The organism is Aliivibrio sp. S4MY1, from assembly GCF_028765545.1.
Lineage (GTDB): Bacteria > Pseudomonadota > Gammaproteobacteria > Enterobacterales > Vibrionaceae > Aliivibrio.
On record NZ_JARACP010000012.1, the window covers coordinates 57,672 to 115,342 of the forward strand.

59 protein-coding genes, 1 pseudogene and 1 other annotated feature (2 of these 61 cut by a window edge) are annotated in these 57,671 nt (G+C 36.9%); of the genes and pseudogenes, 27 read left to right on the forward strand and 33 right to left on the reverse strand.

Translation table 11 applies throughout. The features are described 5' to 3' along the window. The 4 genes from PVK71_RS14365 to PVK71_RS14380 all read right to left on the reverse strand — a co-directional run. On the reverse strand, positions 1-1,872 hold the 5' portion of the coding sequence (locus tag PVK71_RS14365; RefSeq protein ID WP_274421841.1) for a hypothetical protein. The gene continues 579 nt to the left of window position 1, outside the view; only the first 1,872 of its 2,451 coding nucleotides appear in the window; the start codon lies at positions 1,870-1,872; the stop codon falls past the left edge of the window. A gap of 83 nt (positions 1,873-1,955) precedes the next feature. After that, positions 1,956-4,805 carry a hypothetical protein gene (locus PVK71_RS14370; protein WP_130043345.1) on the reverse strand — a complete coding sequence of 950 codons (2,850 nt, stop codon included), beginning with the start codon at positions 4,803-4,805 and terminating at the stop codon, positions 1,956-1,958. A 106-nt stretch (positions 4,806-4,911) separates the two neighbouring features. Further along, positions 4,912-5,421 (reverse strand): hypothetical protein, encoded by a 510-nt coding sequence (locus PVK71_RS14375; RefSeq protein WP_130043344.1) that lies wholly within the window; start codon positions 5,419-5,421, stop codon positions 4,912-4,914. Positions 5,422-5,570: 149 nt separating this feature from the next. Further along, positions 5,571-6,026: a hypothetical protein gene (locus PVK71_RS14380; RefSeq protein ID WP_130043343.1), complete on the reverse strand. Its 456-nt coding sequence runs from the start codon at positions 6,024-6,026 to the stop codon at positions 5,571-5,573. A 252-nt stretch (positions 6,027-6,278) separates the two neighbouring features. Between PVK71_RS14380 and PVK71_RS14385 the strand changes: the two genes are divergently transcribed. The 3 genes from PVK71_RS14385 to PVK71_RS14395 all read left to right on the forward strand — a co-directional run bounded on the left by PVK71_RS14385 (position 6,279) and on the right by PVK71_RS14395 (position 8,431). After that, positions 6,279-6,518: a hypothetical protein gene (locus tag PVK71_RS14385; protein WP_130043342.1), complete on the forward strand. Its 240-nt coding sequence runs from the start codon at positions 6,279-6,281 to the stop codon at positions 6,516-6,518. Continuing rightward, positions 6,515-6,952, forward strand: a complete 438-nt coding sequence (locus PVK71_RS14390) for a hypothetical protein (protein ID WP_130043341.1) — start codon at positions 6,515-6,517, stop codon at positions 6,950-6,952. Before PVK71_RS14385 ends, PVK71_RS14390 begins: the two co-directional genes overlap by 4 nt. 177 nt (positions 6,953-7,129) lie before the next feature. Next, the gene (locus tag PVK71_RS14395; RefSeq protein ID WP_130043340.1) at positions 7,130-8,431 is read left to right on the forward strand and encodes a zincin-like metallopeptidase domain-containing protein; all 1,302 of its coding nucleotides are present in this window, start codon (positions 7,130-7,132) and stop codon (positions 8,429-8,431) included. A 428-nt stretch (positions 8,432-8,859) separates the two neighbouring features. Here the strand turns inward: PVK71_RS14395 and PVK71_RS14400 are convergent, their stop codons facing one another. The 8 genes from PVK71_RS14400 to PVK71_RS14435 all read right to left on the reverse strand — a co-directional run bounded on the left by PVK71_RS14400 (position 8,860) and on the right by PVK71_RS14435 (position 14,509). Further along, positions 8,860-9,312, reverse strand: coding sequence for a hypothetical protein (locus PVK71_RS14400; RefSeq protein ID WP_130043339.1), 453 nt, complete (start codon positions 9,310-9,312; stop codon positions 8,860-8,862). 61 nt (positions 9,313-9,373) lie between these two features. After that, positions 9,374-9,895 (reverse strand): hypothetical protein, encoded by a 522-nt coding sequence (locus tag PVK71_RS14405; protein ID WP_130043338.1) that lies wholly within the window; start codon positions 9,893-9,895, stop codon positions 9,374-9,376. Positions 9,896-10,069: 174 nt separating this feature from the next. After that, positions 10,070-10,813: a hypothetical protein gene (locus PVK71_RS14410; protein WP_130043337.1), complete on the reverse strand. Its 744-nt coding sequence runs from the start codon at positions 10,811-10,813 to the stop codon at positions 10,070-10,072. Between the two features lie 82 nt (positions 10,814-10,895). Beyond that, a complete protein-coding gene (locus tag PVK71_RS14415) occupies positions 10,896-11,312 on the reverse strand; it encodes a hypothetical protein (RefSeq protein WP_130043336.1) in 417 nt (138 codons plus the stop codon). Between the two features lie 35 nt (positions 11,313-11,347). After that, the gene (locus PVK71_RS14420; protein ID WP_130043335.1) at positions 11,348-11,644 is read right to left on the reverse strand and encodes a hypothetical protein; all 297 of its coding nucleotides are present in this window, start codon (positions 11,642-11,644) and stop codon (positions 11,348-11,350) included. 1 nt (position 11,645) lies between these two features. Beyond that, positions 11,646-12,041 carry a hypothetical protein gene (locus PVK71_RS14425; RefSeq protein ID WP_130043334.1) on the reverse strand — a complete coding sequence of 132 codons (396 nt, stop codon included), beginning with the start codon at positions 12,039-12,041 and terminating at the stop codon, positions 11,646-11,648. An 89-nt stretch (positions 12,042-12,130) separates the two neighbouring features. Then, positions 12,131-12,658 (reverse strand): hypothetical protein, encoded by a 528-nt coding sequence (locus PVK71_RS14430; protein WP_130043333.1) that lies wholly within the window; start codon positions 12,656-12,658, stop codon positions 12,131-12,133. Between the two features lie 453 nt (positions 12,659-13,111). Beyond that, on the reverse strand, positions 13,112-14,509 hold the full coding sequence (locus PVK71_RS14435) for a BspA family leucine-rich repeat surface protein (protein WP_130043332.1): 1,398 nt from the start codon (positions 14,507-14,509) through the stop codon (positions 13,112-13,114). A gap of 256 nt (positions 14,510-14,765) precedes the next feature. On the opposite strand from PVK71_RS14435, the gene PVK71_RS14440 reads away from it, so the two are divergent. Continuing rightward, positions 14,766-15,533 (forward strand): hypothetical protein, encoded by a 768-nt coding sequence (locus tag PVK71_RS14440; RefSeq protein WP_130048249.1) that lies wholly within the window; start codon positions 14,766-14,768, stop codon positions 15,531-15,533. Positions 15,534-15,566: 33 nt separating this feature from the next. Here PVK71_RS14440 and PVK71_RS14445 read toward each other — a convergent pair whose 3' ends face one another. The 7 genes from PVK71_RS14445 to PVK71_RS14475 form a co-directional block, all read right to left on the reverse strand. Continuing rightward, positions 15,567-17,180, reverse strand: a complete 1,614-nt coding sequence (locus tag PVK71_RS14445) for a hypothetical protein (RefSeq protein WP_130043330.1) — start codon at positions 17,178-17,180, stop codon at positions 15,567-15,569. 55 nt (positions 17,181-17,235) lie between these two features. Continuing rightward, on the reverse strand, positions 17,236-17,604 hold the full coding sequence (locus PVK71_RS14450; protein ID WP_130043329.1) for a hypothetical protein: 369 nt from the start codon (positions 17,602-17,604) through the stop codon (positions 17,236-17,238). 141 nt (positions 17,605-17,745) lie between these two features. Then, on the reverse strand, positions 17,746-17,922 hold the full coding sequence (locus PVK71_RS14455) for a hypothetical protein (protein ID WP_165366795.1): 177 nt from the start codon (positions 17,920-17,922) through the stop codon (positions 17,746-17,748). A 373-nt stretch (positions 17,923-18,295) separates the two neighbouring features. After that, positions 18,296-18,598, reverse strand: coding sequence for a hypothetical protein (locus tag PVK71_RS14460; protein ID WP_130043328.1), 303 nt, complete (start codon positions 18,596-18,598; stop codon positions 18,296-18,298). A gap of 4 nt (positions 18,599-18,602) precedes the next feature. Then, complete coding sequence (locus PVK71_RS14465) at positions 18,603-18,977, reverse strand: hypothetical protein (protein WP_130043327.1); 375 nt, start codon at positions 18,975-18,977, stop codon at positions 18,603-18,605. 30 nt (positions 18,978-19,007) lie between these two features. After that, positions 19,008-19,565: a hypothetical protein gene (locus PVK71_RS14470; RefSeq protein ID WP_130043326.1), complete on the reverse strand. Its 558-nt coding sequence runs from the start codon at positions 19,563-19,565 to the stop codon at positions 19,008-19,010. A gap of 199 nt (positions 19,566-19,764) precedes the next feature. Continuing rightward, complete coding sequence (locus PVK71_RS14475) at positions 19,765-21,786, reverse strand: recombinase family protein (protein ID WP_130043325.1); 2,022 nt, start codon at positions 21,784-21,786, stop codon at positions 19,765-19,767. A 51-nt stretch (positions 21,787-21,837) separates the two neighbouring features. Between PVK71_RS14475 and PVK71_RS14480 the strand changes: the two are divergent. The 5 genes and pseudogenes from PVK71_RS14480 to PVK71_RS14500 all read left to right on the forward strand — a co-directional run. Further along, positions 21,838-22,533 (forward strand): annotated as a pseudogene (locus tag PVK71_RS14480) (dicarboxylate/amino acid:cation symporter); the annotation flags it as partial. Between the two features lie 171 nt (positions 22,534-22,704). After that, positions 22,705-23,250, forward strand: coding sequence for a septation protein A (locus PVK71_RS14485; RefSeq protein WP_274419588.1), 546 nt, complete (start codon positions 22,705-22,707; stop codon positions 23,248-23,250). Positions 23,251-23,405: 155 nt separating this feature from the next. Next, on the forward strand, positions 23,406-23,753 hold the full coding sequence (gene yciA, locus PVK71_RS14490) for an acyl-CoA thioester hydrolase YciA (protein WP_443111727.1): 348 nt from the start codon (positions 23,406-23,408) through the stop codon (positions 23,751-23,753). A 104-nt stretch (positions 23,754-23,857) separates the two neighbouring features. Then, the gene (locus PVK71_RS14495) at positions 23,858-24,160 is read left to right on the forward strand and encodes a YciI family protein (RefSeq protein ID WP_274419590.1); all 303 of its coding nucleotides are present in this window, start codon (positions 23,858-23,860) and stop codon (positions 24,158-24,160) included. Positions 24,161-24,234: 74 nt separating this feature from the next. Next, complete coding sequence (locus PVK71_RS14500) at positions 24,235-24,636, forward strand: GspS/AspS pilotin family protein (protein WP_274419591.1); 402 nt, start codon at positions 24,235-24,237, stop codon at positions 24,634-24,636. Positions 24,637-24,715: 79 nt separating this feature from the next. Here PVK71_RS14500 and PVK71_RS14505 read toward each other — a convergent pair whose 3' ends face one another. The 14 genes from PVK71_RS14505 to PVK71_RS14570 form a co-directional block, all read right to left on the reverse strand. Next, positions 24,716-25,651, reverse strand: coding sequence for a class I SAM-dependent methyltransferase (locus tag PVK71_RS14505; protein WP_274419592.1), 936 nt, complete (start codon positions 25,649-25,651; stop codon positions 24,716-24,718). After that, positions 25,648-26,334: a TIGR01621 family pseudouridine synthase gene (locus PVK71_RS14510; protein ID WP_274419593.1), complete on the reverse strand. Its 687-nt coding sequence runs from the start codon at positions 26,332-26,334 to the stop codon at positions 25,648-25,650. Before PVK71_RS14510 ends, PVK71_RS14505 begins: the two co-directional genes overlap by 4 nt. A 108-nt stretch (positions 26,335-26,442) precedes the next feature. Further along, the gene (gene hisIE, locus PVK71_RS14515) at positions 26,443-27,063 is read right to left on the reverse strand and encodes a bifunctional phosphoribosyl-AMP cyclohydrolase/phosphoribosyl-ATP diphosphatase HisIE (RefSeq protein WP_274419594.1); all 621 of its coding nucleotides are present in this window, start codon (positions 27,061-27,063) and stop codon (positions 26,443-26,445) included. Beyond that, positions 27,060-27,833, reverse strand: a complete 774-nt coding sequence (hisF, locus tag PVK71_RS14520; protein ID WP_274419595.1) for an imidazole glycerol phosphate synthase subunit HisF — start codon at positions 27,831-27,833, stop codon at positions 27,060-27,062. Before hisF ends, hisIE begins: the two co-directional genes overlap by 4 nt. Continuing rightward, positions 27,815-28,552 carry a 1-(5-phosphoribosyl)-5-[(5-phosphoribosylamino)methylideneamino]imidazole-4-carboxamide isomerase gene (hisA, locus tag PVK71_RS14525; RefSeq protein WP_005418747.1) on the reverse strand — a complete coding sequence of 246 codons (738 nt, stop codon included), beginning with the start codon at positions 28,550-28,552 and terminating at the stop codon, positions 27,815-27,817. The genes hisF and hisA overlap by 19 nt, the downstream gene beginning before the upstream one ends. A gap of 208 nt (positions 28,553-28,760) precedes the next feature. After that, entirely contained in the window at positions 28,761-29,375 is a 615-nt protein-coding gene (gene hisH / locus PVK71_RS14530; protein ID WP_274419596.1) for an imidazole glycerol phosphate synthase subunit HisH, read from the reverse strand. Between the two features lie 8 nt (positions 29,376-29,383). Beyond that, positions 29,384-30,457 (reverse strand): bifunctional histidinol-phosphatase/imidazoleglycerol-phosphate dehydratase HisB, encoded by a 1,074-nt coding sequence (hisB, locus tag PVK71_RS14535; RefSeq protein WP_274419597.1) that lies wholly within the window; start codon positions 30,455-30,457, stop codon positions 29,384-29,386. Positions 30,458-30,528: 71 nt separating this feature from the next. Continuing rightward, entirely contained in the window at positions 30,529-31,569 is a 1,041-nt protein-coding gene (gene hisC / locus PVK71_RS14540; RefSeq protein ID WP_274419631.1) for a histidinol-phosphate transaminase, read from the reverse strand. Between the two features lie 9 nt (positions 31,570-31,578). After that, complete coding sequence (gene hisD / locus PVK71_RS14545) at positions 31,579-32,898, reverse strand: histidinol dehydrogenase (protein WP_274419598.1); 1,320 nt, start codon at positions 32,896-32,898, stop codon at positions 31,579-31,581. A 5-nt stretch (positions 32,899-32,903) separates the two neighbouring features. Continuing rightward, entirely contained in the window at positions 32,904-33,800 is an 897-nt protein-coding gene (hisG, locus tag PVK71_RS14550; RefSeq protein ID WP_274419599.1) for an ATP phosphoribosyltransferase, read from the reverse strand. Positions 33,801-33,872: 72 nt separating this feature from the next. After that, positions 33,873-33,999, reverse strand: a sequence feature (His leader region). 178 nt (positions 34,000-34,177) lie between these two features. Continuing rightward, entirely contained in the window at positions 34,178-34,789 is a 612-nt protein-coding gene (locus tag PVK71_RS14555) for a DUF2057 family protein (RefSeq protein ID WP_274419600.1), read from the reverse strand. Between the two features lie 75 nt (positions 34,790-34,864). Next, positions 34,865-35,788 (reverse strand): porin, encoded by a 924-nt coding sequence (locus PVK71_RS14560; RefSeq protein WP_274419601.1) that lies wholly within the window; start codon positions 35,786-35,788, stop codon positions 34,865-34,867. Between the two features lie 483 nt (positions 35,789-36,271). Continuing rightward, the gene (locus PVK71_RS14565) at positions 36,272-36,916 is read right to left on the reverse strand and encodes a YccT family protein (protein ID WP_274419602.1); all 645 of its coding nucleotides are present in this window, start codon (positions 36,914-36,916) and stop codon (positions 36,272-36,274) included. 52 nt (positions 36,917-36,968) lie between these two features. Next, on the reverse strand, positions 36,969-37,904 hold the full coding sequence (locus tag PVK71_RS14570; protein WP_274419603.1) for a porin: 936 nt from the start codon (positions 37,902-37,904) through the stop codon (positions 36,969-36,971). A gap of 527 nt (positions 37,905-38,431) precedes the next feature. On the opposite strand from PVK71_RS14570, the gene dinG reads away from it, so the two are divergent. The 18 genes from dinG to tssM all read left to right on the forward strand — a co-directional run. Further along, on the forward strand, positions 38,432-40,516 hold the full coding sequence (dinG, locus tag PVK71_RS14575; RefSeq protein WP_274419604.1) for an ATP-dependent DNA helicase DinG: 2,085 nt from the start codon (positions 38,432-38,434) through the stop codon (positions 40,514-40,516). Between the two features lie 100 nt (positions 40,517-40,616). Next, a complete protein-coding gene (locus PVK71_RS14580; protein ID WP_130043308.1) occupies positions 40,617-41,387 on the forward strand; it encodes a TSUP family transporter in 771 nt (256 codons plus the stop codon). Positions 41,388-41,401: 14 nt separating this feature from the next. Further along, positions 41,402-41,953, forward strand: a complete 552-nt coding sequence (locus PVK71_RS14585) for a primosomal replication protein (protein ID WP_274419605.1) — start codon at positions 41,402-41,404, stop codon at positions 41,951-41,953. Positions 41,954-41,975: 22 nt separating this feature from the next. Beyond that, positions 41,976-42,149 carry a pleiotropic regulatory protein RsmS gene (gene rsmS, locus PVK71_RS14590; RefSeq protein WP_274419632.1) on the forward strand — a complete coding sequence of 58 codons (174 nt, stop codon included), beginning with the start codon at positions 41,976-41,978 and terminating at the stop codon, positions 42,147-42,149. Positions 42,150-42,375: 226 nt separating this feature from the next. Next, positions 42,376-43,929, forward strand: coding sequence for a type VI secretion system protein TssA (gene tssA, locus PVK71_RS14595; RefSeq protein ID WP_274419606.1), 1,554 nt, complete (start codon positions 42,376-42,378; stop codon positions 43,927-43,929). A gap of 48 nt (positions 43,930-43,977) precedes the next feature. Continuing rightward, positions 43,978-44,478: a type VI secretion system contractile sheath small subunit gene (gene tssB / locus PVK71_RS14600; protein ID WP_130043304.1), complete on the forward strand. Its 501-nt coding sequence runs from the start codon at positions 43,978-43,980 to the stop codon at positions 44,476-44,478. 3 nt (positions 44,479-44,481) lie between these two features. Next, positions 44,482-45,957, forward strand: coding sequence for a type VI secretion system contractile sheath large subunit (gene tssC, locus PVK71_RS14605; RefSeq protein ID WP_130086725.1), 1,476 nt, complete (start codon positions 44,482-44,484; stop codon positions 45,955-45,957). Positions 45,958-46,095: 138 nt separating this feature from the next. Next, positions 46,096-46,491: a type VI secretion system baseplate subunit TssE gene (gene tssE, locus PVK71_RS14610; protein ID WP_274419607.1), complete on the forward strand. Its 396-nt coding sequence runs from the start codon at positions 46,096-46,098 to the stop codon at positions 46,489-46,491. Beyond that, complete coding sequence (tssF, locus tag PVK71_RS14615; protein WP_274419608.1) at positions 46,488-48,239, forward strand: type VI secretion system baseplate subunit TssF; 1,752 nt, start codon at positions 46,488-46,490, stop codon at positions 48,237-48,239. The genes tssE and tssF overlap by 4 nt, the downstream gene beginning before the upstream one ends. Continuing rightward, entirely contained in the window at positions 48,203-49,273 is a 1,071-nt protein-coding gene (gene tssG, locus PVK71_RS14620) for a type VI secretion system baseplate subunit TssG (RefSeq protein WP_274419609.1), read from the forward strand. Before tssF ends, tssG begins: the two co-directional genes overlap by 37 nt. After that, entirely contained in the window at positions 49,270-51,852 is a 2,583-nt protein-coding gene (gene tssH / locus PVK71_RS14625; protein WP_274419610.1) for a type VI secretion system ATPase TssH, read from the forward strand. The genes tssG and tssH overlap by 4 nt, the downstream gene beginning before the upstream one ends. Positions 51,853-51,854: 2 nt before the next feature. Beyond that, entirely contained in the window at positions 51,855-53,387 is a 1,533-nt protein-coding gene (locus PVK71_RS14630) for a sigma-54 interaction domain-containing protein (protein WP_274419611.1), read from the forward strand. Positions 53,388-53,389: 2 nt separating this feature from the next. Beyond that, complete coding sequence (locus PVK71_RS14635; protein ID WP_130043297.1) at positions 53,390-53,518, forward strand: hypothetical protein; 129 nt, start codon at positions 53,390-53,392, stop codon at positions 53,516-53,518. A gap of 1 nt (position 53,519) precedes the next feature. Continuing rightward, positions 53,520-54,812 (forward strand): type VI secretion system-associated FHA domain protein TagH, encoded by a 1,293-nt coding sequence (gene tagH, locus PVK71_RS14640; protein WP_274419612.1) that lies wholly within the window; start codon positions 53,520-53,522, stop codon positions 54,810-54,812. Positions 54,813-54,847: 35 nt separating this feature from the next. Further along, on the forward strand, positions 54,848-55,336 hold the full coding sequence (gene tssJ, locus PVK71_RS14645) for a type VI secretion system lipoprotein TssJ (protein WP_274419613.1): 489 nt from the start codon (positions 54,848-54,850) through the stop codon (positions 55,334-55,336). A gap of 11 nt (positions 55,337-55,347) precedes the next feature. Further along, positions 55,348-56,670: a type VI secretion system baseplate subunit TssK gene (gene tssK, locus PVK71_RS14650; protein ID WP_274419614.1), complete on the forward strand. Its 1,323-nt coding sequence runs from the start codon at positions 55,348-55,350 to the stop codon at positions 56,668-56,670. 1 nt (position 56,671) lies between these two features. Continuing rightward, on the forward strand, positions 56,672-57,505 hold the full coding sequence (icmH, locus tag PVK71_RS14655; RefSeq protein WP_274419615.1) for a type IVB secretion system protein IcmH/DotU: 834 nt from the start codon (positions 56,672-56,674) through the stop codon (positions 57,503-57,505). An 11-nt stretch (positions 57,506-57,516) separates the two neighbouring features. Further along, positions 57,517-57,671 carry the beginning of a type VI secretion system membrane subunit TssM gene (gene tssM / locus PVK71_RS14660; RefSeq protein ID WP_274419616.1) on the forward strand. It continues 3,367 nt past the right edge of the window, so only the first 155 of its 3,522 coding nucleotides appear in the window; it begins with the start codon at positions 57,517-57,519; its stop codon lies off the right edge, out of view.

Sequence of the window (57,671 nt, forward strand, 5' to 3'; positions counted from 1 at the left end):
CATAACAGATCCAGCACTTAACACTTTTGCAGTATTCATCGACTTCGTAAATTTGCTATTTTTACCAACTTCAAGACCATCTTTTTTGCCTTTGCTATGCGATAAATTAGTCATTTCACTCAATAAGACAAGCTTTGAACCACCTTGCAAAAACCCACTTCCAGCTTTAAGCAATTCAGACGTTATTGAAGTGCAGCGAAAACCATTTTTTACTTGTGATGAGTGAAGAGCACAAGTCGCTAAACGCTTAAATGGTGTAGATATGTCGTCTGCTACATACGAGCTTACAACTTTTTCAAAATCAGTATCAATATCAACCTTGGTAAGTGAAACAAGGTTGCTTACCAGTGCATTGATATGCTCAGAGTAATTTGTTGAAGTTGTAGCAAATTCAAACTCTCCAATCGATGATTTTCCAAGATTTAGATCTTTGAAGCTTCTGGTTTTAGCAGAAGACGAATCATAGCCCCTTGTTGTGATTAGTTTGAAAGTCTTATCACTTGCGTCAAAATTATCGCCTATTGTCCTTGCAATAGGAGACACAGCACCAGCCTTTATATTCCTTACAAAGTCTTTGTGTGCAGCAAAGTTAGCAGCTTGTGCGCAAGCGTAATAACCACCTTCACAAGTTGATTTTGCTTTATCGATTATCTGATCAACACTGTAAGAGTAATTTTCAATTTCAGTCCCGAAATACAGAGCAAAACCCTTGTTTAGCTCAGTGTTTGAGAAGACTTGCGTTTCATAGTCATAGAAAGGATTCTGATAGTGCTTCGCTATGAAGTTCTTTGAGCCACACAAAGCGGCCACATCAAGAAAGTTATTGAACGTTATGGTGTCCATAGCGTCAGGTAAGTCTTTATAGATCGAACCACAGTAAGTCGTATAATCCCTACTGTAAGCAACTTCAACATCACTCAAAATCGTGTCAAAGATACTTGCTGTTGATTGTCTATGCTTACCCACATCAACACCTTCAAGAGCTTTTTTCACCTTCGCAGCGTGTTCAAATAAGTCAGTAAAATGCGCTATTGCATAAGCTTCTTCTTTGGCTTGTAAATCAATGCCAATCTCAGAAACTTGGTTGTTTAAAATCTCGTTTGATTGAAGCGACAAGCTAACAATTTCACCCCCAATCATAACGTTTGTTTTATAAAATCCTTGGTCTTTAACAACCGTTATTTTCTCTGACTCTTTATCAAAATCAGCTTGTAGCATTAGGTTTGTGATAGCGTAATAGTCATCGTAAAACGCAACTGGATCAGCTAATTTAAAGTCAGGTATATCAACGGGTTTATCAAAATCTTGTTCACCTATGGAATCTACGAAGTAGAAGAATTTTAAGGCAATTTGCTCACCTACAAACACCACGATAGGTTTTTGATAACCTGGGCTGCCATTCTTACCAGCTACATAAATCCCAAACTTAGGCGTAATCAACGCTAAAACGATAAGCAAGCTAACGAACTGAAACCCATCACCGATTCTATCTCTGTCATTAAATGCGTAGGCTAACAGCCCTTTGATTAAAAAAGTGCCTAAAAACAGAGGTATAATCGCAATTGCAATGTATTGAGCAAAAGTTATATTCATTCCATAACTGTTTTGTGCGTTTGTTGGCAAGAACGTAGTTCCAGCAGATTCACCGCCTTTTAACTCAGTAAACAAATTGAAAATGTGCTTTGTTGAATCGTCTACGAAGTTGCCATTTGCGTTAGAAAATCCAACAAACAGAATCATAACTAAGATGATTAAGTAGCTGATTTTTAACTTTAAACTCCTTTTGTTTTTTGTTTTTAATTGTTTCATGTAAAATTTCCTTTTTATCTCATAATCTGTATAACACGGATTAGAAAAAAGAAAAGTTTTCAACAAGTTATGATTTTCAAAATCACTTTAAAAAGGGCAAAAAAAAGACCTCCAAAGAGATCTTTTTAGTGAAAAATAATCAGTAGTTATTTTCTTAGTTTTTCATTCAACGATTTAGTGAATCTATTGAATTGAGCTGTTCCACCGACTATCGCTATATCAAAAGTTCTTTTGTTTTGCTCATACGCATCGTCAGCAGTTGTTTTCTTCAAAGAGACATCATCAAGCGCATCAGTCAATCTCATCATGTGAGAACCAATATTAATCAAATAATAGATAGTTCCACCAAGCAAAATCAGCCCTGTCATATTGTCTAAAAATAGTCCAATAAACTGTTCAAAAAAGCTATCGTGTCCCGATGTAGCAGTGAAATTCAACGATAAAAAGTCAAACACAACTGGTAAAAAGTTAATCACCAAATCAGTAACATACAACAGTGTTGCAAGTGCTAAAAATCCAGTCGTAGCAAGCATATACGGAGAGGCCAAAATCAATGCAATTTTACCCAACGCTTTTACGTGATGAGTAGAATCAGTGCTTAAAAAATACATTTGAGCTACTACGTAAGCGATCAAGAACGGGTATAGCTTTAACTCAAACACAATAGACAATTGAGTAATGTGATTTACGCTTTGAGCAAATAATTCTGGTAGTTGCATTAGCAAGCCAAATATGAAAAATACAAATCCAGCTTTCATCGATAAACCACCTAAGAAGTTAGCCGTTGTGCTTGTAGCGTCTAACGTTTTAGCAGTGATATTTTTAAGCACAGCAGCTTTATTTTTCTTACCCGTTTTGATTTTTTTCTTGCCAGTGTTTTGATCAAGCATCGCTTTTGCAATCGCAGACGTAATGCTTGATGAAGCTATTGTAGTTAAACCACCTACAACGGCTTTACCACCATTTATCAGAAGCGCATTTTGAACATCGTGATAAGTCTGATTCCCTTGTCCTTTGCTTGCGTTAATCTGACAATCTAAAAGCTCTTGTGAAGTGGTTGTAGAGTCTTTAACACAGTAAAGCTTCATCATTTCGTTATTCAGACCTTGAATTTCATCAAGAATGTTCGATTCAGCAGATTCTAACGCTGTTCCACTTTGCTCAACATCAACAGAATCAACCTGATACTTATCTTTTAATAAGACACTACCGAAGCTATTAGACTTAGCGACAAGCTCCACAGCTTTACTCAGATCGAATGAATACATATCAGCCATTTTATCAACAGTATAAAGATTATAGTGTGGCTCACTCTCTAAATCAGATCTTGTTTGAAAATATGGTAATGACTTTGACGTATCGAAAATATTCAAAGATGCGCTACTACTGAACAAATGTTGATATTCACCATTACCTGTTTTAAGGACTTTCCAGAACTTGTTGAAGCTCTTAAAACCTTCGTTGTATAACTCAACTAAACGCTCTTCAACATCGTAAATCTCGTGGATTTGCTCATAGAAAGCTTGGTTAACTACATCATATTGATTTGCCAGTTCATCAACAGCACTGTTAAAAATCGCTTGTGCTTGGTTTTCGTAATACTCAATATCATTTAACATCACTTCTTTATCAGAACCATCAATTTGATAGACCTTATCTGAAATTAACTGAACTGAATCGCCCTTGTTGAAAGTTAAACAGTGATAATCAAACATCACGTTAGTCTGTAAATACTCATCAAAATCATTCTTTGCTTTTTGAACGATTTGACTATTCAAAGCACACATTTTCTTGTTTGAAAATTCATAGTGTTTATCTGCAAGTGATAACCAGTGATCAAGACTACTACGCTCAAACGCTACTGGTTTACCATTATCGTTAAACTGCACATAACCCACCAACAAACCTTTTTGATACTCATTGCGATAAGCGATAAGAAGTTGTGATTTTCTGTTCTTAGTCAATTCTGATTTAGTCTTGTAGATAGAATCAAAAGCAGCATTTAGCGTATCCCAACCGCTTTTATAATCCTTTGAAGCAACAGCTTTAAACACTGTTTCACTAAACTTCACTTCACGCATTAACTCACCTAACTCGTGAGAATATTCATTTTGGCTGTAAACAAGAGAGCTACAACCATCAGCGTTAACCATACTTAAAGACGGGAATGACGCTCTATCGTGGTAATAAAGCTTGAAACCTCTATGCTTCTTGTCTTCAAGCATCGGGAAGTAAGCATCATTTTTTTTGTTGTAATACTCGATTGCTGCTTTCTGATCTTCAAATTCACGAGAAGCTAAATCTCTTGCACCGATTTCGTATTTACGGTTGTTTGATAGACAAGTGTTAGTATCAAAAAGAGCGACAAGCTCTAACTCTGCTTGTGTTCGAGAGTTCTTCACTTGGTAGTTATGATTAGATTGAGCTTCATCAATCAAGAAACTCATCAAGTTCTTAGATAGACCATTTGCATAACTCACAGCATATTGATTTTGTTTAATCTGAAATTGTGGCGAAGCATAGTGAAGTCCAGCAATCAGTGTCGCAATGGTTAAGCAAAACACAGACTTTTTAAGACTAAACTTCTGTTGATTTTCGGCATTAGCTAAACGTCTAACAACGACTGTCAGAATCGACAACACTGCAAGCGTTGAAAATACTGTCAGAAACACAGCAAAGCTCTTGTAAAGCTTATGACTGAACTTTGTAGTGTCATTTAGTTTTGATTGAAGAACATTTTTTGAAGCAGCTTGATCAGCGTCTATATGCTCATTCTCTTCAAAATATTTGTTAAGCGGATTATCGTTAGTATCGTGAAAAGTATCGATTAGACTGATTGTTTTGTCTTTTGATTTGCATATAGAAAAATGTTCTGAAAAAGACATTTTCTCAATAGTTTTCATTCCTCCGTCCAACTCAATACAAGCTTCATCGCTTGGTTCTTGACAACCAGATAGCATTATTATGCTTAAAAATATTAGTATTAATTGTTTCATTCCTTTTTTCTCCTTTGATACTTTACTAATATCATCAAAGAAAAAATAGACAATAGTTATACCATAAAAAGAATAAGCAATGTTTTACAACATTGCTTATTTTTCTTTATTTTGTGGGATAATCTTTGTGTTTAACATTCAATACAATTGCGTATTTCATCAGCATAGCAAGAGAAAAAGAATCAAAGGTTTTTGAAGTGCATAGACAACCGATTCTTGATTGTGTCGTATTAAAATGATTCGCTATGTATTGTTGAGATACATTTAAGCTTCTGATCTTTTCTACAATGCGATTACCAAGAATAATTTTATACATATCAATTGCATTTTGACTATCAGTAAGAGTCATAGTTTTGTAATGAAAAACAGAAATTTTGTATCTCAACACATTGCTGAATGAAAATTTCGATATATCATTCCTTGAATGATTTATCATTTTACTCAAATGTGGCTGTTTACCGTTGATGAAATTACATAACTGGATCTGATTAACTTTTATTTTCTTGAACTTAGATTCAATACGTTTTAGCTCTTTGATTTTATACTTTAAAACCTGCTTTTCTGCCTCTTTGATTGTTGTTGAAAACTTGTAGTAATTATTGATTTTATTTCTCATTTCTATTCTCCTTGTTATACAGACACGAATATAACAATTAAAAAATAAGTCAATTAAAAGCATAAAAAATAAAACTCACAGAATAAAAAAAGCCAGTGTCAAGCTGGCTTTTCTTATGTCATTTTATTCTGTCTATTTATCATTATTATTTACATCGTTTTGATTTTAAGAGTAGTTAACTTGATGTTGTTGATAGTAGCTAAAACCCCATCTCTTGAATGTTTATTAGCTTTGATAATCAGTTCATTATCAGCAGTAAGACCAAAATAAACAGTGTCATTGCCATTCATAGCGATTACTTTTTTAACGTGCATTTCCAGCGTTTTTACGTGCGTTTCAATTGCTTTATATGTGAACCCCTGCGCGATAAGATTAACATGTCTTTGATCTGCTTCTCTTTTCATTAACGCATATTCTTTTTGAGATAATAGAGCCGCTTTAATCTCTTCAAGCGCAAAAGCTTGTTTATCGTCAGTAATAAAAGTGATAGTTGTATTTTTAAAATCGGGTTGATTCACAATACTCGAATAGTAATACATAGTATCTCTTAAAGTTTCAGTCTTTGTTTTTCTTGCCGTGATTTTTCTATAAATTTCTTTAAACATAATTTCTATTTCCTTTTTTAATTGTTTTATTTTTTATATGACAAGTTGTTGTTTTGCCATACCTTTATTAATCCATATTTTAAAAATATGTCAAATCAAAAACAGCAAGTTTTAACCCTTCAAAGTCCAAAAAAAACCTTGTTTAATATAGCTAATGTCATTTTTCCAATTTTTGCAAAAGTGCATAATCTTACGAAAAATTGAATAAAAACTATTTTGTAGTATATCTATTAATAAATAAGGAGATTAAAAATGATTTACGAAAAAGAATACAACACAAAAACAAAAAAGCAGTTAATTGATAGATTGAAAAATAGTCGCAAAGTTGTGATTAACAGTTTGAATAACAATCCTGATTTTGACGCTTGGAGATACTTAGTAGATGTACTTGAAAGTTGCTATATGAATAACCCGAAAGTTATAACTATTGAAGAGTGCCATAAAATTATTTGGGAAATTAAAGAAGATTTAAACATAGAGGTGAAAAGATGAATAATGAATATGAGTTAAAAATTGAAAGATACAAATTCGTAGAATCGTCAGAGACATTGTTTAAAAAAGTCTATGAAGACTTCAAAGACGAATACAGCTATCAAGATTTTAGAGATAGATTCTACACCAAGTATAAAGAACACTATAAATCAGGAATCGCAATTCTACGATTTGATGAGAATGTCATAACAGACTGCACATTTACTCTTGATTGTGGCTATCACGTTTACAGATTTAATGGTGTATCAAATGGTAATACTGCTTTTGAAGGTAGTGATGAGTTTGATTTTGAGGATTTAGAAACATACACAGATAATCTTACTGATTATCTATCAAGTGGTTTTGATGTTTTTCTTAGAATTGTTGATGAAGAAAAGTATTTTGATGAGACTGAATATCTATATTTCAAACCAGAAGACTTTAAAGAGTATTAAAATACTAAGCTGACTATAATTTTTAGTCAGTTTTTTTACGTCTATTTTTCAAGATTATCAAATCATTTTTCTTTTACTTAAACAACAAAAAATCCTTACCATTTTTCATTCTATTCAATTTTTTCATTTTCATGATATGACAAAAGTATGGTCATTAAAAAATGGAGAAACAATTATATGGCAAGAAAAACATATAGAAATAAAAGTGGTAAGCGCACATATAGCAAAGAAGACGCTAAAAAGAAAAACTCAGAAGCATTAGAACTGATTGAAACTCAATTAGCTAAATTCATCGGATCAGATGCAACGGAAAAACCCGATTGGGAAAGTTATATTCATTCAACCGAGCTAAATGTGCCACCAAGAAAGCTTGTAATGGAAGCTGGCGAACATCAAGTAGAACAGTTCAATGTAATCCAGTTCGCTCAGGTTGAAGCTGATATGCACGAAGGAAAAATAGAAGTTAACGTGCCAGTATTTGCAACGTTCAAGCACTTAAACGAGCTTCTAACGAGCTGTAAAGATGAGTTTCGTTTAGACAATGCGCCACAAGGTTTTGATCCAGATAAACCGATGAAAGGCAAAATAGCCAAAGCTGCAGTTATCTCTTCTTTTGCTACTGCTTGGGACACAGAAGAGAAAAAATCACTAACTGGTAAAGATCTTTACAAGCGTATAGATGAGCTTCAAAAGCGTGGATTATCAAGAGAAGAAATGCACGAGATTCTGACTAACTTTCAGACTAAAACCCGTCAATGGCAATACTTTGCTATTGAAGATTTTAAAGACATTCTGCCAGAACGAATTATTGATTCGATTCCAGAGTTTGCAGCGTATGAAAAGTTAAAATCTAAACAAATGACACCAGAGCGTGTAAACCTTGAAGCGAGGATTGACGCTGAAATTGTTAAAATTGCTATGACTACTGAATATGAGCAAATCGACTTTGTTGAAAAAGACTTAAATACAGCACATTGCGTAACAGCCCAAGATAGAAGCCGTTCGACTGTCTTTATGGCAGAAAGAAGCAAGTATATGTCTGATATTCACTATTGCTCTACAATGCTACACGAATTTGTTCATGCAACTCAAAGTATCGATAAGCGCAAGTTAGATTCTAAACGTGTAGATGGTTTAGCTATTAAAGAAGAAATTCTAACTGAATTATCAGCGACTATGATTATGAAAAAGCTTGGTTATGACAATATCAACAAACACGCAGGACTTTTAAAATACTTATCAAATAATGATCTAACACAACTTCAAAAAATGGCTAAAAAGGCTGATACGGTTTACCCAATCGTTTTTAAAGCTTATGAGAAATACAACACACAAGAGCTTCGCAAAGAGCTACGAGAGCGTTTTGAACAAGAAGACAAGCTAAGGCTTGAAGTTGTCAAAGAAAAGCAGCCAGAAGCCGTTGAAGCCGTTGTAGAAGAGGCAGAGAAGCCAACTCGCAGAAGGAATAGAAGACCATAAATGAAAAGCACTCGTTAGAGTGTTTTTTAGTGTCAAAAAAGCCGATGCGTGATCAGCGCCTCAGCTCGTTTGTTTTAACTCTAAAAATATAGTTGTTTGTTATAGTAAGAATCGATACTTACAACTTCCATGATGAACATGGCTATTCTCTGTTGAAATACATAACTATTTTTAGAACTTCATTGCGTATAAAACAACTAAATCTATACTCTTTTAGATATAACATTTTAATAATACTTGTCAAACAAATGATTTAAATTTTGTTCGAGTTCGTAAAAAAGAAGAGTTAGAAAACCCTTCTTTTTAGTATTATTCTCTTATTGGCTCAATGATACTATTTATCAAAATTTCATAATTTTTAATTGATAAACCAGAACTAAAACAGTCTTTATAAATATGTAATTTTGCTATCGATAGTCGAAGAAGCTCTAATTTATAAACATTTGTTGCTTATCGCTTGATGAAAGCGGTGTCCAGAACATCAAAACATCATACAAAACTGCTAATTTTTGGATATTTGTCCAAGCGTCAATCACTCTCATAGCATCATCAATATCAGTAATAGTGTAGCTCGACTCATATATGAAACTTTGATAAAACTCAGAAGACATATTGTTGATTGTTTGAATCAATCCATCTTTTGCGATTTTATGATTTATGCAATAGCCGTTGTAAGCCGTGTAGAATTGATCTTTTAGCTCTTGTGTATAGTCATCTGGTAGAGCTTCACTTGCTACTAAAAGCAGAGATTGAGACATAATATCAATCGCTTGCGATAACTTCACATCATTCTGATTTTTCGCTTGAAACAGCACAGACGCATTGTTTAATAGATTTTTGTTAACGCTTACTGAATGTTTAGTTTTTACTTGTTTAGTCATTTTGAAAACTCCTCTTTGTTATAGTTTTTATGGAAAAAAAGGGAACGTATTCCCTTTTTTATTAGATATGTTTAAGTAAAGTCTTCACTGATTTGCAGTTGTAATACTGCAATACTTTTGCAACGTATTTTTTAGTTCGACAAGCATTCAATTCAGAATATGGAAAAGCTCTTGATGGTGCTCTACAACTGATTAGGTGTGAATTATCAGCATAAAATTTATTTGCTTTTGTCATACCAGAAGGGTAAACCTCACTATTTTTAAGCATTTCGTATACTTTATTGACTATGTTTTTTTGTCTCTGATTTAGCTTTAAAAATGGTAATAGAGTGTATCTTACAAGTGGTTTTCCGTGAAAATTCATCACCGCTTTTAAAATCACTTCTTTCTGTTCGTCTGAAAATATTGAATTATCATCTATATTAGAAACTAATTCATTATTCTCATTTAACTCAATAGTGATGTATTCATAACCTGAAAGTTCATCAATTGTATAGTCAACACGAAACTCAACAACCTCAAATGATGCATTTCCATTTGTATTAATTCTTTTGTTTATTTCTTTTATCTCTATAATTTTCATATTCATTACCTCTTTAAATTATTGTTTTCTTATTATTTGTTATTCCATACATTTTCACTTTGTCAATAATTTTGTAGCACTTTTTTTAATATAATTTTCAAAATCCACATTTAAAGGGATTTAATCAATCATAAAAAAGTAATACTTTTTTATTTATCTGATTTTTTAGAAGCTTTAAACTTCACCTGTCGAAAGGTAGTGATTAAATGCTCGAACGGATTGAAAAGAGTTCATAAGCAACTTTCCTTCAATGTGCTCAGGGGAAGATAATGCACGTTTTACAACATCGTTAGTGATCAAACTACGCTCAGTACAACCTATGATTTTCGTTTTATTGGTTATGCCTTGTGTCGCAAAATCATTCCATTCTTTAATCACATCGTGGTTATAATTCAGATAGAAAGTAGAGAATTTGTTGTGAAACATTTGAGTGTATTCTTGCTGTATCACTGCAACTTTACTAACGTAAGAATCTAAGTCATTCATCAAGATTTTTATGTGTTTATCATTACTCTGGTTAGATAGTTCTTTTTGCAAAGCGAGGGTTGTTGCACCAGTGCCAGAAGCTATATCACCAACATAATACTCACCTTTTTCAACACATAGCATTTGAGCGACTGAATCTGCTATTGAAGTTGGCGTTAAGTGCTGGCAATACTTAGACTTACTGCTGTTTTTAAGAGCGTAGATTTTACCCATCACTTCACCTAAAACATCACGGTAAGGGTGCTTTTTTAGCTCATTTAGATATGCAGTGGTGATCTTTGATACTGACTCTGAATACTCAGAATATTTAGACTCAACTACCCAAGCATTGACGAACACATATTGCATTTCTACGAAAATTTCAAACATTCTTTGTTGCTTGATATCGTGTTGATGTGCTTCTTCATCTATAACTTTTAATACTTTTCTCATAGAATATCCTTTTTAAGTGGTTATGTTTAAAAGCTATCATTGATAACTCTTAAACTTAACCACTGGCGGTTAAGTTGGAGCATTACAAATAAACAATATCAACACCGTTATTTTTCATTTGTTCTATCTGTTTTGAAAACCAAATCTCATCTTTTATGCATTCAGCTATATGTTGTAAATCTTTATCTTTTATCGACCTGATAATCTTGCTTGATACTTCTGAATCAGATATTGCAGACAGTTCGACAATCCCAATTAACAAAAATATGTCAGTATCAATCTGTTTAGCATTATGCTGTTTGCAAAAGCTTTTAGCTTGATTCTTTTTGACAAAATAAAACCCATTGTTAATTTCAGTATGCGTCCAGCAATACTTATCTGTTGATGCTTTTTTCAGATAGTATTTAAGCTCATCTTGATCGATTAGTAGATTCATTAGAGATTCTAATTCTCTATTTTCGTTAAAGATTGCGTTGTATTGTTCAATTTGTGTATTCATATTATATTTCTCTATTGTTTGTTGTTTGTTGTTTGTTAGATAATCTCAATATCAGAGTATTTATTGATTAAACGCTGAATGTCTTCGATGTAATTTTCATAAATTGAACTCACATACTCTTCAACTTCAAAATCTTCATCGTCATAATCATAAGCTGACATAATTTCTTCGGAATATGATTCAAATTCAAAGTCAAAATCAACATCTTGTAGTCTTACACTCGATATCGCTAACTCAACAACATAGTTATAAAAAAGTTGTTGGGACTCTTTAAACTCTTCATAATCGACAATCTCAATATTGTCATTTTTGTCTGTTAGTTTAATTTTCATATTATTTATCCTCTATTTGTTTTAATCTTTGTTTATGCTCATTTTGCATAGCTTCGAACCATTCGCTAACCTGATCTTTTTTTGACTGTTTTTTCCACCTTCTGACTGCCATTTTTGTTATTTCAATATCAAGCAATTCTTCTAAAATATTTAGAAGTTTTGACCTTATAATTACACCCATCAGCAATTGTTTTGAATCAATATCAAAAGCGTTATAAACAACGCTTACAACATTGTGCAGTTCATTTAAATCTGATTTAGATATGATTTCTTTATCATCAACTAATTTGATAAAATGATTAACAACAGCTCTTTGCTCACTTTCAAGACATTTAAGTTCTTCAAAATATTCTAATGTTTCTCGAAATCCAGATAGATCTTTTATTTTTAAATTCATTGTATTTATTCCTCTTTAAGTTTTGTTTAGATGTAGCTTGCCCCTGCCAGTTTTTCAGACATACAAAAGGGACGTTGTTTAAGTATTTTTTAGCTTGCTAACTGCAACTCAACTTTTTTCGCTCGAATAGACACAAACATCTTTGCTAAACAAACAAGCTTTGCTTCTTCTATCAGTTGCGAGTGTCTGTCTTGGAAGTAATCAGCATAATGATTCACGATTACCGCAAGGGTTGTGTATAGCAATGGATCAGGTCTGCAAGCTGGACGATTTGAGCACATTTCTACGATCATTTGAGCGTAGCAATGCTCAGTAAGCGAGTAGTCGTTTACTGTCGATTTGAAACCATTAAAGAGGATTTTTTGATAAACGTTATTCTCAGCATAAGCTTTGTTAAGCATACCAAGAACAAAATCAATTAGCTGATCTTTGCTCGATAAAGTCAAAGATTGTGAGACAGCGTTTCTAACGACTTTTGAGCCGTTGACGAAAGGATTGTAGTTCAACATTAAATCATCAGAATTCATTACATAGTAAAGATGATTCAGCTCTCTGATTTCTTCATTCAAGGAATCAGTAATGTTTTGTAGAGCTTGTTGTAGTTTTTTGTTTTGCATTTTCTTTCTCCTGTTTTATGCAGGGAAAGAACAAAAGTTCCTGTTGGTTAAGTTAATACTTTATACGTGTTTTTTAGTAATCTATATACCAATTGACTATCTATAAAAGTTTCTGTTAAAAGTTTTCCATTTAGTTTTTGTTCTGTTCCGATTTGTGCTGAGAATAATGCCTGGAATTTTTGAAAAAGTCAATAGAAAAAACTTGACATTAAACCCAAGGTGTGATTTAAAATAAAAATTCAATATTTTTTAAGTTATTGAGTTTTAAGAACATTTTATTGCTTTTATACCGAACAAAGCATAAACACAGCCAAAAACAGGTTAAAACCAATTTTTTGCAATGTGATTTGCATCACGTTTTTAGGTCATGAAAATAAATTCAACTTTTTTATTTTAATACTATCAGACACAAAAAAAGCACAAATAATGTGCTTTTTTAGTTTAATAATGATTTTAAAATGGTGATTTAGCGGTGTTATGAATTGGAGAATTAAAATCAGCATATTCAACATTAGCTCCATTTGCGATTGTCCAACCACTTATGTCTTGATTAAAAGAGCTTGCACTACTGAAAATAGACCAAAAATTCGTTCCTTTTGAAACATTCCATTTACTAATGTCTTGATTAAAGTCATATGCTTTGAAAAACATACTCGCAAAAACTGTACCATTCCCTACATTCCAGCCACTTATATTTTGATTGAATTTCACTGCTTGACTGAACATACCCCTGAAATTTGATACATTCTCTACATTCCAATTGTTTATATTTCCATTGAAGCGTTCTGCTGCGTAAAACATATCTAATAAATTTTCAGCATTCGACATATCCCATTTTGACAAATCTTGATTAAAAGAGCTTGTTCTGTAAAACATTCGAGAAAAATTCACTCCATTCTCTACATTCCAGTTGCTTATATCTTGATTAAAAGATGTATCTAAGAACATATTGCTAAAATCAGTAATACCCTTTGTGCAGACGTTCGTCACATCATCACCATTCGCAATCATTGCATCTAATTCGACTCTTGTAAGCTCTGTTTGTGTATCACAAGCATTTTTTGGCGCAGAAAATGGTGATTTCGCTGTGTTGTGGATCGGAGAATTTATATCAGCATTAGTTTTCGTTGCATATTCAGAGATTGCCCAACTACTTATATCCTGATCAAATGCGGTTGCATCACTAAATATAGAATCAAACTTTCTTACCTTTGATACATTCCAACTACTTAGATCTTGGTTGAATGATGATGCACCTGCAAACATTGAACTAAATCGAACACCATTGGATACGTTCCAATTGTTTAATTTTTGATTGAATGAAGTAGCACCAGAAAACATAAAACTGAACTCTTCCCCTTTTGATACATTCCAGCCACTTATATTTTGATTGAATGATGTTGCATTATTAAACATATATGTAAATCTTGTTCCTTTTGATACGTCCCACTTACTTAAATCTTGATTAAATGATACTGCATTGCGAAACATACCCGTAAAACTCGTTCCTTTTGATACATTCCAACCACTTATATCTTGATTGAATGCCGATGCATCGATAAATGTAGATGTAAAATTTATTCCATTCGACACATCCCAATTGCTTATATCTTGATTAAATGTAGTGTTGTAGTCAAAAAGTAATGAAAAATCTGTTATGCAACTTGTATTTACTTTTGTCACATCTTCATTATTTTTTATCATTTCAACCAGATCTGTTCTTGAAACACAAGCCGTTGGTGTTTCTAATTCTTGATTACTTATTGTGCTATGAACAACAGCAACAAACGCAGCATTCGCATTTAGCGAAACTACTGAAAGCAGTGATAGTGTTAAAAGATTTAATCTCATTCTTATTCTCCATTTTTAATTATTGTTTCTTATAATATTTATTTACAACAAATATTTTTTATTCAATAGAGATTTATTAAATATTTTTTAGACTAACAAATATCACTTTAAACAAGGTCTTTTACTTTTGAACTTTTTCCATTTTTGATGAAAAAATGTATAGCAAAAAAAGCATAACTCTTTTAGAAAATTGAAAGTTATATTAAAAATGGTATAGATATTATAGCAATCACAAAAACTATAATGGAGTATCTATATGAATAAACAACAACTATCAAACTTAGTGCAATACATACATATCAAGCAACCTGCAACAAAAGAAGAAAATGATCGCTTAAATCAATTTATCTGCTTAGCTTCTGGCTTTAAATATCAAAGCTTGCTTAAAATTACTGCTAATTTTTCACTGTTAAACAAACAATACTTACAAGCTTATGCTGCTGATAAATATTCAGAATCGACAAAAAAAGCATTAGAGAAAAGAGACAATTTCTATAATAAAATGGTCGATATGTTCATTAAATCTTTTGGCATTGATTTAACTAAAAGCGAAGATCTGACAATTGAAGAAATTTGGAAAGCATTACAGAAGAAGCACAGTCGCTCAGTAGTGATTAAAAGAGTCTTTTTTGAAGAGATTCATCAATCCTTGACGTTTTTTTTAGAACACGATGAGCTTAAAAACGAGTTAATGAATGAATTCAGAAACGTTGGCTTGAAGCCTCGTTCAGTCGTTGCGCTTATTAACGCTCTGACGATTGACGACAAGCCACAATGTTCAGAAGCATATAAGCAAGCTTACTTGGTCTTAGAAGAGCAATTGCAAAGACACTATGAAGAAGTGTCGGTGCTTGAAAGGGGTAGCTGTAAAATGCGATTAGATAGTCTTGTAGAGAATTTGATTCAGTTAAATCAGTTCAGAAACGTTGAAGAGAATTTCAATCTTAGACAGCTTTACTACATACCCGAAGTGATGTTGATAAAAGCGTGTATGAGCCAAGCATTGAACAAAGTTACAGTATAAAAAAAGAACAGGTTTGAAACCTGTTCTTTTCATTTATCTACGTTGTCGATTTCGACTTCTACGATCTTGTTTTTGAGAGTCGTTTTTTTGTTGTTGCTGTTCAAGTGCATTATCTACATCATTTTCAAGCTCTTTCAGTAATTCAGCATCGTGATCCACTACTTGCGCTACTTCAAGCACTTCTTCTTGTGCTTGTTCAACGGTTTGCTCTGGCTCAACCTCATCATTTTTAACGTCTGACTGATCATCATCAATTTGCTGTTTTTCAACATTTAGACGCTCATAATAAGCAAGCTCACCTTCATCACTGTATGTCGGTGATGGTGCATTTTCTTGCACTGGCAATTCGTCAAAATCAGTCTCTTGGTTCTCGAATGTTTGTTCTTGCTGAACGTCAGAATCTTCATTAACTGGTTCACTCGTGAAATCAAAACCATCATCAAATTCAGGCGGTTCTTCATAAGCGTTGGATGAATCTTGAACTGGTATTGCAGCTTTTTCGTTTAGCTCATTAGCAAAATCACTCATCTCTTGCGAAACAACTTCATTCTCTTGCTCTACATCGCCTTGCGATGTTTGTTCTGGTTGAAATTCTGGTGATTCAGTGTCGCTTGTTGGTTCAGATTTTGGCTCTTCTACAACGTTCTTTTCTGTTTGTTTAGACTCATTTTCAATAGCTTCAACAGGAACATCAATCGGTTTTCCGATTTGTAGAGAGTTATCAAGTTCTAACTCTTGATTAACTACTAAATCTTGTTTTTGTAGTTCTTTTAGAGCTTCTTTGTATGCTTTTGGCACTCCAAAGCCACAACTAATTTTTGAAATATCATATCCATCAGCTTTTAACTCTTTCCACGCTTCAACGACATTTTTAAGCGTCTCTTCATCTTTTGGAGCGTTGTTTAATACAGGTGGTTTTACATTGGCGAACATTGATTTAATCTGTTTAACCGAAGCGTCAGCACCAGCACTCGCATTTTTATAACCGCCCCCAATGGCTTTTGTGTAAGTCGCAAAGGTGTTTGAATCTGGATCAAAAACACGCTCTTTAAGCACACCTTGCTTTTCAAAAGACAAAGACTCTTTCAGCTTCTCACGATACTCTTTTTCCCACTCATCGTATTTTTTTATTTGCTGTTGAATTTCACTATCACTCTGATTCTCTGGTTCAGCTTTTTTAAGAGGGTTTACATCATTAACACCAGAATAATCAACAAATTGCTCTTCATCAGAATTACCAATAACCAGATCATTTTGTTCATCATTCGTAGCTTCATCAGTTGCTTTAAAGTCGTTAATTTTTGCAGGGTTAAACTTCATCAACGTCTTATCTTGATCTAAAACGTCTTGGTCATTTTGAGCTACAAAAGCCTTTTGTTCAGCGTCTTGAAAGTCAATCACTTTGTCTTGTAAAAGCTCATTTGCTTCTGCTGGCATTTGAAGATAGTTCTGTTCTTGGTCTAAAAATATCTCAGGTCTAATATCGTATTTTGAACATTGGTTGAAAAGCTCATCAACAAACTCTTCATTAGATTCAAAGTTTTGTTGGTTCATATTCACTCTCAATGAGTTCAAATCAGAAGGTCTTTGCTTCAAAGATTCTTCTGTCTTTTGGATTTTGGTTTTTGTGTATTCTTCTCTATTCATTTAAAAATTCCTTGTTTTTCAGTTGTTAAGCACATTTCCAATTTTTGCAAAAGTGCTATTGTAAATCGTCCAATATTAGTTCAGTCTCATAAAGCTCTTGCTCATTCCAGTCGATTGAAGCCATTTCAGAATCAGCTTTAATCACCTGTTCGATAGCTCTTTGTTTCACCTTCCTGTAAAAGCTTGTTGCTTTTAAGTTCTGGTGAAGTTGGTGCAACTCTTCTTGATCAATCAATTCATAATCTGAATCGTGTTCAATCATTGAATTATCTTTCGTCATTAACTCATAGCCGTTAAGCATTGTTAGACTCAATACAAAAGTCTCTTCATCAACTATAAAATGAAACTCTTCATAGTCTAAATCGTAGTCAATAACGTCAATAAAAATGTCGTAATCTTTGTTAAAAACCTTACTGTTAATCATATAAATATTTCTCCTTAGTTATACTATATGTGATATCAAAAAAATAAGATTTTGCAAATCCAGATACAAAAAAAGAAGCAATTAAGCTTCTTTCTTTGGAAATATCAAAAAGGAGTTTTTTCAATATTTCTTGTTTAAAAGTTATCGTCTTGGTTTAAAGCTATTCCTTGCTTTTGGCAACTTTGACTTAAACTTCATTTCTTGATTCTCAAACTTAACCCCATCGGCAAGATCATCAAGTGTCATTTCTTTCTTTTCATTGATAAATTTTAAATCTTCGTGATTAAATTTTATCTCTTTATTATTTATGTCTTTCATAGTAATAACTTCCTTGTCATGTATTCAATAAAACATATTAAAAGAAAAATGCAAGAGTAAAACGAAAAAATATTTTAATGCTATTTTCTATAAACGTGAGATTAAATCTAATTTTTTGAACCTTGTCTTTACTCAACAATATTCAAGCTGGCGTTTGTCCTACGCAGAAAGATACGCATAACTTTACAACAAACATTAGAAACAACGGAATGAAGGGAAAAATCAAACATAGAACAATAATAATTATATTATTGTGATTCTTCACGCTCTTATGAGCGTGTCTTCTGGATTATTTAAGATTGCGAGGGTTGTTGTTGTGGGTTTGATGTGGGTTATTCATAAAAAATGATAAGCTTTTGCTTATCACTTTGTTTTATTCATTGTCATTGTTTGAACTTTGATTTGCAGATACATTCATAAAAGCATTGAGTGCCAAATCAGCATTTTCATAAATCATTTTCTTTTCTTCATCGCTCAACTTTTTTGCGTTTGGTAAGTTATGACTTACTTCAAAGACATTGTGCTTTGATTCTACGTAAGAGCTACTAACTGAAATATTGAAAAACATATTTTGTGTAATATATATACAAACTAACATCAAAAAAACTGGCAGCAGAGAAGTTAAACAATCTTTCGATAAATCAGAATTAAAAAATATTTTCATACTTTCGCTCATAGAATTACTCACTTTTCACTGAATTTTGTTTTAACAATAACACTACTAAACAAAGACCGAAGTAGCAGTAAACTAAGATAAATGGCTTATATATAGCTGTCGTGATAAGTTCAGCACTAAACATCGTTATAATCCCCGTTATCAGCATCAAAGCGTTAGCGCATACAGCTTGATAAAACTCCTTACCTTTTTGCTTATACTCCATAGCTTGAAGCGTCATAAAGACACTGGTTAAGATATACATAAACATAAGAATCATCAAAGCTATGGCTAAGATTGGTTCTTGCACAGCAAGCCATTCAATTGAACTTTTACTTGCTACTGTGTAGATAGATATTGATACTGCCATTAGGTTTAATAAAATACTTTTTATACTCATTTTTCTATTCCTCTCTTTTAATTTATTGTTTTATAAAAATAACTCTGCAATAACGACAACTACACACAGCATCACTAATGCTTTTTTTAACTTACTTAGTTTGTTGATTTTCAATGTTTCAATTTGCTTTTCAACACGTTCAATTTCTCTTTTCAAATACTCTTGTTCATTATCGAAATTTGCATAAGAAAAGGCAGTATCACAATCATAACTTTCAGCTTCAATCTCATTAGATAACTCTTTGCTTAAAGACTCTAACAACTGTTCAACTTCAACTCTTCTATTCATTAAAATATCAAGTTCAGCTTCTTTATCATCTATCAACGATTTTGTTTTAGACACTATGTTTCTTATACCCAAATCTTTAACTAATCTTTCTAAATCATTCACTTCGTTGATTTTTGATTTGATTAAGTAATAGTGTTGATAGTAGTTATGAATCTTGTCAGCTTCAAAGCTTGAAACACTCTCTTGCTCTTCAAACAGATCAACTTTGTCTTTCAGTTTTTGATTTTGAAGAATGTAATCATTTATGATTTTTTGTTCACTTTCGATTTTAGAAAGCAACTCTTTTCTTTGTTTTTTCATTCTAAATTTCCTTCTGCATATATGATTTATGTATCATTTTTTATGCTTTTTTCAATATACATTGAATGAGATATCACAGAGGGACAGCAAGAATGCTTTTGTTGCGTGGTTTTGATGAATGAGATTTTTTATAGAGTGGCAAAATTCTAAAAAAAATAACAGGTATAAAAAAGGCACTTATGAAAGTGCCTTTAAATTATCAAACAAAGATTTGATCTGACTGTTCGATTTGCCTTTTTATTTTTAGGTATTTCGCTGGATTTTCTTGATAGAATTGTGCCATTTTTTCAACTGGCGGGTATTTTTTGCTCTCTAATCCTTCCAGATAGTCTATTGGTAAAATTATTGTAGTTGTATAATCAATCGAATCTTTAACTGTCTCTGTTTCTATCACAGGTAAAATATCAAACAATTCTTCGTTTTCAAGCTTGCGATCAACAGGAATAAATCTTGAATAACCATCAAAAAAGTCAACTTTCAAAAGATTTCTTCCAAATGGATTGTCTGCGTCTTTTTTATTGATCAAGTTCATAGATTTGATTATCTTTTTCAATTCTATATTTAGTTTTTCCCTTTTTTCAACATCTCTTTTTTCAGACACAACATCTATCAGTTCGTAAATCGAATCATTGGTATCTATGCTATTCTTGTGTCGCATATTGATAGCTAATATATCGCTTTCAATAGCTTTCATCTGATCTTCATACATTTGAATTCGTAGTTCTTTTTTGGAGTAATCGTGTTGAACTTTTTCAAGCAATGATGGAATCGTAATATTAGATATATTGTTAACCAACTGTTCAATTTCGACTTGTACTTGTGATTTTAGTAGATTTATTTGATATTGATCGTGCCGTAGTCTTGTCAGTTCTTCCATGACAGCACTATCGTCAACTTGATACCCAAGCACTCGTCCAATGTTAATGTTTCTGCAATAACTCAATAGATTATGTTCAAAAAACTCAACACGGTACGTATACGCATCACATTTACCTGATCGAGAATAACTACAAACTAAGTTTGCGTGTCTGCCTGAACGTTTATCATCATTTACTACATAGCTATATCCACATTTAGGACACTTTAAAATCCCTTGCGCAATGTTTGCTACTCGCTTATTTGGTTTTGTATTTGATTGCTTTCTTTCACCCATCATCTTTCTTAACATAAGAAACTCAATCTCTGTCAACAATGCAGGGTAAAATCCTTTTGCCGTATAAACAGGGATACGCACCTTTTTCCCTAATTTTTTTCTATCATACAGCCCTTGCTGAACATCCTTTTCTGTTGGGTAATAGTCTTTATGAAAGATCAGATTTCCAATCAATGATTCATTACTATCATCTGTAAGAACCTGATAAAAAGTGTGTGTTTGAAAACCTTTTTTTGTATCTTGTTTCTTTGAAAACTCGACTTTGAATTCGCCCTTAGTTATAGCATCATTTAAACGTCTGATTGACGAAGTTAGACCGTATCCATCAAGCATTCTTTCTAAGAAAAACTTCATTGCTTTTCTATTTTCTTCTATAAATTCAAAACCTCGATTATCTGGCTTCGGTTTAAGCCACCAAGGACAAGTTTTTGTCGGGTTTAAAGGATAATTCAGACCACCTCTTTGATCCTCAGTCAAATCGAAATAATCAATGACTTCTTGGCGTTTTTTCGACCAGTTTTCACGATGTCGCATTTCTTTCATTCGGCTCTCATTATGTGATCGAGAAAGCGTGAGAAGCGCAGAAAACAAGTCCAACATTCCCATATCTGATTTGAGTGAGTTCAAGGAATAGATTTTTTGTTCATTTTCAGCCACAACTACGATGTTGCAGTATTCAACCAAATCTAAGAAAAGCTTGTTTGCAGTATGCAGATCTGAACGTGTTAATCGGTCAAGGGATTCTATGAAAAAGAATGTGTTTATCTCGCCCTTCTCGTTATACACTTTTGGAAGTTCACCACCTTTAAACAGGTTTATCAGTTCTGATAACGAACCTTGCGTCATGTTTTTGCCACGGTATGCTGACACACCACGATCTTTCAGAGATATTATATCGTTGAGTGGAACACCATGTGTTTCACAAAAATCAATTACATACCTTTGGGTCAATTCATCTTGTCGATACTCTGATAAACCTTCTTTTTGTATGCTTGTAGAAAATCGTGTGTAAGTGATCACTACGGGTTTAACGTTCGATACCACTACTGCTAAATCATTGAGTCTCATATTTAAACTGACCTAAATGTTTCATTGTTTCGAACATAATACCGCTATAATCTTCTTTTTACTATTAACAAAGTAATGATTATCGCCCCTATCGGCGTTTTTGGTCTAATGGCGGAAGCCGTTGGTACTTTTGGTTTTGGCGCGTTAATGGTCGTATTTAAGCTGTTTATGGTTTATGTTGCCGCTATTTTTGTGTTCGGTTTTATCGCTTACCCATTAATGGTAGGTCTATTAACTAAAACTTCAGCCAAGAAATTCCTTCTTGCAATGAAAAAGCCACAAGCCGTTGCTCTATCTACAGCCTCTTCAATGGCTACACTGCCAGTAACAATGGAAACTGTTGAGAAAGACCTAGGTGTTCGCAACTCTACCGCCTCGTTTGTTCTGCCATTAGGCGCAACCATCAATATGTCTGGTAACGCAATTTACTACGGCTTAGTTGCTATCTTCTTTGCTCAGCTATTCAACATTGATTTATCAATTGGCGCTTATCTAGCAATTATTGTTACATCAACACTTGGGGCTGTTGGTCAAGCAGGTGTTCCTGGCCCATCATTCTTAGTGGTTGCGGTTTTACTTGCCGCAGGTATTCCTATTGAAGGCCTACCGCTTCTATTCGCTTTAGACCGTATCTTCGATATGATCCGTACCGCGCTTAACATCACTGGTGATGCAGCGTGTGCTGTGATTGTTGATTCAATGGTTGAAACAACAGACACAATAGATACACCTATTGAAAATAAATAAGCATAAGATTCATTCTCTTTAATAAAGATAATTAGGTCAATCCGTATGAATTGGCCTTTTCTTTTTCTATCTATTTCCGCAAAAATGTAACAAGCAATTTTTAGCGATTCCCTCCCCTGTAAATTTTCGATACACTCGCTACATAATTAATTATTGGCTCAACCTATATATATGAAACAAATTTTAGATTTTATTCCACTGATCATCTTCTTCACTCTATACAAGATGTACGATATCTACACCGCAACAGGAGCACTAATCATTGCAACTGCAGTGCAGCTAATTGTAACTTATGCTCTATATAAGAAAGTTGAAAAGATGCAACTGATCACCTTTATTATGGTGACAGTCTTTGGTGGCATGACAATATTCTTGCATGATGACAACTTTATTAAATGGAAAGTTACCATTGTTTATTGTGTGTTTGCAGCAGGTTTAATCGTTACCCACATTCTTGGTAAACCAGTGATTAAAAGCATGTTAGGCAAAGAAGTTACCTTACCTGATGATAAATGGGCAAAGATTAATCACGCATGGGTGCTGTTCTTTACGGTTTGCGCGATTGCTAACTTGTACGTTGCATTCGAAATGCCACTTGATGTGTGGGTTAACTTTAAAGTCTTTGGTTTATTAGGCTTAACCTTCTTATATACTCTATTTACAGGCATGTACGTCTACAAACACATGCCAAAAGAAAAAAAAGAAGAACAAGAATAGCTAAAACGATAATGATTAAGCCGTGTATACAATACGGCTTTTTTATGTGCTAAAATTGGCTTAACTTCATTTTAGTTGTATTGGAAACCACTTTGACAACCCCAGATCACTTTGGACAAGCCCCTAAAGGCCAACTGCTTCTTCGTACTCTCTCTATGCCCGCTGACACCAACGCGAATGGTGATATTTTTGGTGGTTGGATTATGTCACAGCTTGATTTAGCTGGTGGTATTTTAGCGAAAGAGATTTCAGGGGGACGCATTGTTACGGTTTCAGTATCAAGTATTACCTTTAAAAAACCTGTAAAAGTAGGCGATGTGGTTTGCTGCTACGGTGAATGTGTGAAAATTGGCCATACTTCAATGTCAGTTAATCTTGAGGTATGGGTTAAGCCAATTAAAGAACACGGTGTTGGAGATCGCTTTATGGTTTGTGATGCCACTTTTAACTATGTTGCGATTGATTCGAGTGGAAAACCGCGTCCAATCCCTAAAACTGCGTAGTTATTAGAATTTTTCTGATTAATTCATAAAAAGCTCTGGTTTATGGCTAGAGCTTTTTTTATGATGGCTATATCAATGACGATACAACATAAAAGGACTCAACCATGTGGTATGTAATTTTTTCTCAAGATGTTGAAAACAGCCTAGAGCGTCGTTTAAGTGTTCGTGAAAAACATCTAGAGCGCCTTACCCTGCTACAAAATGAAGGTCGTTTATTGGTAGCAGGGCCAATGCCTGCAATCGACTCAGAAAACCCAGGAGAAGCAGGCTTTACTGGTTCAACGGTAATAGCTGACTTTACTTCATTAGAAGCAGCTCAAGAGTGGGCTAACAATGATCCATATATTGATGCCGGGGTTTATGCGAATGTCATCGTTAAACCATTTAAAAAAGTACTGCCCGCTTAATTTCTTGTTTAAACATGACCTATTACTTTATTCATGTTCATAACTCACTTGTATTTAACTAAAAAAGAATCACAATGAAAAAACTTATTCTTACTGCGTTAAGCGCTATTCTACTTTCAGGTTGTGCTTCTAACGAACAACAACAAAAAATAGAAATGTTGGCAGACTATCGGGCTAGTATTCTTGCCAGTACCCTTCCACTAGAGATGGGACAACTCACCTTAATTCAAGTAAAAGAGAAGCAAGGTGTCGTTGAAATGATCTTTTTAGACAGTGGCGCTGGTGAAATGAGTACTAATCAAATCATTGAAAACAGCATCACAACTTACTGTAAAGATAAGGAAATCCGCCCTGTACTAGAAAAAGGCGTTTCTTATCGTTACCTAATTCGTAACTCTCGTGGCCAAAAACAAAACGATATTTTTGTTAATGAACAGTCGTGTTTAGATCGTGAACAAATGAACGAAGAAAAATAAAGTTCATACCGACAGAGAATAAAAAGCCCTCTCACTAATAATAATGAGAGGGCTTTTCTAAATTTATACCGCTTATAAACTAACGGGTAAAACGCATCACTTTTAAGCCGCTTTCAGGGTTAATATCTGCAAACTCTGGCGGGTTATCTAAACGCTCTACAAACTTCAGCTCTGGCGCTTCCTCTGCCATTCCATCAATTAAGAAATCAGTAGATACCGCCGGTGAATTCACACAAGCTAGCACTTCACCCGTTTCACTCAATAAACTAGGTAAACGACGTAAGATCTTTTGATAATCTTTAGTTAATGCAAAACTGCCTTTTTGAAAACTTGGCGGATCAATAATGATCAAATCATACAAACCCAGTTTCTTAATCTTGCCCCAAGACTTAAAGATATCATGACCTAAGAATTTTACTTTTGATAAATCGTGTTCGTTTAAACGGTGGTTATCACGACCACGGCTCAGCGGACCTTTCGCCATATCTAAATTAACCACTTGAGTTGCGCCACCCGCAATCGCAGCAACAGAAAAGCCACACGTATATGCAAACAAGTTTAATACCGATTTACCTTCACTGTGCGCTTGAACCCATTTACGACCATAGCGCATATCTAAAAATAGCCCCATGTTCTGATTCTTTTTAAGCTCTAGCTGATATTTCAAACCATTTTCTACAGCAACAGGGAAAGAATCTTCACTGCCCCACACGACTTGAGTAGGTGCTAATTCTTGATAACGGTGTTGTAATAAAATAGCTTGGCCTTTAGCATTTTTCCATGCATCTGATCCGGCAAAGGCGTTCAACTTTGATTCTAGAGCTTCAACAAAAGCAGGATCTTGCTCTTTAAATAGCGCCACGACTAGTTGACCTTGAAGCCAATCAACGGTGAGCTGTTCTAAACCTTCAAAACATTGTCCACGACCATGGAATAAACGACGAAGCTCATTCTGTGATGTTGCTAACTGTGCTTCTAAATGGGTAAATAACGTATCTAATGCTTCTATCTTCATGATTTCTTCTTAATCTCTGGCCAAGTTAATGTCCACGGTGTTTGCCACTGCGCTAATCCTACTTGAATGGTGTCATCTTGCCACTCTTCGCCTTGTTTTGGGACTTCTACAAATTCAAACGCTTGTTCTTGATAAGTAAAGCGTAAAGCATACGCATGAAGATAACCGCGATCTGCTTTAGATGAGCTATAAATTGAATCACCCAAAATACCCGAACCGACACTCTTTAATGCGACTCGAATTTGATGAGTTTTACCAGTATGAGGCTTACATAAAAATAGACGATTGCCATTATGTGCAGCCGTTGAGAAAAACTGAGTAATTGCAGGGTTTTCTTTACTGTTGATCAGCTTCCATGATGCTCTACGTGAACGCTCCATATCGCCAATAACCAGACCTTGTTTTTTCTTAGGCTTTTTATCACCAATCGCAAGATAGTATTTTTCAACTAAACGCTTTGCAAATAGCTGTGATAATTCACTGGCTGCTGATTGGTTTCTCCCAATAAGCAATAGCCCTGATGTCATCTTGTCTAAACGATGAATTAAATAAAGCTGCTTATCTCCACTAACTTTAGCTAACTCAATCAATAATGAGGTTTCACCGTCGTCTTTATGAACACTGATGTTTGGGTGCTTATTTATAACAAGAAAATCTGAATTTTGATAAAGGATATCGAACATTGGCGCTCCTAAAATTGAGCGCAGAGTATAGCGAGGATGGTATCTCAATTCCAATAAAAACGCCGATCAGATGATCGGCGTTGAGTTATTATTTGTAATTAAAGAGTCTTACTTATGACGTTCTTTCAGTTTATTAATAACATCATCGAACGATAGACCTTGATCTTGAAGCAGAACAAACAAGTGGTACATTAAATCTGCTGATTCACACACTAACTCCGCCTTGTCACCCGACGTCGCTGCAAGCGCGACTTCAACGCCTTCTTCGCCAACTTTCTGCGATATACGTTTGGTGCCACGGGCATAGAGACTTGCTGTGTAAGATGAGTCAGGATCAGCATTCTTACGCTCGGCAAGTAGCTGTTCCAACTGATGAAGCCACACCAATTGCGTTTCTTCGGTTTTATCGCCATCCCAACAAGTGGTTGTTCCTGTGTGGCACGTTGGGCCTACTGGATTAACTTTAATAAGCAAAGTATCGTTATCGCAATCTAGAGAAATATTAACTAGATTCAAGCTATTGCCAGACTCTTCGCCTTTGGTCCATAAACGATTTTTAGTTCGAGAGAAAAATGTAATCTTCTCTGTTTCTAATGTTTTCGACAGTGCTTCTTGGTTCATGTAACCCATCATCAATACTTGGCTTGAACCAAAATCTTGAATAATAGCAGGCACTAACCCATCAACTTTTTCCCAATCAATTCGTGTTGCTAATTCTTGTTGGCTCATCGGCGTACCTCTACATCCTGTTCGGCTAAATATTCTTTCAACTCACCAATATTGATGATTTGTTTGTGAAATACTGACGCTGCTAAAGCACCATCAACATTGGTTTTCTTATAAGCATCCGCAAAGTGAACCATTTCACCGGCACCACCTGATGCAATTAATGGCACATGGCACACTTCTCGTACCATTTTCAACTGTTTTAAATCGTAACCGTTACGCACACCATCTTGGTTCATCATATTTAATACGATTTCGCCTGCTCCGCGTTTTTGAGCTTCTTGCACCCAATCTTTGGTTTCCCATTTGGTTGCTTTGGTACGCTCTTCATCACCAGTAAATTGATAAACTTGGTATTTACCCGTTTCTTTATCGAAGTATGAGTCAATACCAACCACAATACACTGAACGCCAAATTTATCTGCAAGCTCTGTGATAAGTTCTGGGTTCGCTAATGCAGGAGAGTTAATTGATACTTTATCCGCACCAAACTCTAAAATCTTCGCCGCATCTTCTGCCGTTTTAATTCCACCAGCCACACAGAATGGAATATCAATCACTTCAGCTACGCGTGCAACCCAGCTTTTATCGACAACGCGTCCATCACTTGATGCGGTAATATCATAAAATACCAATTCATCGGCACCCTCTTCTGCGTAACGCTGAGCTAACGGAACGATATCACCAATAATCTCGTGATTACGAAATTGAACGCCTTTAACCACTTGCCCATCTTTTACATCAAGACAAGGAACTATTCGCTTTGCCAACATTGGAATGCCTCCTCTGCGGTAAACTTACCATCAAGCAATGCTCGACCAACAATCACACCAGCAACACCAGAGCCTTTCAGCGCAGCGATATCATCTAATGAGCCAATGCCACCGGATGATTGAAATTGAACTTGTGGGTACTGTTTACATAGGTCTACGTAGAGTTCTACATTCGAGCCTTGCAGCGTGCCATCGCGTGAGATGTCAGTACATAATACGTGCTTAAGGCCAACCGTTAGGTAATCTTCAAGCAGCGCTTCAATAGTCACGCCTGAATCTTCTTGCCAACCTGAAATAGCAACGTTGCGAGTTCCGTTTTCATCAATGTTAATATCTAGCGCTAACACGATTTTTTCAGCACCGTATTTTTCCATCCAACCTTTGACTAATTCTGGCTGCTTAACTGCTGTTGAGCCAACAACCACACGTTGTGCTCCGGCGTTTAATAGATCTTGAACATCTGCTTCATTACGAACACCACCACCAATTTGAATATTGGCAGGCGTACTTGCTAATAAGCGTGCAATTAAGTCCAGTTGACGCGCTGTTGTGTCTTTTGCACCCGTTAAATCTACAAGGTGTAGCCAATTTGCACCCGCTTGGTGGTACAGATTGAACTGCTCAGCTGGATCAACTTTGTATTCTGTTACTTGCCCGTAATCGCCTTGAAACAGACGAACCACTTGGCCTTCAATTAAATCTAATGCTGGAATGATCATAAATATCCTTTTACGCCTCACTTTACTGTGAGTTCCTAATTTTTATTTACGCTATCAAATACTGTACTTTCAGAGTAATAGAGTTCAGATCGCTTAGCTTGAAGAATTCAGAAAAGCCGCTATAACATTGATTATCACCTCACCTTCCTCTGAACTCTGCAAGGGAGCTTACGACCGATCTGAACTCTTTCTATTCTGCCCCTTTCTTTTACAACTCCAAAAAGTTCTGAATAAGCTTTGAACCTACTTTACTTGAGCGCTCTGGGTGAAACTGAACACCATAATAATTACCCGCTTGTAATGCTGCAGTAAACGGCTGTCCATAGTCACACGATGCAATGGTGTAATCACCCACTTGCATGCCAAAGCTGTGTACAAAATAAAAATAACTTTTCTCTGGAATGTCTTTAAACAGCGGATTACCTTCCACTGACTTAATGGTATTCCACCCCATATGGGGCAGTGGTAAATCTCCTGTTTGAAGCTTACGAACTTCACCATCACATAAACCTAAGCAATCCACAATTTGATCTGCTTTTTGGCCTTTCTCTTCAGAGAGTTTACCTAGCAGTTGCATACCTAAACAGATACCCAATAGCGGCTTTTTAACTTGTTTAACCAACTCAATAAGGTCACGTTCAGCCAAGTTTTTCATTGCTTCACTTGCTGTACCAACACCCGGTAAAAATAACTTATCCGCAGCTAAAACCACTTGTGGATCTTTGCTTATCGTAACGTCATAACCCAAACGCTCAATCGCAAATCTCACTGACGATACGTTAGAACAGCCCGTATCAATAATAACGACATTTTGTTTTGTCATAGTCACTCCTACAGTACACCTTTTGAGCTTGGCAGTTCATTTCCTTCCACTTTAATCGCTTGGCGTAACGTACGACCAAACGCTTTAAATAGGCTTTCAATAATGTGGTGATCATTATGACCAGCAGAAGAAAGGTGTAACGTACAAGCAAGGGTATCCGTTAACGAGCGGAAGAAGTGAACCACCATTTCTGTTGATAAATCCCCTACTTGATCACGGCTAAATTCCGCATCAAATTTCAGATATGGGCGACCTGATAAATCTAACGCACATTGGGCTAAACACTCATCCATTGGTAAGCTAAAACCAAAGCGACCAATGCCTCGTTTGTCACCCAAGGCTTCTTTTAACGCTTCACCTAGTGCAAGAGCCGTATCTTCAATAGTGTGGTGATCATCAATGTGTAAGTCACCCTCTACATTGATCTTCATTTGGAAACCGCCGTGCGTAGCGATTTGATCAAGCATGTGATCAAAGAAGCCAAGGCCAGTACTGATCTCATTTCCACCTTGCTCATCCAAATTAACAAACACTTTAATGTCCGTTTCTTTGGTTGTACGTATTACTTCTGCAGTTCGTGCATTTACGGTCAGATCTTTTAAGATCGCAGGCCAATTCATTGTCTCAGGGTTATATTGAATACCACGGATCGCCATGTTCTCTGCTAGTTGAAGATCCGTTTGACGATCACCAATCACGACTGAGTGTTGAAAATCCACTTTTCCACCTTGAAGATATTCTTTTACCATGCCTAACTTTGGTTTGCGGCATGAGCAGTTGTCTTCTTCAAAGTGAGGACAGATCAGTACATCATCAAACTTCACGCCTTGAGATTCAAAAAACTCCATCATCATATTGTGTGGCGCATCAAACTCATCTTGTGGGTAGCTATCTGTACCTAAACCGTCTTGGTTGGTTACCATCACTAAACGGTAACCGGCATCTTGAAGAGAAAGTAGAGAAGGAATAACCAAAGGTTCAAACTTTAGCTTATCTAAACGGTCTACTTGAAAATCCACCGGCGGCTCAACAATTAAGGTGCCATCACGATCGATAAATAAAATCTTTTGTTGTTTGCTCACAGGAACGTCCTTTTAATTTTTCTTTTTTTAATTTTATCCCCAACGCCTTATTCCTAAGCTTGGGGATAACATCACAGTAATTGGTTGCGAATAAAGCCCAATGTTTTTTCACATTCTTCGCGGTTACCCACACTAATACGTACACAATCTTTAATTGGCGAATTACGTAAAATAATGCCGTGATCCCATGCGGCTTTAAATACGGCATCACCATCTGTAAACTTCACTAACAAGTAATTACCCCAACCATCAAACACTGTAACTCCAGGTAATACCATTAGCCCTGCTTGTAAATAAGCACGATTTGCACTTAAATCAAGCATTTGGTATTTCATGCGAGCTAAACCGACTTCAGATAAGGCCTGAGTCGCGATTTCAGCCACAGGAACTGGCACTGGGTATGGCGCAATTACTTTAAGTAATACATTAATCAGTTCTTCATTTGCTAATGTAAAACCACAGCGTAACCCCGCTAATGCAAAGGCTTTAGACAACGTACGTAAGATAGCAAGATGTGGATAATCAGCCAGTAAATCGACTGTAGATTTCTCCATACAAAAATCGATGTAAGCTTCATCCATAACAACAATGGCGCGATCTTTTGTCATCTCAAGCAATGAAAGAATGTCTTTACGATTAACGATGTTGCCCGTTGGGTTATTTGGACTACACACAAATACAACTTTAACATTTTCTAAGCTTGCTTCTATTGCAGAAAGATCTAACTGCCAATCAGAAGTAAGTGGCACCGTTTTAGTCTCTACACCAATCGTTTCTGCACTGATTGAGTACATGCCATAAGTTGGTGGACAATATAAAATCGCATCTTCATTTGGCTCACAGAACGCACGAACTAATAACTCAATGCCTTCATCAGCACCGCGTGACGTTAGCACTTGCTCTGACCTTACATTTGCGTAAGCCGCATAAACATTAATTAGCTCTGGTGGTTGACATTCGCTGTAACGATTAAGGCGTGCAAAATTGAATTTGTATTCATTATCAAATGGAGATTCATTGGCGTTTAACCACACATCCCCTGTACCACCAATGCGGCGGGCTGAGAGATAAGGCGTTAATGCTTGTACTTGTTTTCTGGCTAACTTTTCCATCATGAATTCCTATTGATTTGCTTCTTGTTGATTGGCTTCTAATTTAGCTAATTTTTCAATTCTGATTGTAACCGCTCGTTTGTGAGCATCAAGCCCTTCAGCTTCTGCCATTGTGACTACCGTTGAAGCTAACCCTTTTAAACCATCTGCTGTTAATTCTTGCACTGTCATACGTTTAGAGAAATCCGCAAGACCTAGGCTTGAATAGGTTCTCGTATAACCGTAAGTAGGCAATACATGGTTGGTCCCTGATGCGTAATCCCCAGCTGATTCTGGAGAATAGTCTCCTAAGAAAATAGAACCGGCATTATCTAGCAGTGGCAATAACTCACGAGGATTTTTAGTTTGAACAATTAAGTGCTCAGGACCATAAAAGTTTGAGATTGAAACACATTGCGTTAGTGAATCAGCAATAATCAACAAACTAGAAGCGAGTGCTTGACGAGCAATATCTGAACGTGTCAGCACTTTCAATTGTCTCTCTATTGCATCAGCAACTTGATCGGCAATGATCGGAGATGGCGTAACAAGAACCACTTGTGAATCCGGACCGTGCTCAGCTTGGCTAAGGAGATCGGCAGCAATAAAATCAGGATCTGCTGTTTCATCAGCAATAACCAAAACCTCTGATGGGCCCGCAGGCATATCTATCGCAGCACCACGGAAATCATTGGATACCTGACGCTTAGCTTCCGTTACGTATGCGTTACCTGGGCCAAAAATCTTATCCACTTTAGACACCGATTTTGTGCCATACGCCATGGCGGCAACCGCTTGTGCCCCACCAATGTTGTACACCTCATCAATCTTACACAGTTTAGCGACATACAAAATTTCATCGGCGATTGGCGGTGGTGAACACAACACCACTTTTTGGCATCCGGCAATTTGTGCAGGGATGCCTAACATTAATACCGTTGATGGTAATGGCGCACTGCCGCCAGGGATATAAAGACCCACTTTGTTGATCGGCATGGTGATTTGTTCACACACCACGCCTGGTTGAGTTTCTACTTTTATTGGTTGTGGCTTTTGTGCTTTGTGAAACTTAGAGATATTACTATACGCTTGTTGTAGCGCCGCTTTCATCTCTTCAGATAAACGTTCACTTGCCGCATCAATCTCTGATTTAGAGACTCGAATCGAATCAGGTTTTACACCATCAAACTTTTCGGTTAAGGCCAATACGCCAGCATCGCCCTCTTGTTTAACCGTATTAATGACACTGGTTACCGCAGCAGTAATATTTGCCCCCTCAGTAATCGCAGGGCGTTGTAGTACTGTATTTTGTTGTGAGTCACTGAGTGATTGCCAAACTAGAGTTTTCATAATGGTTACTCCATCATCTTCTCAATTGGCAGAACAAGAATAGAACTCGCACCCAGTGCTTTTAGCTGTTCCATTGTTTCCCAGAATAGATTTTCAGTACTTACTAGGTGAACCGCTACTTTTGCACCATCACTTGATAGAGGAAGTACTGTTGGATCTTCTGCTCCCGGAAGTAGTGATTTAATCGCTTCTAATTTATCTGTTGGTGCGTGTAGCATGATGTACTTAGATTCTTTTGCTTGAATACAACCTTGCATGCGTGTCAGTAACTTCTCGATTAATGCTGCTTTATCTGCATCGAACTCACCTTGACGTTGAATTAGCGTTGCTTTAGAGCGGAAAATCACTTCAGCTTCTTTTAAGCCATTGGCTTCTAGCGTTGCGCCAGTTGAAACTAAATCAGCAATCGCATCAGAAAGACCTGCGCGAGGAGCTACTTCAACAGAGCCGTTTAGAATACAGGTAGAGAATGGAATGCCTTGTTCGTCCATATAGCTTTTAAGCAGTCGAGGGTAAGTCGTTGCAATACGCTTACCAGCGAGATCTTGTGGGCCGTTGTACGTTTCATCTTTATCGATAGCGATAGATAAACGACAACCACCAAAGTCTAAGCGACGTAGAGTAGTAAATGCTGAAGGCTCATCAAGCGCTTTACGCTCTAGACGTACTTCTTCTAATTCATTTTCACCAATTACACCTAAATCAACGACACCATCCATGATTAGGCTTGGAATATCGTCATCACGAACTAACAATAAATCAATTGGCATGTTTTCAGAATGAACCACTAAGCGTTCGCCTGAGATATTAAATTTCATGCCACAGCGTTTAAATAGCTCTTGGCACTCTTTAGATAAACGACCTTTCTTTTGAATCGCGATGCGTAAACGTTGTGATGACATAATTTCTTCCTTGTAAAAATGTAATTCTAAATTTTTTGTTAACAATCAATTGCTCAATTCTTTGGTCATAAAACGAAAAAACCCTCAGAAGATTTACCTTCCGAGGGTTTGAAATTGTATTCATCGGAAGGAAATTCTAATTGCCTTCCCGGATATGCATATCCTCCCGAAAGACTACTCAGGATGATGGTGATGATGAATGTTCAGACCTTGAATACGCATAATTATAAACCTTTAGTAACAAATTGACTTTGTTTTTAACCTTGTAAACACATTATCAAACTGTGGTTTTATTTCAACAAAAAAGATCATATTTTTTAAAGAAAGTTAGATTCGGTTAAAATACCATTTGTACAGATCAATCGACGTGATTAAATTTAGTCTTGATCAATAATCCATTTCTGGAAAGCTTTGCGGTCTGTTTTATTTATTAGTAAGTAGTCTTTTTTTAATTGCTCTAAACTCGGTATAATTTTACCATCTTTAAGCTTTGTTGAATTAACTTGATTTACGTCACTCTCACCTACTGCAAAAGATACATTTTGAGCTTTATTGTACTTTGTTAGCATTGTCTCCAGATCATAATAAGGCATAAAGCCCTCTTCTGGTGGCAACTTCGCTTGTGTATAAGAAACTACTGAACCTTCTGAGTTAGTAATTGCCCACATTGGATTACTTTTAAACTCTAGTCTTGCCTGCTCATAACTGTAAACTTTAGGCGCCTTTATTGTAATGTCTGATTCATTAACATTAAAAGTTACAACATAAGGAGCTGAATCAAATACCTTTTTACTGTTTCCCGTTCCTACTTTTTCATTATATCTCAGTAATAATTGTACGGTTGTTGCTTCTACATTAACGATTTCTCTTTTTTCTTCATTCTTAACACCATTAATGAATAATACCTCTATTCCAGTCGATGGAATCAAGGTTGCAGCTTGTACTGCCGATACAAAAAAAGAACTTACTATCATTACTTTGGTTTTCATTTTTATTCCTTTTCTTACCTAAAAAAAAACCACCCTACAAGTAGAGTGGTTTTATTATATCTTAATTAACTAAGATTAGAATTCAGCTTTAACACCGATAGCTAGACCTGTCTCGCTGTCTTTAACATCGTTGCCACCAACTTCAACATACGCAGTTGTGTTTGGTGCAAGTGGGTAACCAGCATTCACGTACCAAGTATTTAAGTCTTCAACAGTTTTATCATCAGAAGATGAGAAGCTGTAACCAGCTGCTAGAGCAATAACATCTAATTGGTATTCAGCAGCAAGAGCTACTGTATTAGCTGTTTCTTTGTCGAAATCCATAGAGTAGTAAGCAGCTGCTAGGTTTAGATTTTCAACACCAGCATAACGAACTTCTGCACCTAAAAGAGTTTCAGTTTCTTTAGTATCAGTTTCTGTTGTTCCACCAAGAACCGTGAAATCGAAATCAGCTACGCGGTAACCAATACGTGTGTCTAGGAAAACTGAATTTGTACCAATAGCTGTATTTGTGCCCGCTTTGTCTTGAGCCATTGCTACTGTTGCGTAGAAGCTGCCAGTATCGATATCGTAACGAACCGCTTCAGGTAGACAGAAATTACCATCACTAGCACCTTGGAAGAATGTTGTAATACCGTATTGGTAATCAGCACCGATACCAGCATCATCAAGAGAAGTACATAGTTTACCAACTTTAAGAGAACCCATAGTCTCTGTGTATAGAGCTACGTATGTATCACCTACATTTTGGCCTGTATCTTCGATTTGGAAGAATGCACCAAATTGAACACTGTCAGTCATCGCATAACGAACGTCAAACTTAACGTCTGCGTCTTGGATTTCTTGTTGGAACTCACTGTCTTTTTCTAGACCTTGCATGTAAACAACTTCGATGTCACCACCCATGTCTACAGTTACGCCATCTTGGTTGTAAAGTTCAAACGCTTGAGCTGAACCAGCTGCAGCAAGTACTGATAGTGCTAAAAGAGTCTTTTTCATAATATTAAGTCCACTGCCTTTTCTTAGAAAGATTTGGAAATCCGATTTCCGGTTCCTTTTATTTTAGAAACGCTACAGCTGCATCTAACGTGCGACTTGTTAGCGTCTCTGTTTCTGGACGCTACTTTGCTAAAGATTCCTCATTGTGTCAACGCGCAAAGTCAAGGAAAGTAAAAAATAATAAAGAGATGAAATACAGTAAGTTATCAATAAAAACATAAAAGCGTGATCGAGTTCAAATTGGAAAACATAAATTTACATAAATACTCACACAAACAAAAACACAAACACCAGAGTTAAGTGCATGTAACTAAAGGGTGTAAAATATAAATAAAACTAAACGAACAGTAACTGTGCAAGACTGAGTTTTAACATTTATAAATAGAAATAGAGACAAGATGTGAGGTAAAAAAAAGTGCTTATTCCACTAATTTTTTTCAATTAGCGGAATAAAAAGACAGATTTTGTAAGAAAGACTAAAAATTAATTGTGATCAATGATCCATTTTTGGAAGGCCTTGCGCTCTTCCTTAGACGCTTTTGTGTACCACGCTTGAAGCTGTTCAAGGTTTGAAACCTTATTATTTACTGTGTTTCGATTACTTTCTATTGTTTCTGCACTTGCTACTAATGTTGCAGCAGAACCAAAAACAATGCCTTTTTCTTTATTATATTTTTGAAGCATAGTTTCAAGATCATAATATGGCATAAAACCTTCAGCTGGCTTTAGTATTTCTTGTTTGTATGGGATCTCTTCGTTTCTTGAGTCTAAGATTATCCACTTAGGTTGTGATTTAAATTCTTTTTTTGCTTGTTCATAGCTATAAGTTTTAGGACTTTTAACTACAAGACCTGATTCAGGTATATTTAACGATACAATAAATGGCGCAGAATCAAATACTTTTGCTGAATTTCCTTTTCCAACCTTTTGATTATAGCGAAGTACTAATTGTGTATTAATAGCATCGACTTCTATTGTTTCTCGTTTTTCTTCCGTTTTAACTCCGTTAACAAATAAGATCTCTACTCCTTTTTTTGGAGTCAACGTTGCTGCTTGAGTAGAAGACGCAAGCACTAAACTTAAAAGTACTAATTTTATTTTCATATAAGCTCCAATTATTTTATCCATAAAAAAACCACCCTAGAAAGAGTGGTTCAAAGTATATCTTACTTAACTAAGATTAGAATGCAGCTTTAACGCCGATAGCAAAGCCAGTTTGGTTATTATCTGCATTATCTCCACCTACTTCTGCATAAGCAGTTGTGTTCGGTGCAATTGGGTAACCAGCATTTACATACCAAGTGCTGAAATCATCTTCACCTGATACATCAAAGCTTGAATTACTAAAACCAGCCGCTAATGCAACAACATCTAATTGATAAGTTGCAGCTAGAGCAATAGTCGAAGTAACAACTGATTCGTTATCCATTGAGTAATATGCTGCTGCTAAACCTAGGTTTTCTACACCGTTATAAGCTGCTTGTACAGACCAAAGAGTCTCATCATGCTTAGTGCTACCAACAACATCACCGCCTACTTCGCCTAAACCAACCAGAGCTGTAAAGTCAAAGTCAGCCACACGGTAACCTACTTTACCATCAAAGTAAGTTGAATCATTATTTAGGCCTGTATTACCATTTTTATCTTGAGCAATTGCTGCTGCTGCATAAAAATTTTCTTTATCAATATCCCAACGAACTGCTTCATCTACACAGTACATGTCTTCGCCATCGAAGAATGTTTTAATACCAAATTGGTAATCCGAACCGATGCCAGCATCATCAAGAACAGTACAAGTACGGCCGACTTTAATTGAACCAATAGTATCAGAGTAAAGCGCTACGTATGCATCACCTTCATTCGTACCAGTATCTTGAAGCTCAAAGAAACCACCGAATTGTAGGCTGTCGTTAATAGCATAACGAACATCAAATTTTACGTCAGCATCTTGAATTTCTTGTTGAAACTCATCGCCATCACTAGTGCCTTGCTTATAAACAACTTCAATGTCGCCGCCCATGTCAACAGTTACGCCATCTTGGCTATAAATTTCAAATGCTTGTGCTGAACCAGCTGATGCTGCTAGAACTGATAATGCTACTAGAGTCTTTTTCATAATAATCCACTGCCTTTTCTTAAAGATTTGGAAATCCGATTTCCGGTTCCATGTATTTATGTAATTTTATTCTTCACTGACCAGCACATCTAACTGTGTGATTAATCAGCGCTTCTGAATGTCGAGTGCTACTTTGCAAAATCTTTCCTTCCATGTCAACGATGCATGTAAATTTAACTCAAAAAATATAAATCAAATGAAAACAATAAGTTACACTAATTGACGAGTATTTTAGACACACAACACACATTAAAATGAAAGTTTAAGTAAATATTTATTTCTTATCGTAAAAGAATTTAATTCTTAAATATAGGAATAATTAGTGGGTATGCAGAGTAAAAAACTAACAAATGAAGATAAACAACAATAATCACAAATCTAAAAATTAACATTTAGAGCGTTAATATAAGTTCATCTTATTTTCGTGACGTGTATCTCGATTTAAATACATAAGAATGCATTCTTTGCAGGAGATCACATTAGATAACGCGTGCTACAATAGTTTTTTATCTTCACTAGAGCTCATCATGCTGAACAAAGCTGTTACTGATTGCATTCGCGAAAGCTATAAAACACTACAAGATCAATTACCAAGTTTCATACCTCGCCGTGCACAGAACTATTTAGTAGCAGAAATCGCTAAATCACTTGCAGGTGAATACAGTGATACACATCGCATGATTGTGGCAGAAGCAGGGACAGGCATTGGCAAATCCTTAGCTTACCTACTAAGTGCAATTCCCTTTGCCAAACTGAACAATAAGAAAGTGGTCATTTCTACGGCAACCGTTGCCTTACAGGAACAACTCGCTCATAAAGACTTGCCTTTTTATCGCCGTATCTCACCACTTCCCTTCTCTTTTATTATTGCAAAAGGAAGACAGCGTTACTGCTGTAGCCATAAACTGGCTCTATTGGTAGAAACGAATCACGAAGAAGATAAACAGACAACTTTGTTTACAGAAAAACCTAAAAAGAAAGATTTAGATCTTTTGAGAAGAATGTATAAAGCACATTCTGAAGGTAAATGGGATGGTGACATCGACAGTTGGCCAACAACAATACCTTCTTCTATCTGGCAAAATGTTGTCTCTGATAAATACAGCTGCCATAACGGTTTACCAATGCATCGAGAGTGCCCTTTTCAGAAAGCACGAGAGCATCTGGATAAAGCGGATGTAGTGATCGCAAATCACAGTCTTGTGATGGCCGATATCGACTTGGGTGGTGGAGTGGTACTTTCTGAGCCAGAGCAAACCATCTATATATTCGATGAAGCCCATCACTTGCCTAACGTAGCACGTGAACACTCTTCTGCTGCTGCAAGTTTAAAAGGCACAGCTTCTTGGCTAGAGTCATTAAATAAATCGGTCAGTAAATTTTGTAATCTTGCCGATCAGAAGCGAGTGAATCGCTTTCAAAATACTTTGCATGAAAATCTACAAGAACTTATCCCCTCTTTAAATCAGCTAAGTAAACAGTTTGATCCAACACTCTTTAATGATGATGGTATTTATCGTTTCGAGCACGGTGAAATTCCAACTTGGCTCGCTGAACAGGCAAAAGAGTTAAAAGAGGTGTCAACCAAAGCAAATCAAGCATTAGCCAAGATCAGTGATTTAATATCCGAACGAATGAAAGACGGAGAACTAGCACCAAGAATGGCAGAGCCTGCATTAGCAGAGATGGGGTTTTATCTACAACGGTTAGAAAACTTAGCTCAAGTCTGGTTCTTAATGGCAAAGCCTAACAGCGATAAAGGCGCACCACTCGCTCGTTGGCTAGAGAAAAGTAAAGACAGAGAAAGTGACACTGTCATTAATGTATCTCCGCTGGAAGTCGGTTGGCAATTGGAACAAAATCTTTGGAGTCGCGCTGCTGGTGCTGTTATTGTTTCAGCAACTATGCGCGCGCTTAATAGTTATTCATTCTTCTGTAAACAAGCAGGGATTTCAGAGAGACCAGAAGATGGCGTTCGTTTTCTCTCTTTAGCTTCTCCGTTTAATTATCAAGAAAATGCACAATTGGTTATTCCAAAACTGCCAATGGAGCCTTCTGCTCCCGGTTTTACGGATTTATTAATTGAAGAGTTACCTTTTTATCTTGCTGATCAAACCTCAAGCTTAGTTTTGTTCTCTTCTTATTGGCAAATGAACAAAGTCGCAGAAGGCATTGAAAAAATAACCAAAAAACACGGTTGGAGTTTATTGATTCAAGGGCAAGAGTCTCGTCAAGAGATCTTAAAAAAGCATAAAAAGCTTTGTGAGGAAAATAAAATCAGCATCTTATTTGGTACAGGAAGTTTTTCTGAAGGCTTAGATTTACCCGGAGACCTACTAACCAATTTAATCATAACTAAGATCCCATTTGGTGTTCCTACTTCACCGGTAGAAGAAGCACATTCTGAATATATTGAAAGCCGAGGTGGCAATCCATTTATGCAGATTAGTGTTCCAGAAGCGAGTAAAAAATTGATCCAATCGGTTGGACGATTACTGCGTAAAGAAGAAGATTCTGGTAGAGTTGTGCTGTTTGATCGCCGCGTTATAACTAAACGTTATGGCAAAGCGCTTTTAGATGCATTACCTCCTTTTAAGAGAGTGATAGAGTAAAGGTTCTTCTTTTTACTTAAACTGTATTTTTACCTGTTACTGCTAACGATTGTCGCCAATTGAACGGCGACTCTACCTATACTTATAATTAAGAGTTTATATGGAATTTCTTGAACCAAGTACCCTGCTTATTTTAGGGTTGGTTGCTTTTATTGCTGGATTTATCGATGCGGTTGCAGGCGGTGGCGGAATGCTAACCGTACCTGCGTTATTATCCATTGGATTACCACCACACATTGCTTTAGGTACTAACAAACTGGCCGCTACGTTTGCCTCATCAACAGCCGCACTTACCTATTTCAAAAAAAAATTATTTGACCCCAACTTTTGGAAGGCTTCTTTTATCGCCACACTATTTGGGGCAACCTTTGGCACCCTGTTAGTTAACTATATTTCTACAGAGTGGTTAGAAAAAGGCTTACCTCTTATTATCTTAGCTGCCGCCTTATATACTATTTGGCCTAAAAGCGTCACATCAGAACAAAACCAATTACCTGAAAAAACACCCACATTAAAAAAACAACAAATCATTCAAGGCTTAACTCTTGGATTTTATGATGGCGTTGCTGGCCCTGGTACTGGAGCATTTTGGACAGTCAGCAGCATGGCTATGTATCGTCTCAATATATTACTTGCTTCTGGTTTAGCCAAAGCAATGAACTTTACCAGTAATATAACCTCATTAATCACGTTTGCTTTCCTTGGGCATATTAATTGGGCCCTCGGATTAACTATGGGGGGGTGTTTAATGGTTGGCGCTTTTATTGGTGCTCATTCAGCTATTCGATTTGGTTCTAAATTTATTCGCCCTGTTTTTGTAACTGTTGTCTGTATCTTAGCGGCTAAACTTGCGCTGGATGCATGGTTCTAAATTGAGAGGATACAATGACAAACTTCAGTTCTATTGAAATCATGCTTGAACAACTAGGAAAAACGGCTGCAGAAATTGACCGTCGCCGTGGTGAACAACGCTTACCTTTATTTGATGAGCGATTATTTGGCTGCCGCAGTCGTTACCTTGTTCCTTGCATCAACGAAACAAAATCAACGCTTGGGTCAATTCAACGAGAAGAAAAAGCAGGTATCCTCACAGCCCAACGTGCCGAATATTTAACGCAAATGCTGGTCGCACAAATAGAAGCAATTCAACGAGAGGTGGCAACTCAACGTATCCGTTCAAATGAACCAAGGCCAAAAGGCAGCTACAAAAAGCCGATTAGTGATATGTATCAAGACTTGGCTCAACATCAAGAATGGGAACGCCGACTAACTCAAATGGTTAGAGAGCAAGAGCACGCCATAAATAACTGCCATTCTTTTTCTCAGCAGCAAGGTTTACAAAAAACACTTCTTAGCACAGAAAAGCGATTAGAACGCTGTAAAGAAGCCATGAAACGTTTAGAACAACAAATTACTTATCGAGAGCAAAATGACTAAAGAACAAGCAATTAACGATGATATCGAAACTAACGTTAGCATTGAACAAGAAACTCCAACTAGCCCACTCGATAATGCTCCAGATGAAATTAAACTTGCTGTCGATTTAATTTACCTATTAGAAAGTAACAAAGTAAAAAAAGAAATTGCAATAAAAGCGTTAGAAATCGTACTTAATGATTTTAAAAACAAATAAATAACCATCTCACTTATGAGTCATGCCTCTCAATAGTGAACCAGGTGAAATAGATGTATTTAATTTATTTACATAAAACTTAGATCTATTTCTCAATTAATTTTCATCGCGAATTATTACTCTTCCTTAATATCCCATAGCCATTTATCATTAGTTTATAAATAAAAAATATAATAATAAAAAACTTAATAATATTCTTGAATCACATCATTTGGCTAGGGTGAATATGTATTCTTATAATAATATTCTCACTGATATATCAGGAGAGAATCGCTTTGGCACAGATCTATCTTATGAATCTGAATTTGAAGCCATCGAAAATGAGGTAAGTAATTCGACCAATCTGTTTGCTACTAGAAAAACGGACTGGTCACTAGTTCGCAATAACTCATTGAATCTACTTGAAAAACAAACCAAAGATTATCGATTAATTTACTGGATTTTATTGTCTATTCAAAAAGAAGGATTAACTAAAGAACTTATTACACTTACCCCAACAATTAACAGTTTTATTATTAAATATAAATCCGATGTATTTCCAAGTAGAAAGAAACGTTTATATTCATCTATTAACCAAAGTGTTAATATAATAAATGAGACGGTAAAGGAACTAATTAATCATATTGATAAAATAGAATCTATTGATAACTTTGTTGTTTTATTTACTGATTTAGAAACTACTATTTCCACTATTTTTGAGTCTAATACTGATAATGTTTCATCTATCATTAATCAATTAAAAACACATAAGAAACGATTAAAATCATCGATACTCAAAGACATCCCAGATGCCCCAGTTCCCTCTCAACAAATTGAGAAAAAAACAACAGTAGCAAGCGATGCATCTCTATCATTCGCACAAACAGAAATTACTAATGACAGAGATGCTAATAAGGCACTTCGTCACCTACAAGATGTCGCTCGCTCATTGTCTAAATATTGGCTAAACCAGCGAATTAATGATGAAAAAGTCTATCAACTAAATCGAACACTGACTTGGCTTACTATTACACAGGTTCCTGCAAGTAATGATAGTAAAGTAACCATGTTAAAACCGGTCCCTCAAGCTAGACAGCAGCATTTTCAGCAACTAAAAAGTGAAGCAAACCATTCTAAGCTATTAATTGAAATAGAAGAGAGCCTCTCGAAATCCCCTTTTTGGCTCGATGGCCATTTCATGGTATGGGAAATCCTTACCGAATTAAAACATGATGACGCAGCACAATCGGTCATAGATCAGCTCACTTTATTACTCAAAAAAACACCCGATATTATTACTCTTAAATTTGATGACGGTTCTGAATTTGCCAATGCTTCTACCAAAGCATGGTTAGAGCAGCAGTGCTCTGAAGCCAAATCAACATCAGTTTCTTCTCAATCCTCTTTTATCGAAAGCAACACAAAAAGTGAATGGGATTCAACACTCAGGGACGCACAAGAACAATTACATCAATCCTCTCTTAGTGAAGCGTTACACCCACTTATCTTAGGCCATCATCATTCACGCTCTGCAAGAGAAGCTTTCTTTTGGCAGTTTTCTCAAGCCAAGCTGTTATCTCATGCAAAAAAATTTGATTTAGCTATTCCATTACTTCGCTGGCTCGATACTCAATTTTCAGGATCAGTATTGAGAGATTGGGATCCGGTACTTGAAGAACGTTTATTAGAGCTTTGGTTATCATGCCAAAACCAACAGCCAGTAAAAGAACAAGATAAAGCCGTAATGGCTCAATTACGTGAACGACTCTGTTGTCTAAATCCAATGCGAGTTCTCAGCTAAACCAAAAACACTAACCTACTGATATACAATGTAAAACTAGGAGACCCCATGTCAAAAGATGGATCTGTTGCGCCAAAAGAGCGTGTAAATGTGACATTCAAACCAGCGACTGGTGATGCAACCGAAGAACTTGAACTCCCACTCAAGATGATGGTACTTGGTGATTTTACTCAACAAGAAGATGAGCGAAAGCTCGAAGATAGAAAGCCATTTAGTGTTGATAAAAACAACTTTAACGATGTAATTGAAAAACAAAACCTGAATATTCAATTTGGTGTTAAAAACCAGCTACAGGAAGGCGAAGAAGGTAGCGATGAGATCCCTGTAAATCTCTCTTTTAAGCATATTAATGATTTTGATCCTGCAAGTATTGTAGAACAAGTACCCGAACTTAAAGGATTAATGGACCTTCGTGAAGCTCTTGTTTCGTTAAAAGGACCGCTAGGTAATGTGCCTGCATTTAGAAAAGCGATTGAAGACGCCTTAGTGGATGAAACTGCCCGCGAGAAGCTTTTAAACGAACTTGGTTTAGCAACAGAAAAGGAATAATTCATGTCAGAAACAAGTACATTGCAAGAGGCGCAAAATGAAACGACTGCTGGCCTTCTTGACCAAATTGTTGCTCAAACAAACTTAACACCAGAAGACGAGACCTATGGTATTGCTAAACGTGGTGTTAGTGCTTTTATTGAAGAACTATTAAAGCCACACAACCAAGCAGAACCAGTTAAAAAAGCATTAATTGACAAGATGATCACCGAAATTGATCAACGCTTAGGAACTCAAGTTGATGAGATATTACACCATTCTGCTTTCCAGCAACTCGAATCAGCATGGCGCGGTTTAAAATTATTAGTTGATCGCACTGACTTCCGTGAAAACATCAAAATTGAAGTCATTAATGTATCTAAAAACGATTTATTAGAGGACTTTGAAGATGCATCTGAAATCACTCAATCAGGGCTTTATAAGCACGTCTACACTAATGAGTTTGGCACATTTGGTGGGCAACCTGTTGGTGCTATCATTGGTAATTATGACTTTGGCCCTTCTGCGCCTGACATTAAAAATCTTCAAAATGTGGCGTCTGTAGCAGCAATGGCTCATGCCCCTTTCATTTCTGCTGCTGGACCTAAGTTCTTTGGTTTAGAGTCATTTGAAGGTCTTCCTGATCTTAAAGATCTGAGTGATCACTTTGAAAGCCCACAATACACAAAATGGCAAAGCTTCCGCGAGCAAGAAGATTCACGTTTTGTTGGTTTAACATTACCAAGGTTCTTATTACGTCAACCATATGACCCAGAAGAGAACCCTGTAAAAACATTTAATTATCATGAAAATGTCTCTGCCACGCATGAAGATTATTTATGGGGCAATACCGCCTTTACGATGGCGTCACGTATTACTGACAGCTTTGCAAATTTCCGTTGGTGTCCAAACATCATCGGCCCTCAATCTGGAGGGGCTGTTGAAGATTTACCTCTGCATCATTTTGAAAGCATGGGTGACATTGAAACTAAAATCCCAACCGAAGTTCTGGTTTCAGATCGCCGAGAATACGAATTAGCAGAAGAAGGATTTATCGCACTAACCATGCGAAAAGGATCGGATAATGCGGCGTTTTTCTCTGCAAACTCAGTGCAAAAAGCCAAATTTTTCGGTAATACCGAAGAAGGTAAAACCGCCGAGTTAAATTACCGTTTAGGTACTCAGCTTCCTTATCTTTTCATTATTAGCCGCCTTGCTCATTACATAAAAGTATTACAGCGCGAACAAATTGGTAGTTGGAAAGAGCGTACCGATCTAGAGCAAGAGTTAAATACTTGGATACGCCAATATATTGCAGACCAAGAGAACCCACCAGCAGAAGTTCGTAGTCGTAGGCCGCTGCGCGCAGCAAACATTGAAGTTATGGACGTTGAAGGAAACCCTGGTTGGTACAAAGTCAATCTTTCGGTTCGTCCTCACTTTAAATACATGGGTTCTGATTTTACGTTGTCACTGGTTGGCAAACTGGATCAAGAGTAACCGTATTTCTCTGTGCTCATACATTCGTTTTTTATGGGTACAGAGAGTTTTATAAGTACAGAAAACTTTATAAGTATAGAAAGCTTTATAAATATAGATAGTTTACCCAACTATCACGCATTAATGGATTAATGACACATGGCATCACAACGTTTGTTTGAACGGCTATTAACCGGTACAACGCAACATAACCAAGCATCAACAACTCATGCGATTACTGAGTCTATTCGCGCTCACGTTGCACAACTGCTATCAACACGACAAGGAGCGGCACTTATTCGACCTGATTTAGGTCTACCAGATCTTAATATGTCCCACATGACTCCTCACGATGCCATTTTGCATGTGAAGCGAGAAATCGAACGTGTCATCACTTGTTATGAGTCTCGCCTTAGCAATATTCAAGTACGCTACCTAGGGGACATACACAGTCCACTGCATTTGTATTTTGATATTCAAGGAGACGTAATTCTAAATGGTCAAATAGTCCCAATTTCATTTACCACGAATAATCCAATGCAAGGTGCAGCATGAGTTTTGAGCAGTATTATCATTCTGAATTAGTAGCCTTACGCGAGCTAGGAAAATCTTTTTCTGAAGAGAATCCTGCCCTTGCTCCTTTTCTTGGTCAAGAAGGTTTAGACCCAGATATTGAGCGTCTGTTTGAAGGATTTGCTTTTTTAGTTGGTCGTTTACATCAACGTTTAGATAATCAATTGCCAGAGCTAACCCATTCATTGATGCGACTCTTATGGCCCAATTACGTGCAAGCGTTACCCGCAATGAGTACCTTGAAATTCACACCAACCGATGCACTAACACAAAAAACCTTAATTAAGCGTGGTACCGAAGTATTAAGCCAGCCCATTGAAGGGGTTCAGTGTCAATTTAAGACCTGTTATGACGTCGACGTGTACCCAATTTCAATTCATTCATCATCATTTACTGCAAACGGGAATGGCGGGATATATCAGCTCCGGTTAGAGCTTCCATCTGGGGTTACACTGCATTCTCTTAATATGAAACAGCTTAAAGTTCACTTTAACGGTGATAAAGCCAGCAGCCTTGCGTTAATCATGGCGCTTTGCTCAACCACCACTCAAGCTGAGTTTTGTGCATTAGACAAAGATAATACTCTTATTAATCGTTCTACTTTCTCAGTAGACAGTATTCAATCTGTTGGTTTTTCTTCAGATCAAGCACTGTTTGATTATCCTCTTAATACGTTCGAGGGCTATCGACATATTCAAGAATTTTTTTGTTATCCAGAAAAGTATTACTACATTGACTTAACTGAACTTCCTCTTTGGCCAGCTCAGTTTAGTGAAGGGTGTAAATACATAGATCTCCGTTTCACCATTGCTAGCCTTACTCAGCAACCATTTTATGCGAACCGTATAAAGCCCGAATTGTTTTGCACACCAATTGTTAATTCATTTCAAACGGATACGCAGCCGATCTTACTTACCCACCGTAAAGATCAATATAAAATTACGCCTGCATCATTTACTGATGCTAATAGCACGATTTTATCTATTGAAGAGGTACAAGGATGGAACCCTGGTCAAAAAGGGCGAATCCATTTTTATCACTTTGAATCATTTGAACATAATGATAAAAATAAACACTCGAATTATTACAGCATTCGACAAGAAAAGAACATTGTGAATGGGCATTTTGATACCTATTTATCCTTTCGCTCTCAATATACCTTTACTAATAACGTGACCGTGTCACTGTCTGTTACTGCGTGTAATGGCCCATTAGCTCAACGATTAGCAATAGGCTCCATTACAGAAACCACATCCCAAACCACAGGTTCGGTGACATTTACTAATGTACGTGCAGTTACGCCTTGTTATACGCCACCGATTGAAAAAGACGGATTGTGGTCACTGATCTCAAACATGTCGCTTAATTATCTCTCATTAACCAAACCAGAAGCATTTAAACGCATTTTGTTAGCTTACGACTTTGCAGGTCAGCAAGACGACGCTAAGGGAAAAAAACATCAACGTTTAATTGATGGCATTGAGGACATCACCACAAAACCAAGTGATATGTTATATGAAGGGGCGCCTGTTCGTGCCATGAATACCCATTTACATCTCAACAGTAAGCATTTTTTATGTGAAGGTGAGCTTTATCTCTTCGCAACCGTCATTAATGAATTCCTGTCTCTCTACACCAGTATGAATTCATTTAATCAACTTAACGTGACAAGTACAGATGGAGGAGACTATTCATGGCAACCACGAATGGGGCAGCAACCTCTTATCTAACTGAAGAAACAGCACCAATAGTCTTCAACCCTCTGCCATCAATAACGGTTGAATCTGCGCTTGCGCTAAATATCTCGGTTGAGAATATTGGTCATTTATCATTAATGAAAGCGCTTGATCATGTGTGTTATCAACTTTGTTCTCATTATGATTTATCTCACGATGACGCTTATGAGCGTATACAATTTATTGCTAATCCTTCTCAGGGCTTTGCTCCGCGAGAAATCCAAAGCGTGTCGGTTGTAAGCAATAATGATGGGTTACCAAAAATCATCATGACTTTAAATATGCTGTCGCTGATTGGGGCATCCTCCCCTCTGCCTCATTATTACAATGACTATTTATTGCAAGATGAACACAATGTCCTGAAGCCATTTCTCGATATTTTTCATCATCGTCTTCACCGCCTTATTCGAAATGTATGGCAAAAATACCGCTATAACGCTGCATTTAGAGAAGGGGCAGATGACCCATTCTCTCAACATATTTTTGCCTTGCTCGGGCTAAAAAACAAAGAGTTACGTGACGACAAATCAATAAATTGGCCTCGTTTGTTTCCATATTTAGGATTATTAAGCCAACGTGTTCGATCGGCAAATACCATCGAAGCCTTATTGCGTTATTACTTTCAGCATTCTGATATTCACATTGAAGAATGTATTTTACGTCACTGCCATATACCAGAAAAACAGCTGTGCTCATTAGGCGTAATGAATTCCTCACTCTCTAGTAATGTTGTGCTTGGAGACTGTGCACCTGACCGTGCGAATAAATTTAGAATTCATATTACTCAACTGACATGGGAACACTTTCATTCATTTTTAACCGATAAACCCAATTGGATTGCTCTAAATCGATTAGTGCAATTTACCGTAAAAGATCCACTCGACTTCGACATTCAACTTCATTTAAAAAATGATGAACCCCGTCCATTGACCCTATCAGACAGCAATGAATGCTGCTTAGGTTGGACGAGTTGGCTAGGTTCAAGTTCGAATGAAGGACGTATTACACTTTCAGGGAAGACATTATGATTAACGTAGAATTACCTCAATTAATTAAGACCTTAGACAAAGAATCCCACTTAGCGCTAGAGCAAGCAGCTCAATTATGTGTGGCTCGTGGAGGAAACGAGGTACTGTGTGAGGATTTCATCCTAGCAGCGCTTAATAACCCGCAAAGTTTTTGGAATAAAGCATGTCAGCAATACCAAGTATCAAGCGAACGTTTAATTGAAGCTCTACAACACGGACGAAAAAGTACAGTATCTGAAAGCAATCACCCCGTCCTCTCTACTGCTCTAATTGAATGGCTACAAGAAAGTTATTTATATTCCATGCTTGAAATGAAGTTAGCAGAGGTGTTAGCCGCTAATTTGTTATTAACCCTACTTTCACACCCAAATAAATATGGCCACACGCCTTATTATCGTGAATTAAGCGTTATCCCTCCATCTTCTCTTAAGCAGCAAGTCGAAGGGCTTATCGACTCTGTAACTCAAAACGAACACACTAATCATGAGCATCAAAGTGCGCTAGAGGCCTACACCACCAATTACACCCAACTTGCTAAAGAAGATAAAATCGACCCAGTATTATGCCGAGACAGTGAGATCAGACAAATGATCGACATCTTAGCTCGCCGCCGTAAAAACAATCCGATGATTGTTGGCGAAGCTGGAGTCGGTAAAACCGCATTAGTCGAAGGCTTAGCCATCAAGATAGCACACGGTGAAGTTCCTGATCTTTTACAAAATGTGTCTCTTCTTTCGTTAGATTTAGGCTTATTACAAGCCGGCGCAAGCATTAAAGGTGAGTTTGAACGCCGTTTAAATCTCGTTATTACTGCCGTTCAAGAAAGTCCAAGTCCTATCATTCTTTTCATTGATGAAGCCCATACCTTAATTGGTGCAGGTGGACAAGCTGGAAGTAACGATGCAGCGAACTTATTAAAACCGGCGCTCGCTCGTGGTGAATTACGCACCATTGGCGCGACGACGTGGTCTGAGTATAAAAAATACATTGAAAAAGATCCTGCTTTAGCTCGTCGATTCCAACCTGTGAAAGTTCTTGAACCTAGCGTAGAACAAGCCATCACCATCTTACGTGGACTTGCTGAACGTTATGAAGAGAGTCACGGCGTTTATGTACGAGACGATGCCATTATTGCTGCCGCTGAATTGTCCGCTCGTTACATTAGTGGACGTCAATTACCAGATAAAGCCATTGACCTTCTTGATACTGCTTGTGCACGAGTAAAGATCAACCTAAAAGCTAAACCAGGATCGTTAGAAGCGCTTTTGCATACCATTGCAATTACCCAACGAGAATTAGATTGCGTTATAAGGGACAAACAAGCCGGAATTAATATCGAAGAAAGCCTCATTACTCGTCTCGAAGACACATTAGTACAAACGCAGCAGCAAGCGAACGAACTAGAACAGCAATGGTGCGAGCAAAAAGAGTTAGCAGAAGCCTTACTGACTTCAAGAATCGATATTGCACAATGTGATGAAGAAGCTGAACGTGAACGCTTAGTTTGCAATCAACAAGAAATTTATCAGCAACTCACTAATGCCCAGACTTTGGGCTCTCTGGTCAATTATGAAACCTGTCCTTCTCTTGTTGCAGAAGTGGTTTCTCATTGGACAGGAATACCATTAAGCACTTTACAACGCGGTCAAGCAACGCAAGTGCTGAACATAAAACGCCAACTTAAAGAACAAATTAAAGGTCAAGATCAAGCCGTTATTGCATTAGAAAAAGCCATTCAAGCTACGGCTGCAGGGCTTAATAATCCCAATGCCCCAACAGGTGTTTTTCTGTTTGTCGGTCCAAGTGGTGTGGGAAAAACCCAAACCGCGCAAGCAATCGCAGATCTAATGTATGGCGGTGAGCAATTTCTTACCACCATCAATATGTCTGAGTTCCAAGAAAAACACACGGTTTCTCGCCTTATTGGTTCCCCTCCAGGTTATGTTGGTTATGGTGAAGGTGGCGTATTAACGGAAGCGGTACGTCAACGACCTTATTCTGTTGTTCTACTTGATGAAGTTGAAAAAGCCGATCCAGAAGTAATGAACCTCTTTTATCAGATCTTTGATAAAGGCGTGGCGAATGATGGTGAAGGCCGAGAAATCAATTTCAGACAAACTCTTATTATCATGACATCTAACTTGGCATCAGACCAAATTGAAGCCCTGTGCAGCCAAGAAGCAAAGCCAACCACAGCCGAGCTAACTAAAGCCATTCGCCCAACGCTAAATCAATACTTTAAACCTGCTCTTGTTGGTCGAATGAATGTAGTTCCTTTCTTCCCACTAGAGCTCGATAGCATGAAGGCCTTAGTCACTATTCGGCTAAACCAACTGCAAACTCAGCTTCTACAACAAGACATTACGCTAGATTTTGATGAAGCCATTGCCCATCACATAGCTCAAAGCTGCACCTTAACCGAAACTGGTGCTCGAAATATTGATGCCGTTATTAATCATCAATTAAAACCTGCGTTTTCATCTCAAATATTATTGGCACTTGCTCGAAAAGAGCCATTACGCCAAATCACTCTTGCTATCGACTCTGATGGACAAGTTTGCTGTGAGTTTGGGGAGTAACTATGTCAGATCAAGGTGAGTTTACTCAATGTTGGTTATCTGGTGTTCTCAAGCACAGTGGTGCTCAAAAAGTCATTTGCTTTTTATCTCAAGCCTCAGGAACTCAACTGTTTAAAATGGCGGAAGGCTTCACTCAAGACAATGGTAATAGCAAAATCAAACTTACCGCTGTCGAGCAGAACCAACACACAAATAAGCGCATTAATACCGACTATAGCGAGTTTAATACCTTAACGCTGTGCATGAGTGAAGGTCGTAACTTTAACCTTCATTTCAGTCAGTGTAGTGATGAAATCAAAGATACCCTATTTGATCACACTGAACATTATTCACTCACTGATGGTGAAGTTGAATTCATGCCATTAAGGAATGCTCAAGGACGTGTTTCAGGGGTGTTGATGTTCTATTTTTCACGTTTTACTTGTTATCAAAAGAGCGACAGACAAACGATTAATACGCTTAATTCATTGGCGATTGATCGCTTAGCATTTGCCTTAAAAAACCAACATCATTCTCTGGAAGAAAAACTGTCTCCTCAATCCCAATCGGCTCATATTCCTTCCGATTTAAATATCATAGGAGAGAGCCAAGCGATTAAAAATGTACGATTAACTATTTCAAAAGCCCTGCATATTAATCGTAACGTTTTAGTTACTGGGGAAACAGGCAGTGGTAAAGAGCTAATCGCCAAAGCCATTCACCAATTTGGAAACCGAAGAAATGAGCCCTATGTGGTTCAAAACTGTGCCTCCATTCCTGAACACTTACTAGAGAGTGAGTTGTTTGGTTATCAAAAAGGCGCCTTCACAGGAGCAGATAGAGATTACATTGGACTGATACGTTCAGCAGATAAAGGTATTTTGTTTTTAGATGAGATCGGTGATATGCCAAGCTCTCTTCAGGCCAAATTACTTCGCGTGTTAGAAGAGAAGAAAGTACGCCCTCTTGGCTCAACAACACTCTATGATGTTGATGTAAAAGTCATTTCGGCGACCCATCAAATCCTGCTTAACAAAATTGAACAAGGGGAATTTCGTCAAGATCTCTATTTCCGTCTAGCGCAATTTCCCATCGCCCTTCCACCACTTAGAGAAAGAGAAGAGGACATTGCACTTTTAGGGCGTTTTTTTGCAGAGCATTACGCCAAAGAACAACACCAAACGTCACCAACGTTAAGCAAAGGCTTTATTGAATGCCTGTCGAATTATGCATTTCCTGGCAATGTGCGCGAGCTTAAAAACATCATTGAACGATGCTGTATGGAAGCCCCAAATAGCAAACAGTTAGACAAAGAAATCATTACACAAGTCTTAAACGGCATCATGATCATAGCACCAAAGAAACAAGAAGAGCCCCTGTTAATGGGTAGCCTTTCTGAACAAATTGAGCAGTTTGAAAAAAACGTTTTGATGCAATATCTAGAAAAGCATCAAGGTCACCTGCAAACGGTCGCTAATCGACTCGAACTATCAAAGGGCTCACTCGATTATCGATTACGAAAATTTAATTTATCCGCCAAGGAATGGAGATACTAAGCATGTTGTTACGCTTTTCATTAATCACAACCTTGTTACTGCTATCAGCATGCAGTAATTACGATGATTATCGCCCTGTTGGCAACCCTGAACCGCAAGAGCAATCGACATTAATTACAGAGGAAGAATAAAATGGAACTGGCCTTTGATATCATTAAATCACACGATCTTCCTATCGATACTCTGCCTACTTTCACCTTCAAAAAAGCAGGTGGAACCATAGGCCGCAGTCCAAATGCCGATTGGTATATCGCGGATACTAAACGTCAATTATCCAATATTCATGCATCGATCAGTTTTGATGACCAACAATATTTCATTACCGATAGCAGCACCAATGGAACCTATTTTGATGGTCAAGAAGCCTCTTTAAATACTGGTGAACTGCATCCTGTTTCTCATGGTGATGTTTATGAGTTAGGGTTTATCAAAATAAGAGCGCGAATTCTTCAAGATCCAACAAATTATGCATCCCCTGAGCCAACAAATAACGCCGCATTAGATCCTCTTGCTAATCATGGTACCGATCAGAACCCATCGGTATTTGATATGATCCCCGACGACAGCTTTTTAAGTAATACTCCCATTGAGGAGCTCTTAAACAGCGATGAGGAGATCATTCTAAAGCAAGTGGAAGAGAACGTTCCCTCTCAATCCATTATGGATGATGCTTTGCTTAAAGAGCAATTTATCTCTCCCGTGCTTGATGACGACATTATTAGCGAAGACATTGAATTGGAAACTCAAGCATTCAAAACTCAACCTACGTCTAAAGCTCACGCATCAACGAAAAGACAAACAACTCAACGTACGCAACCACAAGCGGAGGCTATCGGTGAAGATAATGATGCCTATTTAGCCGCACTATCTAAAGGTCTAGGAATAGAGCTGAATAACTTGGAAGATCCAGAGCAAACCTTATTTGAAATTGGTGCAGCACTACGCAGTTCAGTCAATGGCATACAACAGCTTCTGCGTACCCGTACCGAACTGAAAAATAAACTAACTGCAAATGCCACAACCATCCAAGCACAAGGAAATAACCCAATAAAATTTAGCCACGATGTAAATGATGCCCTTAATGTCATCATTCACCACAAGCCGGGGTATTTACAAGGTATTGAAGCAATAAGTCAAAGCTGTAAAGACATTCAAGCTAATCAACTGGCTATCCATGACGCATGCCAGCACACCTTAGATGCGCTGATTGATAAATTATCGCCACAAACTTTGATATACCGATTTGTTCAAGAAGGTGTGCAAAGCAAATTTGGAAAAGCCGATGCGCAATATTGGCAGGCATACAGCAAATTACACGAGCAAATTAGTAAAGATCCCGATTGGAGAAATGCCTTATTAGAGCAAGATTTTGCTAAACAATATGAAACTCAATTACAGATGCTCTCTGCAGCGCTTCGCGTATAGCCATTAAATAGTGAAATGAAAAGGACGTTATCATTATGAAAAAATTAATTACCCTCATAACTTTGCTGTTTCTCAGTGCGTGCAGCAGTACACCTGACCCAACTTACGTCGCGTTAACCTTGAACGCATCTTCAGAACTCAACCCCGACCATGTTGATCGCCCTTCTCCATTAGTCATTAAAGTCATTGAAATATCCTCTGTCACCAGTTTTGAAAATGCGGAATTTTTTGATTTATACAACAACGCAAAATCAACATTAGGGTCGGATTTCATCGCTGAAGAAGAGCTTATCTTACGACCGGGAGATCAAAAAACCATTAAATTGAAGCTTGATGTTAAAGGTCAATATTTAGCAGTTATTGGCGCTTATCAAAATATTGATAATGCCAATTGGCATTATATCTACACCGTGAAGCAACAAAAGGCTCAAAAAATTGAGCTTATCGCTACAAATAACGCCATCGTAAAGCTAGAGCGAGTAAAGAAAAAAACATCGCCTACCAATAACAATACGCGTATTTAGAGGACAAAATTATGCAAAAAGTTATATGGAAAGAAGGCATGTTATTACGGCCTCAACATTTTCAGCAAAATGACCGTTATTACCACAATCAGTTACAAGTAAGAACTCAACAACAACACAGGTACAATTGGGGATTCCACTCCCTTAGCTTTGATAGTCATCACCTCTCTGTTGGAAAAATCGTGATCAGTCAAGCTTCTGGGATCCTTCCTGATGGTTCTTTATTTGATATTCAGCATCAAACTAACCCTATCATTTGGGAATCGGATGCCCCTGCAACCAATCTCAATTTGTATTTGGCAGTGTCTCTATCCACACTAAATAGCCCTGAAGCTCGAGAAGAAAAAGAAGTCGACATTAATACTCGTTATGTCTCTTATGATCTCACGGTTGCCGATAATAATGCGCAAGTGCAAAACCTACAAACCATTAGCTGTGGTGATCTTGATTTTCATATTATTACTGAAGATGAAATTGACAACCACTGGGTAAAACTCAAATTATGTGAAGTAAAACAAGTCACTCCAGAAGGCGCGATTCAACTTAACACTCATTTTGAAGCCAGTTTTATTAATGGTCTTCACTCCTCTTTAGTCCATAGAGCATTACGGGAAGTATTGACACTGGTCACTCATAAGGCTGATATCTTAGCAGAGCGTATTACCCAATCAGGCCATGCAACCTCTGAGATTGGAGACTTTCTTTTACTTCAATTACTTAATCGATATGAACCGCAGCTTAATTATTTAAATAAATGCTCTCATTATCATCCTGAAGAACTCTTCTTATTACTGGCTTCGTTGCAAGGCGAACTTTCAGCTTACGATTCAACGCATCGTAGAGGTAATCTTGACCTTGCCTATAACCATAAAGAACAGGGCGAATCTTTTGAGCGTATTTTATTTCAGCTACGTAAACAGCTAAATCAATCACTGAAACAAAATGCCTTTGAAATTCCTCTTCAAAAGCGCAATCACGGTGTACTTATCGCCCCAATTTCAGACGACAGCTTATTGCAAGAGGCAACTTTTATTCTTGCTGCTCGCTCACACACAGACGCTGAAACCCTCCGTAAACAGTTACCGCCACAGCTCAAAGTAGGCCCAGTAGAAAAGATACGTAATTTAGTGAACTTGCAACTTCCAGGGATCACTTGCCGATCTCTTTCTGTAGCACCAAGACAAGTACCTTTTCATGGCGATTATTGCTATTTCACCTTAGATCTTAATGCGAATGATCGCTCACAACTGACCCAATCGGGTGGATTCGCCTTCCATATTGCAGGTGATTTCCCTGAACTTTCTCTCTTCTTCTGGGCAATAAGGAACAGTTAATATGAACAGCAGTAACATGGACGATCGCACTGTACTCATTACTCAAGAGCTAAATCAGATCAATCCAACATTAACGCAAAATACCAGCGCGCCAAAATTCGATCAATTGCAAGATCGCATGGTGTATGCCGCTAGAATTAAACCTGAAGAGTATAATTTTTCAGGCAACAATCCACTCATCAGTGCAGCTTCTTCTCTGCTGTGCATTACGTGTGATTTAAAAAAAGAAAGCTATCAAGATATTGAGCTACTTAAACCAAAATTAGTTGAAGAGTTGAAGTCATTCGAGTTTCAAGCCCTTAACTCAGGAGTTGAGAATAACTATGTTGCACTTTCTCGCTATCTTTTATGTTCGTTTGTCGATGAAATCATTGTTACCACCCCTTGGGGCTCTGAAAGCCATTGGGCCTCACAAAGTATGTTAAGCAGCTTTCATAACGAGACTTATGGAGGCGAAAAGTTTTTCTTATTACTCGAAAAGCTCAGTCGTAACCCGGCGAAATATTTGGATCTCTTAGAGCTAATGTACTTATGCTTAAGCTTAGGCTTTGAAGGAAAATATCGAGTTCTATCCAGAGGGTTAATTGAGCTTGAGGCCATTCGGGATTCATTATATCGACAGATCCGCTCTCTACGTCCTGAACAAGAATCCAGTCTCTCACCCAATTGGGAGCCAAAACAAGTACAACGCCATAAGTTGACTAAACAAACCTCATGGATTGGTATTGTGTGCGTGGTTACTTTCTCTCTCTGCGCTATTTATAGTGGCTTTTACTACGTTTTGGATCAGCAATCAGAGCACGTAATTCAAGCGTTTCAACAAATTGATTTATAGGATTTTCACGGATGAAATCATTTTTTAACACACTATTAGACACCTTAAAAAAGACATGGTGCTGGAGCTTATTATGCAGTTTACTGCTCGCTCTTTTGCTGTGTCTATTTGGCAAACACATCGCCATTGCTAATACCCCTCTTATTGAAACCACCACAGGTAAAGT

Bases quoted from the DNA above. Each gene is read 5' to 3' on its own strand.
- PVK71_RS14370 (WP_130043345.1), bottom strand. From the start codon at position 4,805: ATGAAACAATTAATACTAATATTTTTAAGCATAATAATGCTATCTGGT.
- PVK71_RS14375 (WP_130043344.1), bottom strand. From the start codon at position 5,421: ATGAGAAATAAAATCAATAATTACTACAAGTTTTCAACAACAATCAAA.
- PVK71_RS14380 (WP_130043343.1), bottom strand. From the start codon at position 6,026: ATGTTTAAAGAAATTTATAGAAAAATCACGGCAAGAAAAACAAAGACT.
- PVK71_RS14385 (WP_130043342.1), top strand. From the start codon at position 6,279: ATGATTTACGAAAAAGAATACAACACAAAAACAAAAAAGCAGTTAATT.
- PVK71_RS14390 (WP_130043341.1), top strand. From the start codon at position 6,515: ATGAATAATGAATATGAGTTAAAAATTGAAAGATACAAATTCGTAGAA.
- PVK71_RS14395 (WP_130043340.1), top strand. From the start codon at position 7,130: ATGGCAAGAAAAACATATAGAAATAAAAGTGGTAAGCGCACATATAGC.
- PVK71_RS14400 (WP_130043339.1), bottom strand. From the start codon at position 9,312: ATGACTAAACAAGTAAAAACTAAACATTCAGTAAGCGTTAACAAAAAT.
- PVK71_RS14405 (WP_130043338.1), bottom strand. From the start codon at position 9,895: ATGAAAATTATAGAGATAAAAGAAATAAACAAAAGAATTAATACAAAT.
- PVK71_RS14410 (WP_130043337.1), bottom strand. From the start codon at position 10,813: ATGAGAAAAGTATTAAAAGTTATAGATGAAGAAGCACATCAACACGAT.
- PVK71_RS14415 (WP_130043336.1), bottom strand. From the start codon at position 11,312: ATGAATACACAAATTGAACAATACAACGCAATCTTTAACGAAAATAGA.
- PVK71_RS14420 (WP_130043335.1), bottom strand. From the start codon at position 11,644: ATGAAAATTAAACTAACAGACAAAAATGACAATATTGAGATTGTCGAT.
- PVK71_RS14425 (WP_130043334.1), bottom strand. From the start codon at position 12,041: ATGAATTTAAAAATAAAAGATCTATCTGGATTTCGAGAAACATTAGAA.
- PVK71_RS14430 (WP_130043333.1), bottom strand. From the start codon at position 12,658: ATGCAAAACAAAAAACTACAACAAGCTCTACAAAACATTACTGATTCC.
- PVK71_RS14435 (WP_130043332.1), bottom strand. From the start codon at position 14,509: ATGAGATTAAATCTTTTAACACTATCACTGCTTTCAGTAGTTTCGCTA.
- PVK71_RS14440 (WP_130048249.1), top strand. From the start codon at position 14,766: ATGAATAAACAACAACTATCAAACTTAGTGCAATACATACATATCAAG.
- PVK71_RS14445 (WP_130043330.1), bottom strand. From the start codon at position 17,180: ATGAATAGAGAAGAATACACAAAAACCAAAATCCAAAAGACAGAAGAA.
- PVK71_RS14450 (WP_130043329.1), bottom strand. From the start codon at position 17,604: ATGATTAACAGTAAGGTTTTTAACAAAGATTACGACATTTTTATTGAC.
- PVK71_RS14455 (WP_165366795.1), bottom strand. From the start codon at position 17,922: ATGAAAGACATAAATAATAAAGAGATAAAATTTAATCACGAAGATTTA.
- PVK71_RS14460 (WP_130043328.1), bottom strand. From the start codon at position 18,598: ATGAGCGAAAGTATGAAAATATTTTTTAATTCTGATTTATCGAAAGAT.
- PVK71_RS14465 (WP_130043327.1), bottom strand. From the start codon at position 18,977: ATGAGTATAAAAAGTATTTTATTAAACCTAATGGCAGTATCAATATCT.
- PVK71_RS14470 (WP_130043326.1), bottom strand. From the start codon at position 19,565: ATGAAAAAACAAAGAAAAGAGTTGCTTTCTAAAATCGAAAGTGAACAA.
- PVK71_RS14475 (WP_130043325.1), bottom strand. From the start codon at position 21,786: ATGAGACTCAATGATTTAGCAGTAGTGGTATCGAACGTTAAACCCGTA.
- PVK71_RS14485 (WP_274419588.1), top strand. From the start codon at position 22,705: ATGAAACAAATTTTAGATTTTATTCCACTGATCATCTTCTTCACTCTA.
- yciA (WP_443111727.1), top strand. From the start codon at position 23,406: ATGCCCGCTGACACCAACGCGAATGGTGATATTTTTGGTGGTTGGATT.
- PVK71_RS14495 (WP_274419590.1), top strand. From the start codon at position 23,858: ATGTGGTATGTAATTTTTTCTCAAGATGTTGAAAACAGCCTAGAGCGT.
- PVK71_RS14500 (WP_274419591.1), top strand. From the start codon at position 24,235: ATGAAAAAACTTATTCTTACTGCGTTAAGCGCTATTCTACTTTCAGGT.
- PVK71_RS14505 (WP_274419592.1), bottom strand. From the start codon at position 25,651: ATGAAGATAGAAGCATTAGATACGTTATTTACCCATTTAGAAGCACAG.
- PVK71_RS14510 (WP_274419593.1), bottom strand. From the start codon at position 26,334: ATGTTCGATATCCTTTATCAAAATTCAGATTTTCTTGTTATAAATAAG.
- hisIE (WP_274419594.1), bottom strand. From the start codon at position 27,063: ATGAGCCAACAAGAATTAGCAACACGAATTGATTGGGAAAAAGTTGAT.
- hisF (WP_274419595.1), bottom strand. From the start codon at position 27,833: ATGTTGGCAAAGCGAATAGTTCCTTGTCTTGATGTAAAAGATGGGCAA.
- hisA (WP_005418747.1), bottom strand. From the start codon at position 28,552: ATGATCATTCCAGCATTAGATTTAATTGAAGGCCAAGTGGTTCGTCTG.
- hisH (WP_274419596.1), bottom strand. From the start codon at position 29,375: ATGACAAAACAAAATGTCGTTATTATTGATACGGGCTGTTCTAACGTA.
- hisC (WP_274419631.1), bottom strand. From the start codon at position 31,569: ATGGAAAAGTTAGCCAGAAAACAAGTACAAGCATTAACGCCTTATCTC.
- hisD (WP_274419598.1), bottom strand. From the start codon at position 32,898: ATGAAAACTCTAGTTTGGCAATCACTCAGTGACTCACAACAAAATACA.
- hisG (WP_274419599.1), bottom strand. From the start codon at position 33,800: ATGTCATCACAACGTTTACGCATCGCGATTCAAAAGAAAGGTCGTTTA.
- PVK71_RS14555 (WP_274419600.1), bottom strand. From the start codon at position 34,789: ATGAAAACCAAAGTAATGATAGTAAGTTCTTTTTTTGTATCGGCAGTA.
- PVK71_RS14560 (WP_274419601.1), bottom strand. From the start codon at position 35,788: ATGAAAAAGACTCTTTTAGCACTATCAGTACTTGCTGCAGCTGGTTCA.
- PVK71_RS14565 (WP_274419602.1), bottom strand. From the start codon at position 36,916: ATGGATAAAATAATTGGAGCTTATATGAAAATAAAATTAGTACTTTTA.
- PVK71_RS14570 (WP_274419603.1), bottom strand. From the start codon at position 37,904: ATGAAAAAGACTCTAGTAGCATTATCAGTTCTAGCAGCATCAGCTGGT.
- dinG (WP_274419604.1), top strand. From the start codon at position 38,432: ATGCTGAACAAAGCTGTTACTGATTGCATTCGCGAAAGCTATAAAACA.
- PVK71_RS14580 (WP_130043308.1), top strand. From the start codon at position 40,617: ATGGAATTTCTTGAACCAAGTACCCTGCTTATTTTAGGGTTGGTTGCT.
- PVK71_RS14585 (WP_274419605.1), top strand. From the start codon at position 41,402: ATGACAAACTTCAGTTCTATTGAAATCATGCTTGAACAACTAGGAAAA.
- tssA (WP_274419606.1), top strand. From the start codon at position 42,376: ATGTATTCTTATAATAATATTCTCACTGATATATCAGGAGAGAATCGC.
- tssB (WP_130043304.1), top strand. From the start codon at position 43,978: ATGTCAAAAGATGGATCTGTTGCGCCAAAAGAGCGTGTAAATGTGACA.
- tssC (WP_130086725.1), top strand. From the start codon at position 44,482: ATGTCAGAAACAAGTACATTGCAAGAGGCGCAAAATGAAACGACTGCT.
- tssE (WP_274419607.1), top strand. From the start codon at position 46,096: ATGGCATCACAACGTTTGTTTGAACGGCTATTAACCGGTACAACGCAA.
- tssF (WP_274419608.1), top strand. From the start codon at position 46,488: ATGAGTTTTGAGCAGTATTATCATTCTGAATTAGTAGCCTTACGCGAG.
- tssG (WP_274419609.1), top strand. From the start codon at position 48,203: ATGGCAACCACGAATGGGGCAGCAACCTCTTATCTAACTGAAGAAACA.
- tssH (WP_274419610.1), top strand. From the start codon at position 49,270: ATGATTAACGTAGAATTACCTCAATTAATTAAGACCTTAGACAAAGAA.
- PVK71_RS14630 (WP_274419611.1), top strand. From the start codon at position 51,855: ATGTCAGATCAAGGTGAGTTTACTCAATGTTGGTTATCTGGTGTTCTC.
- PVK71_RS14635 (WP_130043297.1), top strand. From the start codon at position 53,390: ATGTTGTTACGCTTTTCATTAATCACAACCTTGTTACTGCTATCAGCA.
- tagH (WP_274419612.1), top strand. From the start codon at position 53,520: ATGGAACTGGCCTTTGATATCATTAAATCACACGATCTTCCTATCGAT.
- tssJ (WP_274419613.1), top strand. From the start codon at position 54,848: ATGAAAAAATTAATTACCCTCATAACTTTGCTGTTTCTCAGTGCGTGC.
- tssK (WP_274419614.1), top strand. From the start codon at position 55,348: ATGCAAAAAGTTATATGGAAAGAAGGCATGTTATTACGGCCTCAACAT.
- icmH (WP_274419615.1), top strand. From the start codon at position 56,672: ATGAACAGCAGTAACATGGACGATCGCACTGTACTCATTACTCAAGAG.